Origin of the sequence: Algoriphagus machipongonensis, assembly GCF_000166275.1 — a bacterium.
GTDB lineage: Bacteria > Bacteroidota > Bacteroidia > Cytophagales > Cyclobacteriaceae > Algoriphagus > Algoriphagus machipongonensis.
On the sequence record NZ_CM001023.1, the window covers coordinates 1,313,187 to 1,370,857 of the forward strand.

The following is a 57,671-nucleotide window of genomic DNA, read 5'->3' on the forward strand; positions in this document are numbered from 1 at the left end:
CTGCACCGGTGGAAGAATGGGCAAAAGACCCTGCAGGAAACACAAAGATTATTGCTGATACCTTTCGGGAGGCTTGTGATATTGCCGCTGGATATGGGGAAAAATTAGCAGCTGAAGGTGAATTTGTTGGGGAGCTATGCACAGCTGGAAGTACATGAAAGAGCTTCTTGAAATGGTCGACAGACCTAATATTGGCTTGCAAGCTGATATGTCACATACTTTTTTATACACTTTAGGGTACAATGCACCTGAACATCGCATTATTCCTGAAAGTGCAGATTTAAAGGATAGAGAAGTGGTGAAGGCTGCTTTGAAAAAGATCACTGCTGAATTAAGACCTTGGACCATTGATTTTCATGTGGCTCAAAATGATGGATCTGTGTTTGGTTCGGGTTCTCACGATAAAACAGGGCGCCATTGCCAAGCTACAGATCCCAATGGACTTTTAGATATCGCAAATGATGCAGGTTATTGGCTCAGAGATGAAAATGGAGAGTTGACAAAAGCCTTCAAACACATCTGCTGGGATGGATGTATGTTCCCAAATTCAGTAATGGAGAACCAACAAACCTGGAATGATATTTTGGCAGCTATGATCAAAGTGCGTGATGCACATGGTTGGTCTTGAAACTTCCTAAATGAGTCCAGAAATAATTCAAAATATTAAAGAGATAAATCATGAGTGATAAAAAATATATAAGAATAGGATTAATAGGTACCGGATTAATGGGAAGGATTCATACCAATGGCTATAAGCGGTTGGCAGACTTCTTTTCTGAATATGGTCATAGACCTGTCCTTCAAGCTTGCTGTTCGAGAAGAGAAGAGAAAGCCAAAGCCTTTGCTGAACAATGGGGATATGATTCATATGAAACCGATTGGAAAAAAATCATTGAAAGAGATGATATTGATGCCGTTGATATTTGTACGCCCAATGATAAACATGCAGAAATAGCCATTGCTGCTGCCAAAGCTGGTAAAATGATCCTTTGTGAAAAGCCACTGGCAAGAACTTTGGAAGAAGCGAAAACTATGGTGGAGGCAGTAGAGGAAGCAGGAGTTAAAAACACCGTTTGGTATAACTACAGAAGAGTACCAGCAGTGACTTTGGCAAAGCAGATTGTAGCCTCAGGAAAACTGGGTAAGATATTTCACTATAGAGCTAACTTCTTACAGGATTGGACGATTAGCCCAGATTTGCCACAAGGAGGAGATGCTCTTTGGAGGTTGGATGCAGCTGCAGCGGGTTCCGGTGTAACAGGCGATTTATTAGCGCACTGTATTGATACCGCTATGTGGATCAATGGTGGTATCAAAGATGTATCTGCGATGACGGAGACATTTATCAAAGAAAGAGTACATCAGGGAAGTGGAGAAAAACAAAAAGTAACCATTGATGATGCTTGCCAATTCCATTGTCATTTTGATAATGGTTCTTTAGGATTGTTTGAAGCCACTCGATACGCTAGAGGACATAAAGCCTTATACACTTTTGAAATCAACGGAGAGCATGCTTCTATCCGCTGGGATTTACATGATTTGACTCGACTGGAGTATTTTGATCATGATGATGAAGGACAAGTTCGTGGATGGAGATCAATCCATGTAACGGATGGAGATCATCCGTATATGGATAGATGGTGGATTCCAGGGACTTCTATAGGCTATGAGCATTCCTTTATTCATCAAGTAGCAGACTTCTTTAAAAGTTTGGATACTGGAGAGTCTTGCCATCCAACATTCAAAGATGCTTACGAGACCCAAAAGGTTTGTGAAGCCGTCCTTGAATCTGCCAATGAAAGAGCTTGGAAGGATACCCATGTAGATTGGACAGAAAAGTAGAGTTTATTAAATATGTCATAAATTTAGAGGCTCAATCAAGTTTGTTCTTGGTTGAGCTTTTCTTATTAATTCAGTGTTTTCAATTAGCATTTTATGAACAATAAGCCCAATTATCGAATATTCAATCTTCTGGGATCCCTGCTTTTCTCAGTTTTCTTGATTTCTTGTCAAAGCGAAGTAAAACAAGAGGAACAGGCCAGTCCGGAAAAGCCTAATATCATTTTCATTTTAGCGGATGACCTGGGGTATGGAGATTTAGGATTCTTAGGGCAGGAATACATAGAAACCCCCAATATTGATAGATTGGCAAAGGAAGGGATGTTTTTCTCCGATTTTTATTCAGGTTCTACCGTTTGTGCACCTTCTCGTTCTTCGTTTTTAACAGGTATGCATACAGGCCATACTCCGATTAGAGGTAATTCTGAAGTGCAACCAGAGGGTCAATTTCCTATGCCTGATTCCGTCCTTACTGTAGCCAAAGTGATGAAGCAAGCGGGCTATGTGACAGGAGCATTTGGTAAGTGGGGACTTGGGTTCATTGGGTCCACAGGGGAGCCGGCTAGCCAGGGGTTTGAGGAGTTTTACGGTTACAATTGTCAAAGATATGCCCATAGGTATTACCCCGCCTACCTTTGGCATAATGATGAAAAAATTGACTTGCCAGGAAATGATTGGACAACAAAGGGCGATTATGCTCCTGATTTAATCCAAGAGAAAACGCTTGAGTTTATAGATGAGAATAAGGAGAACCCGTTCTTTTTATTTATGCCTATTGTCACACCTCATGCTGAATTAGCTGCTCCAGATGATGAAATCATGGAGAAATACCGAGCAATGTTCCCAGATGAAAAGCCTTATGTGGCCGGGAATGGAGCTGATTATGGGCCTGATATGCGTATTCCTGGTTACCAATCTCAACCCTATCCGCATGCTACATTTGCTGCTATGGTAGAAAGGATTGACCGCTATGTAGGGGAAGTTCTGCAAAAGCTGGAGAGCAATGGTCTATCGGAAAATACTGTTATCATTTTCACTTCAGATAATGGTGCTCATAGAGAAGGTGGTGCTGATCCTGAGTTTTTTGACAGTAATGGGAAATTCCGAGGATTTAAGAGAGACTTGTATGAAGGAGGAGTAAGAGCCCCAATGATCGCTTGGTGGCCAAATAAAATCAAAGCAGGAAGTACCACTGATCATGTTTCAGCATTTTGGGATTTGTTACCGACTTTTGCTGCTATCGGAGGAGAAAAAATCACGAAATCCATCGATGGAATCTCATTTCTTCCAACCTTGCTCGGAGAGGGAAATCAGCAAAAGCATGAGTTTTTATATTGGGAGTTTCACGAGCAAGGGGGTAAGCAGGCAGTTAGACAAGGAAACTGGAAAGGTGTCAAGCTTCAAGTTTTTGGGAGTGATGAGCCAACGCTGGAATTGTATGATTTAAGTAAGGATCCGGGAGAGACTCAGAACCTAGCTTCCGAAAACCCAGAAAAGATGGAAGAATTGAAAGCTTTGATGGAGCAATCTCATACACAAAATCCAATATTTTCTTTTTACAAGGAGGAAAAGGAATCAGCGACGAAATAGGGAATCTTTTCTTTTTTTGAATCGTTTCGATTCCAGAAAAGAAAGCATAACATAAAGGACTTGATCTTATTAGAAAAATCTTCAAAACATGATTATTCTCAGTTTTGGGGTAAAACAGAGGGGTTTTTTGACCGCTGGTATTATTCTAAAATTAAAAAATAAGATATTGCTTTACCTTTGAAAAGCTTGTTTAATCCTTCTAAACAGAACGTTCGAAATGTCTTATCCGAACTCAGTAAACCCAATAGCAACAATTCTTTTATCTGCACTTAGCTCTCAAGTCGAAGAGAGGTCTATTGTGTGGTTATCTCAAAAGAGAGAGAAAATAATCTTATCGGAAAAGGAGATGGATTTCTTTATAGGGTTTAGCCAAGTATCCCGGTATTTTAAAAGGAATCCCCTCCAGTTAAGCGAGGAAGAGAAGGCGGAAATAGCCTCTATTAATCAAGGTTTAGAGTTGGAGTTATGGGATCAGGTGCAAGCTGCCAGAACTTATTTATTACTTCAGTTTCCTGCTAAGGACGCTACTTCTTGGAAGTCCATGCTTCAAAAATTATTGAAACTGGCGACATGTATGAATTAGAGGCGCTCTATGCTGCTTTGCCTGTGATGCCCTTTTCAAAGGAGATGGTAGGCCGAGCTAGAGAAGGCTTGAGAACAAATATTACTTCTGTTTTTGATGCGGTGGCTTTAAATAACCCTTATCCATCCACCTATTTTGATGAAGATGCCTGGAACCAGATGGTAGTCAAGGCGATCTTTATGCAGAGACCACTTTATAAAATTCAAAATTCAGATCAACGTGCAAATCTTGCCCTGGCAGGGATCATTATTGATTTTGCACATGAGAGATGGGCAGCAGGTAGAGATGTGATGCCTGAACTTTGGAGGTTTGTCGGACCTTTTATTTCAGAGGAAAATATTCAGGATATCCGTAAGGTTGTAGAAGGAGGAGATGAGCTTGAGCAAAAAGCAGCATTGCTAGCCTGCAATATGAGCGATTATCCGGAGGCTAAAGCTCTGTTAAAGCAATATCCTAAAATTGAAGAAAAAATCAAGTCAGGGTTTATAACCTGGGAGGCAATAGGTCAGGAAGCTTTTGAGCGAAATTGATCTTGCCAGAAGACTAAAAAAATAACAAAAATCAGCAGATATGGAAATGTTCATAGATCCACATATTCACGTTACTTCCAGAACAACAGACGATTACGAAGCTATGAGAAAAGCCGGGATTGTCGCGATAATCGAGCCGGCATTTTGGCTTGGGCAACCTCGAACTGAAGCAGCAAGTTTCAAAGATTATTTTAGTAGTCTTGTAGGTTGGGAAAGGTTTCGTGCCAAGCAGTTTGGAATCGTTCATTATTGCACCATCGGTTTGAATTCTAAGGAAGCCAATAATGAGGCCTTGGCTGAAGAAGTGATGGAATTACTTCCGTTGTATGCAGGAAAAGAAGGAGTTGTTGCCATCGGAGAAATTGGTTACGATGATCAAACTGCTGCAGAGGATAAATATTATCGTTTGCAATTAGATCTTGCAAAAGAGATGGATTTACCGGTGATGATACATACTCCACACCGAGATAAGAAGAAGGGAACCACAAAAAGCATGGATGTAAGTGAGGAGCATGGTTTAGCTCCCAACATGGTGATTGTGGACCATAACAATGAAGAAACTGTAAAAGAAGTCTTGGATAGAGGGTATTGGGCAGCTTTTACTATTTATCCACACACCAAAATGGGGAGTGAGCGAATGGTGGAGATTGTCAAGCAATATGGTCCAGAAAGAATTATCGTGGACTCTGCGGCGGACTGGGGTATTTCAGATCCTTTAGCAGTACCAAAAACTGCTGCTTTGATGAGGAAAATGGGTATTCCTGAGGAGCATATCAAAATGACTTGCTATGAAAATGCATTGAAAGCATATGGTCAAAGTGGTCAAATGGAAGAAACAGATTGGTTAAATGCTGAGCCTATTGACCAAACCAAGAAAATGTCTGGAAATTCAGTTTTGAGAGGGGGACAAGTCCCAAGAGTGGAAGGTCCAAGTGACCGTGTGGAGAATTAATTGATGACAAATTCAAAGTTTTTTGCGCATTTACAATTAACAAGACCTGCTAATGTGGTGACTGCGGTCGCCGACATTTTAGCAGGTTTTGCTATTGCAGGTACCGGATATGTTCTCATTTCCTTTGATACCTCATCAGACTTTTTCCTCGATCTGGCATGGTTGGTTTTGTCAACGATAGGCCTTTATGGTGGAGGAGTTGCATTTAATGATGTGTTTGACGCAGATCTTGATGCGATAGAACGGCCAGAGCGCCCTATTCCCAGCGGTAGAGCTTCTAAGAAAAGCGCTGCAATCATGGCTTTTTTATTATTGGCGATAGGAGTATTTGCGGCAGCACAAGTAAGTCTGCTTTCGGGAGGTCTTGCTTTATCTGTGGCTATTTGCGCAGTAGTCTATGATTATTGGGGAAAGCACCAAAGCTTCTTTGGTCCGATCAATATGGGGCTTTGTAGGGCAGGTAATTTGCTCTTGGGTGTAAGTGTGATGCCTAACCTGGTAGAGAAATATGCGTTTTTAGGGTTAATACCTTTGATTTTCGTAGCAGCGATCACCATGATTAGTAGAGGAGAGGTACATGGGAAAAATAGGTCAGCCTTGTTTGCTGGTCTCTGCATGTATGTATTGATCATTGGAGTCATAGGATACTTGGCTTTTTCTATAGGAGATAAACCGCTAGAAGTATTACCTTTTATTGCACTCTTCAGTTATATGATCTTCCCTCCATTACTAAAGGCCATCCAACAGCAAGAACCTAAATTGATAGGAAAAGCAGTGAAAGCAGCTGTTATTTCTTTAATTATCCTAAATGCTTCACTTTCTGCTGCTTTTGCAGGATGGATATATGCTTTGATTGTATTAATCTTGCTGCCAATTTCTTTATGGTTGGCTAAGAAATTTGCTGTGACTTGAATCTTTCCTTCCAGTAAAACGATAAATTGCAGCCTGAAAGAACCTTTTGCCCCTGTTTTAGATTGATTAATTGATGAAAAGAATAATAGAACAATCGTTTTCCGTGCCTTTTACCTATCAGGTAATATTTTCTGAAAATGTCTTTGACAAAGAAGAAGGTACCTTGGCGAATTTACTTGACAACGGAAAAGGAGGTAAAGTTTACTTTGTGGTGGATAGTGGTGTATATGAAGCGCATCCCAACTTGCTTAATCAAATCAAAGAATATGCTGAAGCACATTCAGATAAGTTTAAGCTTTGTGCCGACCCACTCATTGTTCCCGGAGGAGAAGCATCGAAAAATGACCCTGCATATTACGAGCAAGTGGTTGAAGCAACTCATCAATATGGGATAGATAGACATTCATACATTGTGGCTATTGGGGGTGGAGCAGTTTTGGATATGGTAGGATTTGCAGCAGCAGTATCCCACCGTGGAATCCGATTAGTAAGAATTCCAACCACCGTTTTATCGCAAAATGATTCCGCCGTTGGTGTCAAAAATGGAATTAACTTTTTTGGTAAGAAAAATTACCTGGGAACATTTGTCCCACCTTATGCCGTATTAAACGATTTCAATTTTCTTCTAACTTTAGATGATAGAGATTGGAGATCTGGGATTTCTGAGGCGATCAAAGTAGCTCTTATTAAAGATTTAAGCTTTTTTGAATGGATTGAAGCTCATGCTGAAGACCTAGCCAATAGAAAGATGGAGCCTATGCAGGAATTGATCGTTCGTTGCGCTCAAATGCATTTAGACCATATCGCAGGGAAAGATCCATTTGAAATGGGTTCTTCCAGACCATTGGACTTTGGTCACTGGGCTGCTCATAAGATGGAGCACTTGAGCAGTTATCAAATCCGTCACGGAGAAGCAGTAGCTATGGGGATCGCATTGGATTCTACTTATTCTTATTTGAAGGGAATGCTGACTGAAGATGAGTTAAATCGAATTGTTACACTTATTGGGAAATTAGGTTTCTCTCTATACCATGAGGTCCTTTCGGGAGAAATGTTATTGAAAGGATTAGAAGAGTTTAGAGAGCATTTAGGAGGAGAACTCACCATTATGCTATTGGACCAACTAGGTAAAGGTGTTGAAGTACATGAAATGGATGAATCGCTGATCATCACTGCGGTAGAAAAATTAAAATCCTTTCAGGCAGACCAATTGATTGCCAATTGATTTAGCCTTGATTACGCTTAAAATTAACTTTAGATAATGAAACTGAAAGAAGGAACCCATCTAACATATTGCACTAATATTCATCCCGGAGAAAGCTGGGGGGAGACCTTCGAAAACCTTCAAAATCATATTCCCAATATTCAGTTAAAAGCAGCTAAAAATGCCCCATTTGGGATAGGTTTGAGGCTCTCCAATAAAGCTAGCTTGGAACTAAAAGTGGATGGGGAATTACAGAAATTCAAAACTTGGCTGGCAGCGAATAATTGTTACGTATTCACTATGAATGGCTTCCCTTATGGAGGCTTCCATGGAGAAGTAGTGAAAGATAAGGTTCATCAACCAGACTGGACAACAAAAGATCGTAGAAATTATACAATTAGACTTTTTGAACTATTAGCAGAACTGCTACCAGAAGGAATGGAAGGGGGGATATCTACATCACCTTTGTCCTATAGATATTGGCATAAAAATCAGCAAGAGCTGGAAAGAGCCATTACTAAATCGACGACCCACATGGTTCATGTGGTAGAAAAACTCATAGAAATAAAGCAGAAAACCGGCAAAGTTCTTCATTTAGATATTGAGCCTGAGCCTGATGGTATTTTGGAAAATACAGCCGAAATGCTGGCTTTTTATAAAGATTGGCTTTTGCCAATGGGGGCTAGAGATTTGATGGATAGCCTAGCTATGAGTAAGGAAGACGCCGAAAATGCTATCAAAGACCACATTCGACTTTGTTACGATGTTTGTCACTTTGCCTTGGTTTATGAAAAACCAAGGGCGGTGTTTCAGGCAATGAAGTCAGCAGGCATCAAAATTGGGAAAATTCAGATTTCTGCGGCTTTAAAAATTGATATTCCCGAGTCGATTGAAAGTAAAGATGCTATCAGGAAAACATTGGTTCCATTCGCTGAATCCACTTATCTACATCAGGTAATTGGTAGAAATGCGGATGGACAGCTTGAGTCTTTTAGAGATTTAGATCGAGCTTTAGCCGTTTTAGATCAAACCAAATTAAAAGAATGGAGAATACATTTCCATGTTCCTGTTTTTCTTGAAGACTACGGTGCTGTGGCTTCTACACAGTCTGATATTTTGGAAGTACTAGATTATTTGAAAGAAGAGAATGTTACAGAACACTTAGAAGTAGAAACTTATACATGGGATGTGCTTCCTGAGGGAATGAATATAGATATCCAAAGTTCTATTATTCGAGAACTGGAATGGGTATCTGAAAATTTAAAATAATCATGAAAAAGACGGTAGTTATAGATGTGGTCGCTCTTTCAAGTCGATTGATTGGAGAACACACGCCTTTTTTAAATAATTGGACTTCCAAAAGTCACCAGGCGAGTATTAAACCGGTATTGCCCGCAGTTACTACCTCCGCCCAAACCACTTACCTTACGGGAAAGTGGCCTACTGATCATGGGATTGTGGGGAATGGGTGGTATTTCAAGGATGAATGTGAAATTAAGTTCTGGAGGCAATCTAATAAGCTGATTCAGGCTGAAAATATATGGGACCTTGCCAAAAAGAAGAACCCAGAATTTACGGTGTCCAATATGTTTTGGTGGTACAATATGTACTCCACGGCGGATTATCAAGTTACTCCAAGACCACTTTACCCTTCAGATGGTAGGAAAATACCAGACTGCCATTCTCATCCCATGGATTTGAGAGATAAGCTTCAAGATGAGCTGGGGCAATTTCCTCTGTTTTCATTTTGGGGGCCAAATGCAAATATTGCTTCCACCAAATGGATAGCTGAGGCTTCAAAAAAGGTGGATGAATGGAAGAATCCTACATTAACTTTAATCTATCTTCCACATTTGGATTATGGGCTTCAGAAGTATGGTATTGATTTCTCAAAGATCTCTAAAGACTTGAATGAAATAGATGCTGTTTGTGAGGATTTGATTACCTATTACGAAAATCAAGGGGCAGAAGTGATTTTGCTTTCTGAGTATGGGATTACCTCCGTATCAAACCCAGTTCACCTTAATAGGGTGTTTAGAAAAGCAGGGCTCATTCAAGTCAAAAATGAATTGGGATTAGAAACTTTAGATGCTGGAACGAGCCGTGCGTTTGCTGTGGTAGATCATCAATTGGCGCATATTCATGTTAAGGACAAAGAAGATATGCCATTAGTGAAAAAGCTTTTGGAAGAGACGCCTGGTATAGATCTGATTCTTGATGAAGATGGTAAAAAAGAATACCATTTAGACCATGAGAGATCGGGAGATTTTGTAGTGGTGGCTGATAAGGATTCTTGGTTTACTTATTATTTCTGGTTGGATGATGCAAAAGCACCAGATTATGCAAGGTGCGTTGCGATCCATCAAAAGCCAGGATATGATCCAGTTGAGTTATTTGTCAATCCTGAATTCAAGTTTCCTATGGCCAAAGTAGGGATGAAGGTTTTGAAAAAGAAATTGGGATTCAGGTATCTAATGGATGTGATTCCCTTGGAGGCTAGCTTGGTAAAAGGAGCACATGGAAGGATTCCAGAGGATGCTTTAGATCATCCCGTCTTTTTTAGTAAAAATAAAAGTCTGACTGAAAGTAAAACCTTGTCACCGGTAGATATCCAAAACTTGATTTTGAATCAGGTATTTGCAGAGTAGACCCTCTACTAGAAATTAAAGAAATAAAAAAAGCCATCCACGATAATTTGTAGATGGCTTTTTACTTGACTTAAGGTTGGGTTATTTGGCGTTGAAGGTTAAACCTGACACTATGAAAGTGCCGTTACCTCCATCATTATTTGGTTTCGTCACGATAAACAATTGGTGTAGATTTCCATCAGTAGTACCTGTCACCGGAATGGTGAAGGATCCGAAATTAGGAGCTCCTTCTGGGCCATTAGATGGTTTCTGAGTAAATGTAGCAGAACCTACTAGCTCACCTGTAGGGCTATCTAAACGTAGTTCGAAAGTATAATCATCTCCAAGCTCTCCCATTGTTGCATTTGTGGCTGTTACTGAAGAAATATCCGTCAAGTCTACTTGATTAACTGCAAAAGAAGCTTCGTTTTTAGGAACCATCACTAAGTTCATTCCTTCGTAGCTCATACTGCTATAACCTCCAGCTAATTCACTGACATTGCCCATGTCTATGGTATTGCTTCTTAGGAGAAGGGTAGAAGAGCCTGTTAGTGGCTTCGTTGTCTCGCTACCCTTATCTGTATAAGAAGCATTCAGCATAAACATACCTGTTGGTGTTGCTTGCTTATCAAGCGTTGGGCTAACAGAACCAGAAGCAGGCAAGGAAGGAGTGTTCACTTGATCCAATGAAAGAATGTAAGCAACCAATGCACTAAGATCAGAATCTTTCATGTCTGGATTAGCAGGCATGGCTGTTTCTCCCCAGACACCACCGCCACCATTTTTGATTTTGTTCTTCAAATAATCAATATCTCCATCATCGTATTTCTTTGCTACATTGATGTAAGACGGTCCTACAGATGCCTCCGCTTCTTTATGGCAGGTTTTACAAGTCAATGTGGTGAAAAGAGATTTTCCTAACATGGCTTCAGTCATCACTTTGTGCCCCATGTCAGATTCGGCTTGATCCATTCCTTCGATATAATCCGCAGAAACATACAGCGTGCTTAAATCATTTGATGCGTTTGGATCTTCTTCATCTTCTACCGAAACGGTGTAATTCACTTTTTTGCCAGGGAAATAGAAAGCTTGATTTCCTTTCACAGCAATGGAAATTTTTGGAGCAGTGTTTCCTGAATATACGCTGGCTATGCCACTAGTTCCTTCCAATCCATCGGGATCCGCTGCGGTAACTTTTACTTCGTATTCACCAATTTGGTCAAAAGTATATTCCAAAGAAGGTGTTTCTGTGGTCTCAGTTTGACCGTTCCCTAAATCCCAAGTATAAGTGAGTGGATCATTTTCTGGGTCGCTTGAAGTAGCTGTAAATGTCACCGTTAGAGGATTGCTTCCAGAAGTTTTACTTGCTGAAATATCACTCACCACTGGTGCCCTATTTCCTCCATTATAATCAATTCTAAATAATCCTGCATCAGGGTTTTTCGAGAACCAGCCATTTCCATATTCAAGCATATAGATACGTCCATCAGAACCCATTTCCATATCCATTAATGCGTTGAATTTGGTGCTTGGCATGAATGGTTCCATCTTATCAAAATCACCATTTTCTTTGATGCTTACTGCTTTTACCCATCCTCGGATCCAGTCATAGATGAAAATCTTTCCATCATAGTAATCAGGCATCTTGGTATCTGCAGAATACATGTCAGAGTAATAGATTGGGCCTGCCATTGCATTCCTTCCTCCAGATCCTACTGATGGGAATTCTTTGGATTCACCATAAGGGTACCAAATAAATGCTGGAGCTAGTTCAGGCAATTCTTTGATACCGGTATTATTTACCGAGTTATTGATAGGGCCATTAGGGTCAAAAGCCTCGCCAGACTCACCTGTTACGTAATCGAATTCACGATATGGATAATTGTTACCTACAAAATAAGGCCATCCAAAATTACCTGCTTTTCTTGCCTGGTTTAATTCATCATAGCCTCGAGGTCCTCTTGTGCTCATGCTGTCAGCATTTGCATCTGGCCCTACTTCACCCCAGTACAAGAATCCATTCTTTTGATCAACAGAAATTCTGTATGGGTTTCTGTTTCCTTGTACATAGATCTCAGGTCTTGTTCCTTCTGTTCCTACTGGATACAAATTTCCTTCAGGAATGTCGTAAGAACCATCTTCGTTTACTTTGATTCGAAGAATTTTACCTCTTAGATCATTTGCATTACCTGAAGATCTACGAGCATCAAATTGCTCTCTTCCGGGTCTTTGGTCCAAAGGAGCAAATCCATTGTTTACGAATTTAGAGTCTTGTTGGTTGAAAGGAGTAGAGTTATCACCCAAAGAAAGGAACAAGTTTCCTTCTTTATCAAATGCAATTGATCCACCAGTGTGGCAGCAGATATCTCTATCTGAATGAACGTCCAAAATCACAACTTCGGAAGCCATGTCCCAAGTGTCATTTTTGAAGGTGAATCTAGAAAGTCTATTGATTTCTTCATCTCCAGAAGGAGCATAATAAACGAAGACATATCCATTTTCCGCATAGTTAGGGTCTTTTTGAATTCCCATTAACCCTTCTTCAGCGTTCACACCTCTAACTTCCGTTTTCCAATAAACATCGAGTTTAGCTATTTCTTTTAACTCTTCTGTCTCATTATCGAAAAACAAGATCTCTCCTCTTCTTTGTGCAACCAAAATATCCAAATTAGGAAGGATGGTCATCTCTGTTGGTTCAGTGAATTCACCTACTGATAAAGCAGTTTTCGTGAATCTATTCTCCTCAGGAACTCTCTTAGATTTTGCTTTACTGTAATCAAGCTCTAAGTTATCTCCGATTGCATATTGAATTCCCGCTAATAAATGCTTTAAATAAAGCTCTTCGGAGTAAGACTCATTAGTATGTCCACCACCAGTATAGAAGGCTCTACCTCCATCATAATCATGGAACCAGGCAATTGGGTGAACCCCCATATCAAAACCTCCTTTATAGGAGTCTTCATCAAGTTCCAATAATACATGAACATCAGGATTCATGTTTTTATAGCTATACCACTCATCTGTTCTTTCCCAAGGATTGGGAAGAAATGAAGTGGAAGGATTGCTCGCGTCTTTGACAGTGACTTGTCCTGCTTGAACATTTGGATTGGGGTCATTGATCCCCGGGTGATCCGTAAAATACCCTCCAACAAGGCGGCCATACCAGCCCCAGTTGTATTCCGTGTCAGCTGCAGCATGTATTCCTACATAACCACCACCTGCTTGGATATATCGTTCAAAATCAGCTTCCTGATAATTATTTAGCACATCACCGGTAGTGCTGAGGAAGATTACAGTGGAATATTGAGCGAGGTTTTCCTCATTGAACATGTCTGCTTGGGTAGTAGTGTCTACCGTAAAGCCATTTTCTGCTCCTAACTTTTGTATGGCTGCTATTCCTGTAGGAATAGATTCATGGTGATATCCTGCTGTCTTGCTAAATACAAGTACTTTTGGTTCCCCTGAGCGTTTGTTTTTACAGCTCCAAGTTGCCAAACTTACTAATAGCACAATCATAAGCAGGCTACGTAGGTTTTTTGGGTAATTCATATTGTTAAACTTTCGAAAATTTGGGTAAGATCAATAAAACGCACCTAAGTAACCTAAAATTGATCTAAAAATCAGCGTTTTGGATCAATTTTTCTTTTTGAAACAATAGTATTATAGATTTTGTGTTTTTTCTACTTAACCTAAAATTCTTGCTCCTTCAGAAGGGGTTACCTCTATAAACTCAGGGTCGATGTTGAATTGATTCTTATAATGAGTTGATAGATAGTCTTTTAATTCTTGTTTTTTACTAGTTTCTAAGAGGCTGATTGTACATCCTCCAAATCCGCCTCCCATCATTCTAGAACCCAAAACATAAGGTTTCTGTTTAGAAGACTTGACTAAAAAATCCAATTCTGGACAACTTACCTCATAATCTTTGCTAAGACTTTCATGAGATTCCCACATAAGCTTTCCAAATGCTATTAAATCACTGTTTTTTAAACAGTCGCCTGCTTCTTTTACCCGATGGTCTTCCATAATCACATGTTTGGCCTTAGGGAAAAGTTCTACTGGCAATAACTCCTTTACTTTTGCTAGATCATCTGGAGTAAGGTCTCTCAAAGTAGTAATGCCAGGGAAGCTGTTCTGCAGAATCTCAACACTCTTTTCGCAGGCTTCTCTTCTTTTGTTATAAGCAGAATCTGCCAATTTATGCTTGACATTTGTATTGGTCAGCAACAGAGAGTAACCTCCTAACTCTAGTGGGATTTCCTCGTGGGAATTGCTTCTACAGTCAAGTAAAAGCGCATGATTTTCTTTGCCAAAGGCAGAAGCATAGGGATCCATGATTCCGCAGTTGAGTCCTTCAAAAAGGTGCTCAGACTTTTGGGCATAAATGGCAATGGATTTTTTAGAGATTTTGAAATCAAATACCGCTGAGATAGCAGTTCCGATGGCAACAGATAAAGCGGCGGAGGACGATAGTCCAGATCCTACTGGAATGTCGCCACCAAAGACAATGTCAAAGCCTTTAACAGGATATCCAGCTTGCTTCAACAGGGAAACCATCCCCATGATGTAGTTTGCCCAATGTCCTTTTTTCGGAGAAAAATCATTGATGTCAAATGCAAAATCTTCCTCAAAATCTAAAGAATGGATTTTTGAAACAGTTGTTTCATTTTTACAAATACCTACCCAAATTCCTTGGGAAACTGCAGCAGGGAATACAAACCCTTCTTGGTAGTCGGTGTGTTCTCCTATTAAATTGATTCTTCCTGGGGCAAAAGAAATTAATGGCTCCTTCTTGAAAAGTTCAAGAAAGGATTTTGCGATTTTTTCGCGCATTTATAGGTTGGTTTGAGTGGATTTTCTAGGCACAAGAGTAGTCTCTAGTACGATGGAAATAGGGTCGTCGGAAGCAATTCCGTCTAACTGATCCAGTAAATGACTCACAGCTAATTTCCCCATCTCGTAGCCAGGTTGAGAAACAGTTGTAAGAGCTGGTTCCACAACAGCGGAAGTCGGGTTGTTGGTAAATCCCGCCAAGGCAATATCCTCTGGTATTTTCACACCTTTGCTTTTCCACAAAGTCATAACATCCATTGCTACCGGATCAAAAATACAAAACACTCCGTCAGGCTTGTTCTCCATTTCAAGTACTTCTTCGGCAATTTTAATATTCCCTTCAGTCGTCAGATCAGTTACTTTTATTAACTCTTTTTCTTCTTTAATTCCAAAGTCTTTAAGTGCTTTTAAATACCCTTCTTTCCTCTTCTTACTAATGTAGAGGTCTTCTGGTCCTGAAACATACATTACTCTTTTGCAGCCCATTTCCAGTAAATGTTTCGTGACTTGATAGGCGCCACCCACATCATTAAATGTGATTTTTGAAACAGGAATGTCCTCTTGAACACGGTCGAATAAAACAAATGGAATTTCTCGATTGTAAAGTTCAAAAAGGTGCTCGTAATGGTTGGTTTCACGACTCAGAGAAATTAATAAAGCATCTACCTGAGTAGCGACCAGGGTTTTGATATTTGCAATCTCAAGCTCCAAGTTCTCATTGGATTGACAAATCATGATGTTATATCCTCTGACGTTCGCTTGATCTTGGATTCCTGAAATACAGGAGGCAAAAAAGTGAGATGTTATCTCTGGTACAATCACCCCGAGTGTTTTAGTCCTGCTGATTCGAAGACTTTGAGCCAAGAGATTGGGTTGGTAGTTCATCTCATTAGCCATCTCCACGATCTTTCTTTTTGTTTCAGGATGAAGTTCCGGAGAGTCCTTTAAGGCTCTGGAAACAGTGGAAACAGAAACGCCTAATTTTTTGGCGATTTCCTTCATGGTAACCTGATGCCCTTTTTTCATGGTGTTTTTTTTATAAGTTTCAGGATTTTCTTTTGGAATAGCCCGAATTAACTAATTATTACTCTTGATATACTGTAAATAAAACAGTTTCTCCCACAGCTTGCAAAGTTCTCTTGTCAATCAAGTCCATATTGTCACTATGGGTATGATGATAATGTCCAAATCCAGAATCTGGGGAGAACTGAATGATATCTATCATAGGTATACCCGCGTACTCGTTGACAAAAGCATGATCATCTAGGATCTCTGGAGTATTTCGCATGACAAAAAAGTCACTATGACCCACTTTAGCAGCATTCTCCCACACTTTTTTGAGAATTCCTGAGGCATATTGACGAGAATAGCCCTCATAATAGAATTTAGCTCCTTTGGCACCTACCATGTCTAGTAAGATGCCATAATAGGCGGTGTAATTTGGAATGTGTTTGTTTTTGGACCAATGCTGAGAACCTAAACACCACCAAAAATCCTGGGAAGTATTTCGGACTCTTGTTTGCTCTGGCTCACCATCATCTTCTCCGTCAAACAGGATGAAGTCTATACCAACATCTGGCTTTAATTCTTGGGAATGAATGGCTCTGGCTACTTCCAGTAATACCCCAACGCCACTTGCACCGTCATTCGCACCATCAATAGGTTTATCCATATCCTGGGAATCTTTATCTGCAATTCTTCTTGAATCCCAGTGCGCAGAAAGCATAATTCTTTTCTTCGCCTCTGGTTGATAAGAGGCAATAATATTGCTTAAATCCCAAGTAAGACCATCATAGGTAGTGGCTTCAAAATCCTGGGTACTTACTGTTAGTCCGAAGGACTCGAACTTAGCAATGATCCATTCTTTTGTAGCTTGATGACCAGGACTTTCCGGAACTCTTGGTCCAAAATCTACTTGTTTTTGAATATAAGTATAGGCAGAGTCTGGAGAAAAAGCAGGAAAAGGCTTAGGTGGCGTTTCTTCTACTTTTTCATTCTTATTTTCTGAAGAGCTACATGCCCAGGCAAAAAGCAATACCCCGATAAGCCAAAATCTATTCTTCATATGCCCAGTCAATTTTGTCTTTCATATCTTTTACTACAAATCCCAAGTCTTTCAAACCTGCTCTGATTTCATCAACTTTTGCGTAATCCCGAGCTGTTTTCGCCTCTGAATAAAGTGTCAAAAGCAGATTAATCATTTTGTTTTGAGTATCTGATTTCTCTTCAGTTAAACCTAGGATATCTTCCACGAAAGTAATGAAAGTGGAAATCAATTTTGAAAATACTTCTTCTCCAAAAACGGCGGGCTTTAGCTGCCCTGTGTAAATGGAATTGATCTTTTTCAATAAATTAAATAAATGGCCAATTGCCTGAGCGGTGTTGAAATCATCATCCATTGCCCGGTAAGCATTGGTAATACTGTTTTCAATTTGCTCAATCTGTTTCTCATCTACTGGCACATCCGATGTTTGATATTCCAGCATTTTGGCGATTCTCAAACCATTAATCAGTTTCTTATATCCTTTTTGAGCTGCTTTTAAGGCATCATTGGAGAAATCTAGAGTAGATCGATAATGGGCAGTCAAAATAAAATAACGAATGGTCATCGGGCTATAAGCCTGCTCAAGCAGTTTATGTTCTCCTTTGAATAATTCCTGAAGGGTAATAAAATTACCTAAGGACTTACCCATTTTCTGCCCGTTGATGGTAATCATGTTATTGTGCATCCAGTAGTTTACCGGATCCTGATGGTTACATGCATTACCCTGTGCTATTTCACACTCATGATGCGGGAACATCAAATCCATTCCACCACCGTGTATATCGAAGTGATTGCCCAAGTACTTTGAACTCATGGCTGTACATTCTAGGTGCCATCCAGGAAAACCGATTCCCCAGGGAGACTCCCATTTCATCAAATGCTCAGGAGCTGCATTTTTCCATAAGGCAAAGTCTACAGGGTTTCTCTTTTCGCTTTGACCATCTAGATCTCTGCTGCCACTCATTAGCTCCTCTATTACTCTCCCTGAAAGTCTTCCATAAGGAGTCTTTTCATTGTACTTCAAAGTATCGAAATATACGGAGCCATTGACCTCATAGGCTAATCCTTCCTTTAATATGGCTTCAACAAGAGCGATTTGTTCAGGAATATGACCTGTTGCTCTTGGTTCAATATTCGGTTTCCAAGTATTTAACAAGGCCATATCTCTATGGTAGGAGTCAGTGTATTGCTGAGCGATCTCCATGGGTTCCAACTTCTCAAGTTTCGCTTTCTTGGCAATTTTATCTTCTCCCTCATCAGCATCACCTTGCAAATGGCCTACGTCAGTAATGTTTCTGACATAGCGAACTCTATAATCCAAGTGTGTCAAGTATCGGTTGACTGTATCAAAAGTGATTGCCGGACGGGCATGACCTAAGTGTGCATCACCGTAAACTGTCGGGCCACAAACATATAAACCTACGAAAGGAGGATTGATGGCTTGGAAATTCTCTTTCTTGCGGGAAAGAGTGTTGTATAGCTTTAAATTATGCGATTTCATAGGATGAATGAGGTACGAGGTATAAAATACCGTGTACGGTTTAAATCCGATTTTGATTCAGTCTGCAAAATAGCAGATTCAAACGGGGAAATGAAAGGTAAATAGAATTAGGTTAATGTAAGTTCAATCGCGATTGTCTTACTGGTATATTGTTTTAAATAAATGGAAAAGCCATTTTCCTGATAGAGTTCTTTTCCTTCAGTTTATCGGTCTTGAGTATCATAAAAAAGACCTTCGAAGTTTTGAATTCCGAAGGTCTTGATTCTAGGTTCTAAAATCTAGTATCCAGAATTAATGCTTAAAGTGTCTTACTCCGGTCATCACCATCGATATTCCATTTTCATCACAGTAGTCAATACTCAACTGATCTTTGATAGAACCGCCTGGCTGAACAACTGATGTGATACCAGCTTTATGAGCGATCTCTACACAGTCTGGAAATGGGAAGAATGCATCAGATGCCATTACTGCTCCATTTAGATCAAAGCCAAAGGACTTTGCCTTTTCAATGGCTTGTTGCAATGCATCAACTCTTGAAGTTTGCCCCACACCAGAAGAAAACATCTGGTTTCCGTTACTAAGGATAATGGTGTTTGATTTGGTGTGTTTACAGATTTTCGCAGCGAATACCAAAGCGTCTTTTTCTTCTTCAGTTGGCACTTTTTTAGTAGCAACTGTGAAGTCTGCCTTAGTTTCAGTAGCCAGATCTTTGTCTTGTTCAATCACTCCATTCAATAGCGTCTTCATCATCTTGGTACCAGGAAGTTCCATTTTTTGCTTAAGCAAAATTCTGTTTTTCTTTCCTTTTAATACCGCCAAAGCATCTTCTGTAAAGTCAGGAGCAATCAATACCTCAAAGAAAAGAGAATGCATTTCTTCTGCAGCATCCTTATCTACCGTTTGATTAGTGATCAAAACTCCGCCAAAAGCGGAAGTCGTATCTGCAGCGAAAGCTTTCTGATAGGCTTCTTTAACTGTAGGAGCCAAAGCAACGCCACAGGCATTGGTATGTTTTAAAATTGCAAAAGCAGTTTCTCCCTTGAATTCAGCAATCAAGTTTACAGCTGCATCTACGTCTACCAAGTTGTTGTAAGAAAGCTCTTTTCCGTTTAACTGATCGAATAGATCCTCCAGGTTGCCATAGAAATGAGCAGATTGATGAGGATTCTCTCCGTAGCGAAGTGCTTTTGATTTGGTTTCTGAAACTTTCAATGCAGGAATGTTTTCACTGCTATTGAAGTAATTGAAAATGTGAGTATCGTAGTTTGAAGAAACCTGGAATGCTTGAGCAGCAAAATAACGACGATCTTCTATCGTAGTAGCTCCGTCTTGTTCTGCTAATTTTTCCTCTAACTCAGTATATTGATCTTTTGATGCGATGATTGTCACATCTTTGAAATTCTTAGCTGCGGCACGAATCAAAGAAATACCGCCAATATCGATTTTTTCGATAATGTCAGCTTCAGAAGCTCCTGAAGCAACTGTTTCCTCAAAAGGATACAAATCCACAATCACCAAATCAATGGCAGGAATATCAAATTCAGCAGCCTGAGAAACATCCCCTTCGTTATCTCTTCTATAAAGAATCCCACCAAAAACTTTCGGGTGAAGAGTTTTTACTCTACCTCCAAATATGGACGGATAACTTGTCAATTCTTCTACTGGGATTACTTCAGCTCCTTGTTCCTCGATAAATTTCTGAGTACCACCGGTGGAATAGATTTTTACACCGTGTTTTTTCAGAAGGGCGATGATTGGTTCGAGATTGTCTTTATAAAAGACAGAAATAAGGGCAGATTCAATTTTTTTTGTAGCCATTTGGAAATGGATTTGTTTGATTTCTTAAGGATAGGCACGTCCGCCATAGCGGAATGCAAAGGTAGGAAAAAAGGTGGAAAAGGAGGAATGGGAATCGATTGATTAATAGCTAATTCTAAAGCGGAGCTTCTGTAATATTTTTGAAGTATTCATGTGTGAATTCAAGAACACCTTTTTTTAAATAGTGCTTACCAATCGGTGGTAATTCCAAGCGGCGAGTCCTCCTATAAATGAAAATAAAGCCAGCATCCAAAATACATGTTGGTGTCCAACAGCCCCAAGTGAATTTTCTAATAGGTATCCTATACCAGGTCCTGCAAATATATCTGGTGTAAAGCCTATCAGGGATACAATGCCAACCGCAGTTCCTGTAAGTTTCAATGGGATTTGTCCTTTCTCCATCACGGCAAAGTATAACGAGCGTGTGGCATAAACTCCAGTTGCCACAATCAAAATCGAGACAAAGAATAAAACTGAGGCTGAGGATGTGATGATTCCTGTTGTAAATAATAAGGATCCGAAGAATGAAATAACAAAGCCCATTAGCAGCCAAAAAGTAGTTTTTGATTTATCCGCCAATACTCCAATTAGCACACCTATTAAGGGGCGAATAAATAATAACAATGTGCCGATTTGAGCTGCTTGCACTTGGCTATATAGCATGACGTCTTTTGCGTAGAGTGAAAATACATCAGTGATTTTATAGCCCACATAGGCACAGAGAATAACAATCATTAGTAACCACACGGAAGGTAATTTCAATACTTCTTTGACTTGGGTAGCAGTTAATCTTTCCAGGATAATTTTTTCATGAGTTTGCTTTTCCAATTTCAAAAAGAACCAGACCAATATTCCAACCAGGGCAACTATTCCGGTAGATGCCCAAATGACTTGTTGGAATGCTGCTTTACTATCAACAATTGAAGTTTCGGAGATTTCAGATGAAATAAATAAAGAAAATACCGTGACACCAATCAAACCAAATAGCGCACCTACCAGTCCTCTTCCCCCATCTAAAAAGCCAAAAGCCTTGCCCTGTGAATTGGAACCACCCCAAATCCTAGTAGCCTTGATCATTGGAGCCCAGAATAAAAATATGGTGGTAAAACCCCAGTATCCATATAGGATTCTTAATACGGAATAACTGGGAAATGTAGCGTAAAGCAACCCTCCTAAAGCAGTCATCCAAAGAGCTATGGCAATTAATTTTCTGGGAGCAAACTTGTCGGCTAATGGACCTCCAAAGAGATAAGAAAGTAAGGCAACGACACCATATACCGAAAAACAGAGCCCCAACTGAAAATTGTCCAGACCAAACACTTCCAAAACTGTAGGTCTGAAGACTCTTGAAAGAACAAAGGGAAGGATAAAAACAGACTCTCCGGCCAAAATAAGTAATAACAGGAAGTACCAAGGAGCTTTATTCATGGAGTATTTTGTTTCCTGTTAATTTAATCTATTCAAATGACTCATTTATTCTTGTCATGAATAAGTCCTTTGAAAAGTAATTTCATTCCCCATTCCATTAATTCGATTGATTCCTTGTTATTCAAGCCACAAACGTCTTTTGTGACGATAAGAGGCTCTATCCCCATGAAAATTGTTAGAAGATTTGATAGTTTTTCTTTCTCTTCATCTGTGAAATTGGTGTCTTTTAAAACCAATTGTAAGGTGTGTTTTCTTCTGGCGCCTCTTTTCGGTGTAGAATTGTTTGAGTCTAAAACGATGCTTAAATATTTTCGAAATAACTTTTCATGATCTAATGCGAGGTGATTATAATAATCTTGAATTTCTAACACATTGTTTTCTAAATCGTCTCCATTTAGATTTTCAATAATTTCGTCAGGACTTTTTGTGCTTATATCTAATCCTGCTTCGGATGCCAGTATGTCGATATTGGAAAAATACCTATAGACAGTGGCTCTTGAAATGCCAGCTTTTTTTGCAATGTCCTCTAGATTGAAATCCAGGCCATTATTCAAAAAATATTTAGCAGTCTCCAGAATTTCCTTTCTGGTCTCTAATTTTTGATTCGTCCTGCCAGTTTTTAAATAACTCTTACTCATGAGACAAATATCTTATAAAATTTGTCCAAATGAAAATTTAGCTATATTTTCGTGAGACATAAATCTCATAAAATGGAATCAAACAATACAAAATGGGTCCTTGGCCATAAAATCACCTCTTATGATACTTCTGGCGACTATGATTTGATGATGGCAGAAACTCCTGCACAGGTACCAGGTCCTCCCCCACATTTACATAATAGGTTAAAAGAGTCCTTCTTAATAGTAGAAGGGGAAATGGAATTTTTTATAAATGGAGAGGTTAAAAACGTTAAGGCAGGGGAGTCTGTAGATATTCCACCTAATACTTTACACACATTTTCAAACAAAAGCGATAAGCCTTGCAAATGGATAAATATTCATAGCCCAAAAGGTTTCAGATCATTTTTTGATCAGATGGGGATTCCTGAAAATGAAGAGAACGCGATTGAGAAATCAGTTGCCCCAGAAATTATTGGCAAAGTAATGTCAACAGCCGCTCAGTATGATATGATCATCAAGGTTTAAAAAGACACCTAGCCCTTTTTATTCGAAATTTTAAGAAATAAGTGCTATTTCACTTTTCCACAAAAGATTTAATCTCTTTTCGGATCAAAAAAACTGGTCAATTTTAACTGCTAGTTTAAAAAAACTTTAAATCCTAAGTACTTGATTGAGTTAATAATTCTTCAATCACTAAGGGGAAATGCCTATGTTCCAGCATATGAACCTTGGCTGCAATGCTTTCAGGAGTGTCTAAGTCATCTAATGCTACAGAGGCCTGAAAAACGATTCTTCCTTCGTCGTAATTTTCGTTCACCAGATGGATAGTTATCCCAGTTTCTTTTTCTCCTGCCGCTTTTACCGCCTCATGAACATGTGATCCATACATTCCTTTTCCCCCATATTTTGGTAAGAGCGCAGGATGGATATTAACCATTCTGTCTGGGAAAGCACGTGTCAGTTCTACTGGGATTTTAAGTAGAAAACCTGCTAAAATCACCCAGTCAATCTTTTCTTCTTTTAATTTCTCAAGCAAGATTCCAGCATCCATTTCTTTACGCGAAAAAGTAAAAGTGGGAACATTAAATTTCTTTGCCCGCTCTAAAACAAAAGCCTCAGCTTTATTGGAAGCGACTAATGCAACCTCAGCTTTACTTGAGGTTTGGAAATGTTCCATGATTTTTTCTGCATTAGAACCACTTCCGGATGCAAGAATGGCTAGACGTATCAAAGGATTGCTTGTTTATGTTGTGATAATGTAAAATTAAAGGAATTCTCAAGCAAAGGGGGTATGGAATAGTTTGTTTTTATTCAAACCTGGAATTTATATTTCAGTTTTCAGCTTGAGTTTTAAAACCTCACTTGCCCATTTCCTTTGATTATCCACTTGTAGCTGCATAGTTCTTTTAATGCCATGGGACCTCTGGCGTGAAGCTTCTGTGTGCTAATTCCTATTTCGGCACCCAGTCCAAATTGGGCTCCATCTGTAAAGGCCGTAGAAGCGTTTTCATATACAGCTGCAGCATCCACTTCCAGTAAAAATCGTTGAATGTTTTCCTGGTTTTCAGATACAATAGCCTCTGAGTGTTTTGAAGAGTATTTAGCAATATGATCCAAGGCTTCATCCAAAGACGTCACAGTTTTGATAGACATCTTTAAACTTAGAAACTCTGTTCCAAAATGGCTTTCATTTGCCTTACTGATTAATGCATTCGGTTCTAAAGAATTAAAAGCTTGCTCATCCGCAAAAACTTGAACTTCACTTTCCAGTAGAGGCTGTAGCAGTTCGTTTAAGTCAGCAAGTCTAGATTCATGAATCACCAAACAATCCAAGGAATTACAAACGCTAGGACGGCGGGTTTTACTGTTTAGAATAATTGCTTTGGCCTTTTCTAAGTCCGCACTCTCATCCACATAGGTGTGTACGATTCCTGCTCCAGTTTCGATTACTGGAACTTTGGCATTTTCACGGACAAAATTGATTAACCCCTGGGAACCTCTAGGGATAATAACATCCACAAAGCCCACTGCTTCTAAAAGCCCTTTAGTGGCAGATCGGTCAGGTGGCATCAATTGAAAAGCCTGTGTAGGAAATCCGTGGTTTTCCAAAACTTGATGGATCAAAGTCATAATGGCTCTATTGGAGTGATCCGCATCTGATCCTCCCTTTAAAACCAATCCATTTCCTGATTTTAATGCCAAAGCAAAAACGTCAAAAGTAACATTGGGTCTCGCTTCATAGATTACCCCTAGAATGCCTAAAGGCACTGTGACTTTTTCTATGGAAAGACCATTCTCCAAAATCTTGTTTTCTAAAACATGATGCAAAGGAGAGGGGAGCGCACTCACTTGAACAAGATCTCCTGCTATGGATGAAATTCTTTCTTCTGTCAAAAGTAAGCGATCATACATTGGATTCTCTGGATCCATTCTCTGCAAATCCTTCTCATTTTCTTGCAATAGAAAGGAGGCATTCTCCACTGCCAGTGCAGCTAAATTGTGAAGCACGAAGTTGATTTGATCGTTATTGATCCTAGTCAGTTTCCGACTGTTCTGTTTTACTTCTTCAAAAATATTTTGGTACTCAATCATGGTCGAAAATATAGAGGTAATCGTAGTGAATTAATGCTTTCTGGTTTTTTTGCCCGATTCTTTCCTTGGCTAATTTGCTTGAATACTCAGCCCTTCCCAGGCCAACTTTATGTCCCTTTTCATCTTTAATCAATAAAATGTCTCCTTTGACAAACTCTCCATTCAAACTAAGTATGCCAATGGGTAGGAGGCTGCGTATTACCTCCGAATGAAGAGAATTTTTGGCACCTTCATTTACTATAATCTCTCCTTTGTAATATTCAGTTCCGTGAGCAAGCCATTTTTTAACTCCCTGCTTTGCTTTTTTCGGTTCAAACCATGTGCACTCAAGTGTTTTATTTGCAAAGTGATCTAAAACATTCTCTTTATTTCCATTTGCAATAACGACCTGAATTCCTAAGTCCGCAGATTTCTTTGCCATTGCATATTTAGTCAGCATGCCCCCTCTCCCAAAGGAAGATTTGGAAGCTGAAATGTAATTGCTGACCTCAGGCATTTTGGAGGCTACCTTTTCGATAAGTTTTGATGCTGGATCAGCGGGATTTCCGGTATAGATTCCATCGACGTTTGTTAATAAAAGCAGGGTGTCTGCATTAATCATTGCTGCGGTAAGACCGGCTAATTCATCATTGTCTGTAAACATCAGTTCGGTAATTGTAACCGTGTCATTTTCATTGATGATGGGTAAGATGCCTTGAGATAGGAGGGCCTGAACGCAGTTTTTCATATTTAGAAAATGCTTTCTATCTCTAAAGTCTTCTTTGGTCACTAAAACCTGAGCTATCTCCAGTTGTTGTTTTTCGAATAGCTTCTGGTAATGATTGATAATTCGGATTTGTCCTGTGGAGGCCCAAATTTGTTTTTTAAGAACAGGGTTGAGTTTGTCTGGAAGAGGGATGGCTTTTCTGCCAAAAGCAACTGCTCCCGAGCTGACTAATACTACTTTTTTTCCAGCAGCAATAAGCCTACTAATTTGTGAAACCAGTTTTTCCATTCTCAGCAAATCTGGAAAACCATTTTCCTGAGTTAACACATTTGAGCCTATTTTGATGACAAGTAATTTGCTGTCCAGCATATTCCAAAAATTTGCCTGAAATTAGGGAAGGAATTATGAATTATGGCTTTTGAAGTAGAAAATATGGTCATACCACTCAATTATTGGAGTATTGTGTTGTGAAAATGCAATCGAAAGTGAATTTCTACAATGAATGCTTTTAATTCTTCTCTTATAATAAAAGACTTATTAAAGCTTACAGGAAGCCCATGCTTAACGTGCCTACTAGCATCAAGATTTTTGCAAAAGAGCTCAGTTTGGTGAATTGGTCTTTTCGGTCAGCTTGATAAATTTTAAACATGAAAAAGGTGAAGAATATTCCTAGTGTCCCAAAATAGTAAAAGATCAAAGGGCGGTTTAATTTAAAAGTGACAATCAGAATAGCACAAACAAATATTCCAGCAATCAGAAAAATGACGCTTTTAGTCCTTCGAAAACCAATGACTATGGGGAGAGTTCTACAGCCATGTTTTCTGTCCCCTTGTCGGTCCTCAATGTCTTTTATGATTTCCCGAATTAGGTTGAGAAAAAAAGCAAAGATGGCATAGGTAAGGATGAGTAATTCTGACTTCTGGTAATAAAATGCGATCATATAGATGCTAATTCCTGTCAGGATTGCCACCGTTAGATTTCCAATAAGGGGTTCTCTTTTGAGCTGATTGCTATATAGCCAGAGTAAAAAAGCAGCTGTGAAATTTACCAGAGCTACTTTTGGAGAGACAAAGAGGCCCATGGCGATGCCGGTGAAATTTAGAATGGAGTGGAGGAATAACACCACTCTTCTTTTGATTCCTTTCCCCACGATGACTTCATGAGGTTTGTTTACATAATCAATTTTCACATCATAATAATCATTGATCATGTAACCTGCAGCAGCGATGATCACCGTGGAAAATACCATCAAATAAAGGTGATAATCCAATAAAACAGGAGTGCCATCTGAAGTAGTACGCACCAAAAAATAGGCAGTCATTATCTGTGCGAACGCCACCATCAGCAGATTAATAGGCCTGCTGATCCGAAATAACCCCTTGATAGAGACAGTTCTTTCTTTTTTGGTGGTTAACATGCTGTAAAATTAGTCTAAATCAAGGCATTATGTTGCTTTTCCAAATACAATAATTTAGAAAATCGATTTCGTAACTTTTATTACGCGGGTTTTTACTTTTGATTATATTAAGTGGTTAAAAGCAATAACCCAAAAAATATGAAATCAGAATCAAGAAATTCCAGAAGAGATTTTCTAGCAAAAAGTGGAAGTCTACTTGCGGGATCACTTTTTATTCACCCGATTAGTGAAGCCTTAAACCTAAGAACAAATCAAGATGAGAAGTTGAGAATAGCCATGGTTGGAACTGGTATTAGAGGCACCACCATGTATGGGAGAGATGTGATGCGAGTTTACAAAGATCAGGTAGAGTTTGTGGGGCTTTGCGATATTAACGAAGGAAGGGTGCGTTATGCTAAGGATTTTATAGGAGTTGAATGTCCAGTATATACCGATTGTGATGAAATGATTAGTGTTGCAAAACCGGATGTGTTGATTGTCACAACAATGGATAGTACACATAGTGATTTTATCGTAAAAGGTCTCAATTCAGGCTTAAATGTGATCACGGAAAAACCAATGACTACTGATGAATTTAAATGTCAAAGCATTTTAGATGCTGAGCGAAAATCAGGAAAGAAAGTCATTGTTACATTCAATTATCGATATTCTCCCCATAGACAGAAAATCTATGAAATGCTTCGTGCTGGAGAAATAGGAGATATTACATCGGTAGATTTTCATTGGTATCTCAATACTTCCCATGGGGCTGATTACTTCAGAAGATGGCATGGCTATCGAGATAAAAGTGGAACCTTGTTGGTCCATAAATCAACTCACCATTTTGACTTGTTGAATTGGTGGCTGAATTCTGATCCTGAAGAAGTGTATGCTTATGGAGAATTAGAGTTTTATGGTAAAAATGGTCCATACAGGGGAGAAACCTGTAGAAGCTGTGTTCATAAAGATAAATGCGATTTTTATTGGGATGTCACCAAAAGTCAGCATCTAACCAAACTCTATGTAGATAATGAAGAGTATGATGGATACCATCGAGATGGCTGTGTATTCAGAGAAGATATTGACATTTATGATAAAATGGCGGTACAAATCCGCTATAAAAATAAAGTTCAGGTCAGCTATTCCTTGACTACATATTCTCCTTATGAGGGGTATAGAATTGCCTTTAATGGAACTAAAGGAAGGTTAGAGGCTTGGATTAAAGAAAGCCAGCCTTGGGAGGTAGAGCCTCAGGATGAAATCCGATTAACAAAGAATTTTGGAGAGACTGAAATGATTGTGGTGCCTCACGGTGGTGGTGGCCATGGTGGAGGCGATACACGTCTTAAAGATAAGCTTTTCAAAGACCCTATGATGGCAGATCCCTACCGACAGTCTGCGGGCTCTAGAGATGGTGCTATGTCGATCTTAGTAGGAATTGCGGCAAGGAATAGTATTGAATCTGGAAAGCCTGTGAAAGTACAGGATTTGACAGATATACCCTTAAAAGAGTCCGGAAGAGGAGCTTGATTAATAAGTATTTTTAAAAGAACAGAAAGACCTTTGAGAAGTAGACTCAAAGGTCTTTTTATTAATAGTAAAATCTGATCAATAAAAAATCATTGTTGATCGAATTTTACAGAGGACTGCCTTTCCCGATTAACTTTCAATTGCAATACATCAGGCCTAGAGTAATGGCCAACGGGGTCAAAATTTTGTCGTTCTTCTAGAACCCTGTTGATATCCAATGTTTCGATCAAAAGTCCTTCCTTGTATTGCACCGGTTCCAAAATCCATTTCCCATCGGGCCCGGCGATGCATGATCCCCCGTCTGCCAAATTATCAGGAGCATTCTCTATGATTTTATTGAGCTGAGGAGTGGAGGCAGGGAAATCTGATTTGCTCATTAAACTTGAAACAGAAATAACAAAAGACCGACTTTCTTGTGCAATCATCCGAGTGATGTTTTCGGTATTCCTTACGGAGCCTGGCCAAACTGCGATATGTAGGTTTTCACCTAATCCATACAATGCGGTTCGGGCTAAAGGCATCCAGTTTTCCCAGCAATTCAACCCTCCCACGCTAAACTCCTTCAATTGGTGAACCCTTAATCCGTGCCCATCTCCAGGCGACCAGGTTAGGCGTTCATCATAGGTAGGCTGGAGTTTCCGATGAATGGATTTTATTTCGCCTTTTTGATCGATATAAACTAAAGAGCAATAAATGCTGTGCCCACCTCTGTCCAAGGGTCTTTCGATAATTCCTAAATAGATAGAAATCTGATGGGTTTTCGCTAGACTTTGAACTTCATGTAAATCACCTTTTTCAATTTGAACAGCATTTCGTAGATAATGTGCATGGATTTCCTTTTGTACGGGATCATCCCATGCGGCTCCATTCGTAATAGCAAGCCAGAATGGATATCCAGGCAAAAGTCCTTCACCAAAAATGATCAACTCACAGTTTTCCCGTGCGGCATCCATGATTTTGGATTTCACCTTTTCTAAAGTAGCCTGTTTGTCGAGCCATACAGGAGAGATTTGTGCCAGAGCTACTTTCAGTTGATTTGATGAGATCATTTTTCTTTCAATTTGGATGAATTCTAAAAAAGTAAAAGCCTTGATGCAAAGAGACTTTAAATTGGGGAATTTGAAAGAAGTAATCAAAAAAAAAGCGACCCAATATTGAGTCGCATTTTTAACTATCTAAACCAACTTATTAACTAACTATTTACAGTTTCTGGTTCCACTTCCACAAGGGCTACAGCACCATGAATTCCCGTTTCATCCAATTCAGATAATAAAATCTGAAGCTTGTCCAGCACGGTAGGATAGGGGAAAGTGGTTAAATTTTTATACAAAGCATCTTTAAAGAATGGGTATGATTTTCGGATAGATCCTCCTAAAACAATCGCTTCAGGCGCTAAGGCAAAAAGGATGGTTTTGATCAATTCACCTAAATGATATCCATATTCTTCAAATGCTTTTAAGGCGATTGGATCACCTGCAGCCGCTTTTTTAGCGAGGGTTTTTGGTCTCTGGTGGTATAGATTATGGAAGAATTTTCCGCTGCAGTAATACTCGTAATTTTCATCTAAATAAGGAGCGCTGCACCACTCTCCAGCTGCAGAGGTGACCCCACTGTACAAGTGGCCATTGATTACTATTCCTCCTCCAACACCGGTACCAAGGGTGATTCCGACTAGGTTTTTGAATTGTTTTCCAACTCCAAATTTATACACTCCTAAAGCGAAGCAATTTGCGTCATTATTGATAAAAACAGGTTTGGAGAATCTTTCGGTGATAAACTTTCTAAGCTCAACATGCTGGAAAGCGGGGATATTTGCCAAGCCCAATACGATGCCTTCATTTACATCAACTAAACCGGGGATTCCTATTCCTATTCCAGAAATATCATAATCCAGGTAAGATTCAATAAACAATGCAATTGTTTCTAATATATGCTCCTTGTCTTGATCAGCAGGGGTAGGTATTGATCTGATATCTTCTAAATGACCTTTGATCAATACACCTCCTTTGATGCCGGTGCCTCCGATGTCCAATCCCAAAATGGCTCTTTCCATTCGATTTGGTTTACTGTTAGGTTTAAGGTTGATGGTATGTGAAATAGGATTCGGTTAATGTAGCCGAAACCTATTTCACTGGTTTTTTTTAATTTTTATCCAAGCATTCCTTCAATGGACTTTTCTAACTCACGAGCAGTAGCCAAGAATTCCTCCACATTCATATCTCTGAAGAAGATCAATCCATGACTGGATCTTACTTTTGCTCTGTCATGTTGGTAAAAATAATTTTTACCTAGTAATAGTTGAATTGCGTCCAGTTGATCCACCCAAATTCTCTTCGCAACAGTACTGAATTTACCGTTGTGTGAGTAGCTTGGGAAAGAAGCATTTACCTGACTCAGGTAACAATTTGCAAAGGAATCTTCCATTACCGACATGTCACCAAGGGAAACAGGAACGATTACATTTGCTTCATGCGGTTCGAATTTAAACCAAACATTTCTATAGCCAATGATTCTAAGGTCACTTATGTCTTTTTCTTCACCCCATTGACGTACCGCCTCAGCAGTCGCTTGAAGTACTTTGTAGTGCGTGTCAGGTCCGGATCCTTCGGGATCAAGGGTTAAGCTAATCTTAGTTGGGTTAACTTTTCTAAACATTTCCACGATCGGTTCCACGTCACGTTTCTTGTCTGGCTGTTCTGTGAAAATATCTCCTGTATAGAAACCTAGTCTCAGGTGATGTACATTTTTTACCTGTACACCAAAGTGAGCCCACACAAGTTCCTCTTCAAACTCACGGATCATTCCTTTCAACTTCTGTACTTTTGAGGAGTTTTTCTCTCCATCGTAACTTTTTCTCAAGATGCTGATTACATCATTGATTGTCTCCCGAAGCTCAGTTTTGTTTTTGATTTCAAATACGATAATCAAAGCTCTCACCACTCGGTGACAAAGACCTCTTTTTCTCTCATCAGCATTCTCAGAAGCTACATTGGTCAAATAATGATAGACATCCTTATCTGTTTTTAAACTATAACCTACCTCAAAGAAATCCTCGAAGTTGACCATCTGGATTTTATCATCATCCAATAGTTTTTTGGTGTGCTGAAGTGTATCAATGACAAAAGTATTGGTCACCGCAGTAAAACCTGAAGTCAGTACAGAGAAGTGAGCTTCGTTCGTTGGGTCATGAAGTTGATTGGTGATATGTGGTAAAATACCCAGGGAAATATCGTCATGGTGAGGTCCAGTATGAAGTAATACCTCATTTTGCTCTTGTTCTAACCCTTTGGAAAGTTTCGCTTCGATACTTTTCATCACCTCATTGACTGTTCCTTCCGAAAGGTCAGGAATCAACTTGGTGTATTTATCTGCTTTTAAATCCGAAAGCTTAAGTCTATGTCCGTATTTGCCTAATTTTTTACAAAGGTCAATGACAGATCTTTCTGTTTTTTCCCAAGTCCACTCACCTTTTTCATAATAGGCATCTACAGAATCAGTTAATTTGACTGCCGCACCTTTGGTCAAGTAGAAACGGCCATTTTTAAGTTTCTGTAATACGGTAGCTGGGAAAACATTGTCTAATGGAGTCTGAAGAGAATCTTTAACAATTCCGGCTTTTGCTTCACCCGCAGCAATAATGATTGCTACTGCTTCTGGGTTATATACAATTGTATCTAATCCGATAGTAATTACAAGTCTGTTTGCAGAAACCTCAATTCCTCCCAAATCACCCGCTGCTACGGCCTGAGTTTCGAAATTGGTTTCGGTTAGTCTGGTTACAGAAAAAATATGTGATCCTCTTGTATTGAAGGCAATATGTCCATCAGGGCCGATTCCTCCTAGGAAGAAACCGATTCCACCTTTATCTCTAATTCTTTGCTCGTAATCCCCACACCATTTGTCTATTAAGTAGATAGACTCTTGCTGAAGTTTCTCCAAATCATTTTCTGGATCTCGGAATCTTAATGAAAGGTCCACCTTAAGATCAGGGAATACCTCTTTGAAATTCATTCCGTTAGCCAAAGGGATTTCGTCGGAATTGATCAAAATCGCATTCTCTTTGGAAAGGCCAAATCCTTCAATGTAGAATTTGTTGACGTAATCGTAGAAGCTATTGTGCTGCTTAGAAGAGATCGGATAGAACTCATCGATTTGTACGAATGTCAAGTCTTTTAAAACCGGCTTTTTGGTATTGCCTAAGCCATATTTTTCACGAACATCTTTCCCTTTCTTATTGTCCCAATTGTCCAATAGGAATTGTGTCCATTTGATGAAAAATTCTGGGGATTTTCCAGTTGGTAAACTGATGACACCGTTTGGGTTTTCGGCTGCCCACTCCAAAAATCGGCATGCGGTAAGCAGGCCTAATTTTGGGAAATTGTCTACTGTAAGATAAGGGATAAGGGTGCTGATCTTATCAACCCCAGATTCCTTGAGAAAACTCTTTTCTACTTCTGAAAGCGGATACTTACTTAGCATACTGTTGAAACAGGTTAGTTTTTATGAAGAATTCGTTCTAAAATCCTTATTTCCAAAGGGGTAAATAGTGCTATCTAATTCATCGCCAGTGGAAATATTAATAATTTCTCTAAAATAAAGAATAAAATTTTGTTTTTAATAAATTCGTTTATTCTTGATTTCACTAATCAAATTTAAAAAAAGTTTTTGAATAATACGCACTTTTATAAAAATTTTAAAAAAGTACCTCTAACTATTCCTATAATGTTCGAGTAAAGGCAAGTTTTATTCGTGCTTGAAACTCTTCTATTACTTTAAAAATTTCCAGAAGTGTAACTGATTGGACTTTTGTCAATTGTGCCGTAGTTAGATAATTTTTGGGTTTTTCCGCTTTTTCCAAAATAAGATGTGCTTGGTTTTCTAGTCGAAAAGCCATCAGGTAATCAAAGGCATGGGATAATTCTTGAGCTTCTCGAGGGGAAAAAACTTTCTTTTGAGTTAATTGCTCAATTCTACGTATGGTGTTCGTTTCGAAAACCAGATATTTTAAGGCATAAACCCTGACAAGATCCACAATGGGTCTCATGGTTTGTTTTAGATTGATTTGCTTTTCACCATCAATTTTTTCGGTTCTGATTTGCCTGAAAAACGTAATTGGAGGTTCAAATTGAAGCGCGTTATGACCCAAGTTGATATAAAATCGTTCGGGAGCTTGAGTTAGCAAAATTCCCATATGCTCTTTTAATTTTTCCAAAAGAGTAACTTCTCCATAAATGGCTCGGCAATCAAAAAACGTGGCGTAATTCATCGCAGTTTCCTGAGAGGCATCTTGAATCCAGGTTTCATAGTTTCTTTTCCAATGGGAAAGCGAATGAGTCCATTTGGGGTTCATCGCCATTAACTCTCCCGAGCAGAAATCTATTCCTATTTCATTGAGGGAGGTGGAAACTCTTGTTGCAAAGTCTAAAAAGTATTTCCTGACTTCTTCTCTATGATCATTGGCTTTGTCCTCATAAATGATCCCATTATCCTGATCTGTTTTTAATGTGAGTTCGCCTCTGCCTTCACTACCCAAAACAAAAAAGACAAACTTAGCAGGAGCTGGACCGATGTCTTTAAAGACTCGTTCGATAACCCGTTGAGTTATGGTATCAGCTACTGTGGTGATAATTTGATTGACTATTCCAGCTTTCATCCCTCTGGAAAGCAACAGATGAATAATCTCTGGCATTCGTTGCCATTTATCCCTAAGCTCAGGTATCTGTCTAGATTCTTTAACAGATTGGATAAACATAAAAGGGCCTTGAGATTGCTCTGTTAATATTTTGGTTCTGCTGATCCAGCCAATGTATTCTCCTTCTTTTTCTACCAGAAGATATCTTGACTTGGTCTGAAACATCAAAACTAAAGCTTCAAATAAATGTGCTTCATGATGGATTGCGACCATGTCTGATTCCATGATTTCAGAAACAGGGATACTTGGTGAGAGTTGCCTCGCAAGCAAACGATCACGCAAGGTAATATCAGTTAAATAACCTTCAATACTGTTTGACGATTCTCCTATAAAAAGGCAACTGACCTTTTCTTGGGCCATTTTGATAGCGCAATCTGTAACAGAATTGTCAGAGGTAGCCATTCGTAAATGTCTGAAATGTAAATCACTGACTCTTTTTGAGTAAAACTGATCTGCAATAAAAGTTGAGTCTGGCTCCATTCTGTAAGTTGAAAAATACCTAATGAAATTATCTCATTAAAACCAAAAACAAAAATTTGCATCACTACAAATCAGATAGGTGACCTAAAAGTATAATCTCTAATCTATAATTTCACTAGGCATGGGCACTGGTTTATCAGTTGCTTTTATGATTGGCATTTGAGCATTTGTTTCTTTTAACAATTTCGACATAATTATAGCCATCTCTTTTGTCTTCTCTGGATTAGATAAACTCAAATTTTCCTTTTCTGACAGATCAGTTTTTAAATTGAAAAGTTCTAGGCTTTGATCCACATGATGGTAGATTAATTTCCAATCTCCTTTTCGGATCACAGAGTAGGGCGGGTTGTAATAGGTGTTAGGGTAATGCCACAGAAAGGTTCTGTCGCTTTCTATTTCAGACTTACCCTGAAGCAAAGGAACGAAGCTTATCCCATCAATTTTTCTAGAAACTGATCTTGGAAGGTTGCCTGACATATCTAGGAAAGTTGGATAGATATCTTCGATTATCACCTGTTTTTCTACTACAGATCCAGGTTTCGTAACCCCTGGCCATTTTACAATTAGAGGTACACGAATTCCTCCCTCATACGGGCTTAATTTCCATCCTCTCAAAGGTGAATTTTGCGGAACTTGCTTATGAGCACCGTTATCAGACATAAAAACTATGATTGTGTTTTCTACAAGTTTTGAGTCTTCTAGAAAGTCCATGATATCCCCTAACGATTTGTCCATCCCTTCTATCATGGCTGCATAGGTTGCCTCATGCTCTGAAAGTCCTTTATCTAAATACTTTTGAATGTACCTGTTATCTTTTTCCCAAGGAGCATGAATGGCATATTGAGACATATAGAGATAAAAGGGCTTGCTTTCTTCTATAGATTTCGAAGCGGCTTTTATTGCTTCTCGAGTAAGTGCCTCAGTGAGGTAGATGTCTTTCCCGTGGTACTGGTATAGACCGGGGATGTCCCACACTTTATCTCCATTTCTCCATACTGCACTAAAATCATTAACTCCTAGGTAACTTCCTGGGCCCCCTGCAGCATGACCACCTATGTTTACATCAAAACCCAGATTTAATGGGTTTTCTCCAGGAGTGCCAACAGCCCCAAAATGTGCTTTCCCAACATGAATAGTCTTATACCCAACCTCTTTTAATTTCTCCGGCAAGATATCTTTGTAGTAAAACGTTTGTTGGATGCCTTTTTCTGGGCTTAGTCCATTTAAGTTCCACTGGGGGGATTTAACTACTGGGTTTTCTTCATCAGGAGATTGGTCTTTATGCAATGTCCAATTGGTGACTCTATGTCTAGCAGCGGTTATTCCAGTCATCAAACTGACCCTAGAGGGAGAGCAGACGGCACTTGCATAGGCTTGTGTGAATTTCATGCCTTCTTCTGCCAAACGTTCCATATTCGGCGTGAAATACCTTCTGTTTAATTCTGTTTCTGAGGTGTGAAAGGGAACTGAAGTGTCCTGCCAGCCCATATCATCCACAAAGAAAAAGACAATATTAGGTGGAGTTCTTTCTGAGTTGGCAGATTGTGCAAAAGTATGGGACTCCAGGCAAAGTAAAAAGAAAATGAAGAGAGTTAAATGACAGGACCGATACATAATTTGGGAATTATTAAGGGATATAGATAGATGAATTATTGGCTTAAGGGAATTGTGTAAATGAATGAATCATCTCCTATTTTTCCAGCCAAGCCTAAAACCTTGACTTCTCCGTTTTCAATGAAAACAAAAGGTCTTTCCAGTCGATCTGGTTTGATAAGCCTGCCGTCTTTCATTTTTATCATTTTTTCCATGATTTGAAACTCAGTAGCTTTTTCCCAATGAAGCCCATCTTCAGAACTCATCATTCCTATCATTTGATGTGCGTGAAAAACAGCGTAAAAATAATTTCTATCCTTATCAAACCACAAGGACATGTCTTCAGTGTCCATGAAATCAATGACGGGTTGGGATTGGATTACAAAAGGACCATCAGGTCTGTCTCCAATCGCCATAGCTTGGTTTCTGATAAATTTGGTTTCATTGGGCTTATCTCCTTTTACTATTAAATAATATTTACCATCTTTTCCTTGATCAATTGCTGGGTTGACGGTCAAGGTGGTGATAGGGCCAGAAGGTTCTATTAATGGTTCGTCTTTTCTTGTCCATGGGCCATTAAGTGATTCTGCCACAGCAACACCGGTTCTTTGATTCGGGCGTAAAATTTTCCAGTTGGGATGTGAGTAACCAGTAGTAGCCGTTTCTAATAAGTTGGCATCATTGTAATCGAGGTTATCCCCAAGGTTGGTGGAAATGTAGTAGAGGTAATACTTCCCTTCAAAATATTTGATTTTAGGGTTGTGTGCTGTGATAGCATCCCAATATCCTTTGCCTCTAGCGGATAGTGCTGTTTCTTTATATTTCCATGGGCCGGATGGAGTGTCAGATACGGCATGGGCTATTTCGGAATAGAGAAGCCATCCTGTGAAGTTGGTAGACTTTGGCCATCTTGAATAAAATAAATGGTATTTATTATCTTCCCCCTTAATAATAGATCCGCCCCAATTGAAAAAATCAGGAGAATTAAAAATTGAAGATTCGGAAATAGGCTGAATTTTGTCAGAAATTTTCAAGTTGTCCTGAGCGAATATTGAAGCAGAGGAAAAAAATATAATCAAGAATGTAAGTTTTGCTTTCATGATTCTTCTATATGCGAAATGATTAAAAGGGAAATTTAAAGGTGATTTATTTATTTCAATACTAATATTTTTTTTAGTGCAAATGTTCTAAAAAATTTAATTATAGTTGAAAATATTCAATATACGCTTATTTACAATTAATAATTATCAATGTTAATTATAGTTACAGGAGTTTCAGGTACAGGGAAAACAACCATAGGAGAAGGGCTTTCCAATCATTTTAAACTGCCTTTCTTTGATGCAGATCATTTTCATCCTGAGAAAAATATTGAGAAAATGAGTCAAGGTTTTCCTTTGGATGATCAAGACCGCATGCCTTGGCTTCAGGCTTTGGCTAATAAACTTCTCGAATCACAACAGTCAGGAGGAGCAGTTTTGGCCTGCTCTGCTTTAAAAGAGGCATATAGAGAAATTCTTCAGGTGAATCAACAGGTTCATTGGGTTCATCTAAAAGGTGATCGTGATTTGATTTGGGATAGGATGCTTGCCAGGAAAAATCATTATATGAAAGCTAGTATGTTAGATTCTCAAATTGCTACTTGGGAAGACCCTAGTTATGGTCTTCATTTGTCAATTGATGAAACACCTGAAAAAATGGTTTCAGAAGCTATTTCTTACATCCTGAAAAAGGAGGCAGCAGTTTAACTGTATTTTTTTATGGAAATGGGGCTCCCTTTAAAAAGGGTTGTTTTCAATGAATGAATATCCGAACTTAAAGCAATAAACTATCCCTTAATCTCATGAATAAAATAGTGCTGTTTGTTTTCGCGATTTGCGTTTCACCTATTTTTCATTCCTTTTCGCAAGTCAATGTGATCACGAATGTTCATGTTCTTACCATGGAAGATGAGAATATTTTGGAAGATCATGCGATCGTGGTAAAAGATGGGGGAATTGAAAACATTCTTCCCATGAATCAGGCATCTAGTATTGAAGGTGCTGTAATGATAGATGGAGGCGGAGCATATGTTTATCCTGGTCTTGCCGAATTTCACTCTCATATCCCCGTTGCTCAAAATGGAAATACTCAATTGCAAGAAGAAGCCATGTGGCTTTATTTGGCAAATGGCGTTTTGAGAGTCAGAGGAATGATCGGGCATGCTTCCCACTTACCTTTAAAAGAGAGGATTGAAAACGGAGAAATAGATGGCCCAAGACTTTTCTTGTCTGGTCCTTCTTTTAGTGGTTCTTCAGTTTCTTCTCCTGAGCAAGCAGCACAAATGGTAAGAGATGAAAAAGCAGCAGGTTATGATCATCTCAAATTGCATCCGGGCTTGGAAATGGATGAGTTTTTGGCGATTTCAAAAAAAGCTCAAGAATTGAATATTCCTTTTGGTGGCCATGTTTCATTGGATGTAGGCTTAGAAGCTAGTTTGAAAGGTGGCTATAAATCCATAGAGCATATGGATGGATATGTGGAAGCATTGATTCCTGACTATTCAAAAGTTTTGGACCCTAAACAGGCTGGCCCTTTTACCATGTTGCTAGTTAAGGAAGCGGATTTAAGCAAGCTTCCAGAATTAGTAAAAATGACTTTGGATACCGAAGCGTGGATTGCACCAACTTTAACATTATTCGATCGGTATTTTGGGTACAAGCCTGCAGAGGAATATAGAAATATTCCAGAGATGAAATACATGTCTGCTGAGCAGGTTCAAAACTGGATTAATGCCAAAAAACCTTATGAAGAAGCTGGTGTATTGACCAAAGAAAATGTCCAGCCTTATCTGAATTTTAGGAATATGCTTTTTATGACTTTACATGAAGCAGGCGTTCCCATTTTGATGACTTCTGATTCACCACAGGTGTTTAATGTTCCTGGGTTTTCCATTCATCATGAAATTGAATTGATGTCAGAAGCCGGAATGTCTAATTATGAGATTTTGAAAACTGGGTCTGTAAATCCTGCGAAATATTTTAATCAGGAGGATGAATGGGGAGTGCTCAAGAAAGGTGCATCTGCTGATTTTGTCTTAGTAAAAGGGAATCCACTCGAAGACCTTGAAACGCTGAAAGAGCCAATCATGGTGGTCATGAAAGGTGAAATGTACGATAAGGAGGCACTGGAAAAACAATTGGAAAAGATTGAACTAAACCATAAACGATAGTTTTTTTCTAAAATTATTTTTAAACATTAACTCAATAAACCCTATGAAACTATTCCCCAGAGCCTGCATCGCTTTTTTTGCTGTTACACTAATGATAGGTTGTCAAAGTAAAACAGAGAAAACAAATGAGGTGGAAGAAACTGTTGAAAATAATATGGAAATACAGGCGGTGAAAGTAGGCCAATGGGAAGGGAAAGATGTTTTTAAGTACAGCTTGGATAATGGGTTTATGGAAGTGGAGATGACGAATTTTGGAGGGATTATTTCCAAAATCCTAGTCCCTGACAAAAATGGAAATCTTGAAAATGTCGTCCTTTCTTTAGATAGTATTCCCCAGTACTTTACCGGAAATGGGCCTTATTTAGGTGCTGCAGTCGGTAGGTATGCAAATAGGATTTCCAAAGGATCTTTTATGCTGGATGGAGAAAAGGTGGAGGTGACTAAGAATATTGGAGAGAATCACTTGCATGGAGGAAGAAAAGGCTTTGGTGTGAAAGTTTGGGATCAAGCTGAGCCTTATGATTCTGAGAATGGGGTCGGAGTTAAAATGCATTATTTGAGTGTCGATGGAGAGGAAGGTTTTCCTGGGAATTTGGATACTTGGTTGTATATGGAGTTGACTTCTGATAATGAGATCAAAGTCCGCTTTGAATCGACTACCGACAAGAAAACAGTTGTCAACTTAACCAATCACAGTTATTTTAACTTAGGCGGAATCAAGCGTGATGTGAAAGACCATGAAGTTCAGATAATGGCAGATGCTTATACTGAGGTAGATAATCAGTCTATCCCCACCGGAGAGTTAATCAATGTGGAAGGAACTCCATTTGATTTTAGAACTCCAAAGAATTTGGGAGAGCAGATGGAAGCAAAAGGTGGAGGCTTTGATCATAACTATGCCACCAAAAGAGAAAATTCATCTGAGCTATTAGAAATCGCCAAAGTAAAACATCCAGAGAGTGGAAGAATTATGGAAGTATTCAGTACCGCTCCGGGAGTACAGTTTTATACATCCAATGGCATGAGAGATTTTAAAGGTGCGGAAGGAAAAGTATATCAACCATTTTGGGCTTTTTGTTTAGAGCCACAAGCTTGGCCGGATAGTCCAAATCATTCAAATTTTCCTTCAGCTGCTTTGGAACCTGGAGAAAAATATGTGCATGAAATCGTATTTAAATTTGAAGTGGAAAAATAACGAAAGGATAAGTTTCAGAATTTCAAATAATTAGTTAGTTTGTTTTTAAAACAATAACCCATGAAAAACAAACTCACTTTTTTAGCACTCGCGCTGAGTGCTATTTTTTTGTCCTTTTCTGGATTTGGCCAAAAAATCCAATTAAAAAAGGTTGCTGATTTAAATATAGAGAGCTTAGCTACTGTTGGTATTCGGGATTATGATCCTGCAAAAGACGAATATCTCGGTTTTGTCGATAAAGGCTCGGAAGGCATAGAGTTGGCGATTTTTGACTCTAATGGTAAAATACTGATCAGTGAAGTCAGGAGAGGAGATGGTCCAAACTATTATTCTTCTTCCGCCTTGACAATGGGATTTGCTCCTGATGGCGGGATCTATGTACAAACTTCCGCAGAGTTATTGAAATATGATCGGGAATTTAATGTAATCAAAAGAATACGCTTTGAGCCAAAATTCACCACCGTAGTTTATTCAGGTCCAAGAGAAAAGTTTATTCCCTTATCTAAAGCGGATCCTATTTCATTTTTGATTGGTGTTTCAAATATTTCCGGAATGGCCTTGGGGCTTGAAGTACCCTCCAAAGTGAATTTGATAGATTATTATGATCCGAATAATAAATCTGTCCGGTCTATAGCTCCTTTATCTGAGAGAGAGGTTTTTAAGGGATATGGAGATGAAAAATTCCCAGTATCAATTAATTCAATATATGCTTTAAATCCTCAAGAGAATCTTTTGTACTTAACTACTACGATTGATAATGAGATTACCGTCTATAATCCGATCAATTGGTTTGTTGTCAAAAGAATTAAAGTGAAGCATGAGGAGTTTAAACCTTTGGATGATCTGCCTATTCAAGAATCAAATTTTAGGACTTCAGGTAGAATGGCTTTGTATGCAAAGAATCAAAAACTATTAAAGTTTGATTCCGATTTGCTAGGGTTGATTTATGTGCAAGGAGAATCTGAAGCTTCCTATGAATCAAGAAAAAACACCGATAAAAAAAGTCGGTTCCGTGATCCGGATTTTTATCGATTAATCCTTTTTAAAGATGGTATTCAGTTGCCCGGAGAGCATACGATTTCCTCTGGAATGATCGAAATGCCACTTCCTAACAATAGGATTTTAGTAAAAGTGAGTGAGGGAGAAGTAGAACTAGACTACATTCCTTATGAAATATGGGAAGTATCCGAAAATTGATAAAGTCGAGAAATTCTTGCAACACTCTGTTGAATAGCTACCCAAGGAAATTAGTTAGAAAGGGCTTTTGTTTTTATAGTTTTACGCTCATTTTTCCGATCGCTTTCCATTCTCCCATTAAATGCTTGATAGCAGTTCTTTGGGTAGCTTCAAAATTTTGATAGGCAACAATGATATTGGAAAACCTTTTTAAATCTCCTAAGAGTCGCAAAGAAAGTGGATTGCCAAAAAGGTAGAGTATGCAGGATTTATCTAGTGCCAACTGTTTTATTTCTTCTAAAACTTCATTCTCCAAGCCGAAATGGTTGACTGGCTTTGCAGAAGGTACAAATAAAGTGATGATCATGCGATCAGCTTTCTTGTCTGAAATTTCGTAAAGATTTCTTCCAAAATATTCTTGAAGAAGTTCACTGAAAACCGTTTCTGTTTGAGTTGGGAAAGACCTAAGTCCCAGGTTCCCTGATTCTCCCAAATCCCTGATCTTGATTGGATTGATTTCTCCTTTCCATTCACAAAGAAATTCTCTGGAGAGTTTTTCTAGAAATTTTTCATGACTTTCCCAGTTGAACTTTGGAACTTCTGCAGGTCTTCTTTCAAAAACTCCCAACTTTTCTTTTAAATCCTGCAACTTCTCAAAGGAGGCGTTTATTTCTGCCTCGGTTGCCTTTTCTAAAATAAAATCAATGCCCTCTTTCACATTTTCAGAGAAGCAAAGGATATCATTTCCAGCGTGGAATGCTTCCCATTCCAATTGGCCGGGAGTATCAAATAACCGTGAAACTGCTTTCATATTGAGAGCATCAGAAATCACAATTCCTTGAAACCCCATTTCTTTTTTAAGCAAATCAGTAATGATTTCTCTACTGATACTTGCTGAAATTTCAGCCCCATTGCTCAAAGCTGGAACTGCTAAATGGCCAACCATAATCATTTCTACATCATGGTCAATCCCATATTGAAAAGGGTATAGTTCTTCTTCTACTAACTCCTTTTTTGATTTATTGACAACAGGTAGATTTAGATGTGAGTCAACTTGTGTGTCGCCATGGCCAGGAAAATGTTTGAGGCATGCTCCTATTCCGGCTCTATTTAGTCCTTTATAGGCAGCTAGGGCTAATCTTGCTACATGATTAGTGTCAGACCCATAAGACCTATATCCAATGACAGGGTTTAAAGGATTCGTGTTCACATCTGCGCAAGGAGCAAGATTCAGATGTATTCCCACGGTTTTCATTTCCAATCCCATCTTATAAGCTACTTCTTCAACTTGTTTTTCACCTTCCAGACTGATGCCGCCAAGGGAAATGGCATAGGGGTAGATAGGCGTGTTTTCAATTCTCATGGCAAGGCCAAACTCCCCGTCAATAGAGATAATTAACGGAGTTTTGGAAGCTTGTTGAAATCGATTGATTAGCTCTACTAATTTTTCCAAAGTCCCTTCCACGTCCAAAACTTCCTGGCGCTTTTCGAAATTTGCTGCAGCGGAAATTCTACTGTGGAAAAAAGTGAGGCCACCTACTTCTTCAAGGCGAATTAATTCTTCCAGGCTTTGATGATTTTCTTCTGAATCATGTACAAATGCTGCAGGGAAGAATATTTGAGCGACTTTTTGCCGCTTGCTAAGGATGGGTTTCATCTGTTAATTTCAGGTTATTAAGCTTGTACTAGAGTCTACTCCCCTAGTTTTTTGAAGATGGGTTCTTAAAATAATTATTAAAGTTTGGGATTTAATCTGACTTCTTGCCAAACTCCCTAGGATATTTTACGGTTTTTGCGATGATTAAGGCTGGAATCATGGCAAGTCCTACCCAAATAAAAAATCCAGTATAGCCTAGCCATTCCTGAGCATATCCAGAAATCATCCCCGGAAACATCATGCCCATGGCCATAAAACCAGTCGCTAAGGCATAGTGAGAAGTTTTAAATAATCCTTCGGCCAGATAGATCAAAAAGATCATATAAGCTGCAAAACCAAAACCATAGCCGAACTGTTCGATGATTACCACAGTTCCTGCAAATAGAATATTTTCGGGTTGAAAATGTGCCAAAGCTATGTACAATAAATTGGGGAGGTTTAGGGATAATGCCATAGGAATCATCCATTTCCCCAATCCATGTCTTGAGATGGCAATACCACCTAATATACCGCCCAGCAAAAGAGCAATTACTCCGATCGTTCCATAAAGGAATCCCACTTCTGAGGTGCTAAGTCCTAAACCTCCAGTTTGCTTGTCGTCCAATAAAAATGGAGATGCCATTTTTACCAATTGAGATTCACCGAGTCGATACAGTAATACAAAGGCAAGTGAAATTCCAATGTTCTTTTTGGTGAAGAAAGTGTAAAAAACTTTCCCAAAGCTTGCTTCTCTTTTGCGAGTTTCAGATGAGTTTTCTTCCACCTTTGGAGTGGTGAAAAAGTTTATGGCCGTAAGCAAGAACATTAATCCACCGACTAAAATCATGGTGTAGGACCAAGCTTTGGTGTTATCTCCCAAACTTGTTTCAAAATAGCCGGCAAGCATGACAATCAGCCCTTGCCCAGTAATCATTCCAATTCGGTAAAATGTCCCTCTCAATCCAACGAAAAAGGATTGCTGTGCAGGTTTTAAAGCGATTAAATACATCCCGTCAGAGGCAATATCATTAGTCGCAGAGGCAAAAGCCCCCATCCAGAAAAATGCCAAGGTCATAAAGAAAAAGCTATTGCCTGAAGTGCTAAACCCAACACAGATAAAAACAATGGCTAGTACCAGTTGCATGCTTAAAAACCATTTTCTTTTGGTTCCAAAGAGGTCTACAATCGGGCTCCATATCGGCTTGACTACCCATGGGAGATAAAGTAAACTGGTGTAAAGGCCTATGTCGCTATTGGCGATTCCCAACTGCTTGTACATAATCACCGAGACAGTGATGATGATGATATAAGGAATCCCCTCTGTCATGTATAGAGATGGAACCCAAAGCCAAGGGCTTTTCGTCGTTTTTTGGGTCATTTTTTTCTAATCAAGTTTTGATAGATGCTGACTTCAGATCCTTCAATAATTTTTGCGTCCACTGCTTTTTGATAAAATTCTGAGGGTCCTACACCACCTATAATGGCATAGACATAACCCATTTCTTTCATGGATTGAAGCGCTTTGATTAAAAGGATTTTGCCAATTCCTTTACCTCTTTCGTTTTCCTGGGTTCCTGTAGGACCAAAAAAATTCTTTGCAGTGCTTTCATAGCAGGCGAAACCTAAAATGTCATTTCCTCTTTGAGCAATCCAGCATGCCACCGGCTGCCTGGCAAAGGCTACCTCCACTTCAGATTGCCAATAATCTCCAAAATGGGCTTTTACCCATTCACTTACCAAATGTTTTTCAGGTGCAATTGCTCTACGAAAGACGATGTTTTCTTTTTTGGATAAATTCCTTTCCACTACAGAAGTGTCGGGAAGTCCAATCAATCTTACAAGCATGTCTTTCATAGTATTGATTTTATGGGATTTGATAGACTTGAGTTTGGACGATCCTACCGTAATGATCAATCCATCTTATCGCAAGATACTTGGTGTTTAAACTGGTAGTTTCCAAGGTTCTTGCTCTCATTCCACCCACCCAAACAGGATGGATTTCAGCATCTGCGAGTGAATTTAACTCATTTGCTCCTTGAATCAAGGCATATCTTATCGCTGGGTCCAAAGGATTTGCCATTCGGATCGAGGTAACCTCGGAATTAGCTTCTACGCTAAATACTTTGGGGATATCAATAATTGCAGGAGTTTTAGGCTGGAAGGAAGGTGGGAGAGTAGGCTCATTATAAAGCTCACCTTTTAGTAATTGTGCCACATCCCGATTTTTGATTTTCATGGATTTAGCCGAGAAAAAAGCATTTCCTTGAATAGTGGGTAGTGTTCGGGTATAGGATATTTGGTTATTAATCTCTTTTGGGTTTTCCCAAGCCTTATCCGAGTCCTCCCTGATTTTATAGGGACCATTTCCAATGTAAATATTGGTGTAGTTATGATTCGTAGCCCACCAATCATTTAAAATTCTATGAGAGGCCAAAGGATGTTCCATGCTCCAATATAGTTGAGGGATCATATAATCTACCCAGCCATTTTTCATCCATAGAAGCACATCTGCATAGAGGTCATCATAATTGGTTTGACCCGCTTGAGTAGGGGAGCCCTTTGGGTCTTTGTCCTGATTTCTCCAAACACCAAAAGGAGATATTCCAAACTGTACCCAAGGTTTACTTTGTTTGATGGTATTGTTTAAAGCAAAGATCAATTGATTGACATTGTCTCTTCTCCAGTCATCTTGAGTTTGTCCGCTCTTTTTATACTTGTTGTAGGTATTTCTGTCAGGAAATTCCTCTCTTGCAATTTTATAAGGGTAGAAATAGTCATCAAAATGTATGGCATCGACATCATAATTGTCCACAATTTCTTTAATGACCTTAAGTAGGTGAGTCTGAACTTCTGGCAAGCCTGGGTTGTAATAATATTTTGTTCCGTATTTAACCATCCAATTCCGATGTGCATTATAGTCATGGTCTGGGCTAAGCTCATCGGTTTTAAGGTCCATTGTAGCCCTGTAAGGGTTTAGCCAGGCATGGAATTCCATGCCTCGGGCATGAGATTCATGGATCATCCAAGTCAAGGGATTTTCATTGGTGTTGGGTGCTTTACCCTGCTTTCCTGTCAAGTATTTTGACCAGGGAGCCAAATTACTTGGAAAGAAGGCATCTCCGGCAGTTCGAACCTGCACAATGACCGCGTTGAAATTTAGGCTTTTATAATAGTCCAAGATTTCGAGGAAGTCCCTTTTTTGTTTCTCATAGGGATCATCTGGGGAGATAGGCCAATCAATATTTGCTACAGTCGCTATCCATACACCCCGAAATTCCCTTGGCATTTCCGGCATTTGATAAGACAAAGGTGCTAGAGCAATAGGTGTTTTTGGAAGCGTTTTTACCGGTAAGTTCGTTCCGGAATCAGTATTGGGACTCGTTTGTATAGGAGCCGTTGGTTGTTGGCCCGGGGTTACATTTTTGGAGGATTTACATGCTGATAATAGCAGGCCAAATGCAAGAATGATAAATAAATGCCTGGATAGGAACTTCATAAAAGAGGGTAATCAGAGCGTTGGTATAGGTTTCAAATTCAAATCAGCAAGATTTTTTCTGAGCTTTTCCATAAATGCATCGCCCGGATCAGTTTTCACTGTTCGATAGTTTGGGTCGGCTTCTTTCCAAAAGTCAGTTTCTTGAAAATTCTGATATTCATGATGACCAATCACATAGTCAATAGGGTACTTTTTTCTAAGATGACGTATAAGCATTTCGTTTGCTTTCAATTGTTCTTTGGTCAAAGGATCATCAGGACTTCCTACATTTTCTATTCCAATTGCTGTATAATTTAAACCTATTGTATGCCTGGCAAATGTGGTTTCAGGTAAAAGTCTAAAAATAGTACCATCTCGATCTATTAAAAACTGACTCGAAACATTTAAACCACTCGCATTCCTCAGGTCTTCCCTTCCTCCTAATGTCGGCGAATCGAAGACATCAAATGTTGCTTCGACTGAATTGATCGCAGTCCAGTGCACCACCACTATTTTAGGATCTATGGTAGCTTCAGTTTGATCCAACCCATGTCTTTCCTTCAAATATTCTAATGAAAGCTCCTTTCTTTCTTCGTTCCAGGTAATCGGTTTTTCGATTATTCTAAATGTGGATTTAGAACTACAGGAAAATGCTAAAAAGGAGAAAATCAGGATACTGTGAATGAAAATCTGGTTACGTCTCATATGATTGCTAGAGAATTGGTACCGGCTATTTTATTTTTAGTGAGTCAAATCAAGTATTCAATCCAAATTGGAGTAAATCACAGCTAAACTAGCAGATAATTGGGAGTATTTAGGAATAAGCTTAGCGATTTTTTGCTGTAATTTTCAAATCCCTTTATTTTTTTGCATGGTTTTGCGGTTTTTGATAGATTAGATTCGAATTAACTAGATATGCTAAAAGAAGAAAGGCAAAAATTTATTTTGGATCAGGTGCATTTGCATCATCGTGTATTGCTAAATGATCTTTCGGATAGTCTAAATGTATCGATAGATACAGTAAGGCGAGATGTAAAGGAACTGGCAAAGCAGAAGAAACTGAAGAAGGTTCATGGTGGAGCCACTTCCTTTGGTTTTATGAATTTTAGGAAGGAGGAAGGAAATGTCTACTTACAATCAAAGAAAATAGCGATTGCAGAAAAAACTGTTTCATTGCTTTCAGAAGGGCAAGTGATTTTAATGAGTGGAGGGACCACCAATATGGAAGTTGCTAAGATGATTCCAAAAAAGTTGGCCTTGACTGTATTCACCCCAAGTTTGCACGTAGCGATGGAGCTTTTGGAGCTTCCCGAAGTGGAAGTGATTTTTTTGGGAGGAAAATTGTTACATGACGCAAAATTCGCTGTAGGTGGAACCGTAGTAAATTCGCTTTCACACCTGAGAGTAGATTTATGTATCCTTGGAACAGGCTACTTGGATGCGGAGTTTGGGTTGACAGAATTTGATTGGGAAGTGATCCAGGTCAAACAAGCTATGATTAGAGCTGCTAAAAAAGTTGCCATTTTAACTGTTTCTGACAAATTACATTCGGTTCAAAAATACAAAACCTGTGACCTTTCAGCCGTGGATGTTTTGGTTACAGAACTGAATCCGCAGGATGAGCTGCTAGATTCCTTCCGCCCTTTTAACCTTCAATTGATTTAAAAAAAACTCACCTCCTTAAGTAGAAGCGGAGATGAGTTTTAATAGGTCTAACAGGAAATATTTTTTATTCCGCGCTTTCAGCCGGTGTGAATTTCACCACTGAATTGGATATCGGTTCGATGGTTTTTAGGTAGGCATAAATTGCTTTCAGATCATCTTCTTTCATTCCTCCATACATAATCCAAGGCATGATGGAGTTAAACTCACCAGCTGGAATTTTTGGAGCTACATAGCCTGAATCTACATATTGCTTGAATTGATTAACAAATCTCTCTTCAGTCCAATCCTTAATCCCTGTTGCATCTTGTGTAATGTTTGAAGAACGCAAAATAGATCCATCTGGGTTTCCGAATACTCTGCCTCCAGAAAACATTAATTCAGGAATAATTTGTCCTTGCTCAGTAACTGGAGTATGACATTCTGCGCAACCCGAAGCATTAACAAGATACTTACCATAGGCCACTTGATCTGAAGTGGAGGGAATCGTTGTTGGTTCACCAGGAGTGGGAATCGTTCTTAAAATTAAATTCACAGGAAAATCAGGTGATGATTCAGGGACCTCATAATCGATAGGATCTAAAGATCGTATGTAGGCAATAATGGAGTAAATGTCTTCTGGATCCATTTTACCATAATACAAATAGGGCATGACAGGAAACATGGGACGATTATCCTTAGTAACCCCGGTAGTGATTACTCGATAAAGCTCTCCATCTGTGTAATCAGAAATACCTGCTGGTGTAATGTTTTTAGAGTAAAAGACGCCAGGGAATCCCATTCCATGATCAAATTTATCTCCTCCCTTGCCTAATGTCCCAGGAACTGGAGGGCCAGAGAAAAGCGAGAAATCTCTTGTTGAGTGACAGTCCATACACACGGTCACATGATTTGCCAGATACTCTCCTCTTTCTATTCTTTCCTGACTATAATCCAATGTAAGTTCGCTTGCTTCTGGGACTTGAGGGAATGCAAGCTGTAAATAAGCAACGCTTCCGATTACAAGAATTAAAACAAGACCTAGAAGGTAGCCTACGATTTTTAAAAATCTTTTCATAAAAAGTAATTGTTTGGTTTGGGATAATTTAGAGAAAATTAAAAGTAGAAAAAGACCTCTTTTGAAGAAATTTTAAAACTTATGAGAAACATCAAAAAAAATCTTTGATATATACTAATTTGTAGTTTGTGTGTTTATGAATTGGAATATTTTAATTTTTATTGAATTCAATTATTAATCTGTTCTTCAATGCTTAATTTCAGAGCAAAATCAACCACTACCTTAAAAATGAGAAAGTTATTTACTGTTTGCTTATCCATGCTAATCGGCTTTGGATATGCCCAAGAGACAGAAGTCCTTCAAAAACTAGATGAAAAGGCCGCCTATTATGGTGATATTTCGAAAGAGATATGGGATTTGGCAGAATTGGGTTACTTGGAAAAAGAAAGCTCAGGATTGCTGCAAAAAACTCTAGCGGATGCAGGGTTTACAATCAAAGCAGGAGTTGCAGATATCCCAACTGCCTTTGTAGCAGAATTTGGGTCAGGCCAGCCTATCGTAGGAATCATGGCTGAGTTTGATGCCTTACCGGGAGTTTCCCAAAAGGCTGTTCCTTTTAGAGAACCAGTTGTGGAAGGAGGAGCTGGACATGCTTGTGGACACCATTTGTTTGGTACAGCTTCGGTAGCGGCAGGTATTGCTGCTAAAGAGTGGATGGAAGAAAATAATATTAAGGGAACGATAAGAGTTTATGGCACACCTGCGGAAGAAGGGGGTGGCGGTAAAGTTTATATGGCAAAGTCTGGTATCATGGATGATGTAGATGCAATGTTACACTGGCACCCATCTTCTGCAAACAATGCTGGAGCAAATTCTTCCTTAGCCAACATTTCAACCAAATTCAGGTTTTATGGAGAAGCATCTCATGCTGCTGCAGCCCCAGATAGAGGAAGGTCTGCTTTAGACGGCGTTGAGGCGATGAATTATATGGTTAACTTAATGAGAGAACATGTGCCTCAAGAAACTAGGATGCATTATGTGATTACCAGAGGCGGGGAAGCACCGAATGTAGTACCTGCTTTTGCTGAGTCTTATCACTATGTAAGGCATCCAAATGCATTGAAAGTGAAGGAATTGTTTGAGAAGTTGGTGGATGCAGCAGAAGGTGCTGCACAGGGAACACAAACCACGATGGAGTATGAAATAATTAACGGTGTATACAACCTCATGCCAAATGAGACCTTAGCTAGCATCATGCATAAAAATCTGGAAAGAATAGGTGGTGTTTCTTATTCTGCAGAGGAGCTGAAGTTTGCTGAGGATATTATCGAAACCTATCCCCAAGGCGTCATGGTTTCTCCAGAAGATGCTGAGAAAATCGCCCCTTTTGAAGTGAATGAAAAAGGAGCTGGTGGTTCTACGGATGTTGGCGATGTGAGCTGGTTGGTACCGACTGCAGGATTGGGAACGGCCACCTGGGTACCTGGTACTTCGGCCCATACTTGGCAGGCAGTTGCTGCCGGTGGAACAAGCATTGGTAGAAAAGGAATGATGGTGGCAGCCAAGACCCTTGCTTTGACGGCTATTGATGTTTTTAAGGATCCAAGTATAGCTGAAAAAGCAAAAGCTGAACTAAATGAAAGACGAGGAGCTGATTTTAAATATGAAGCTTTAACAGGAGATAGAAAACCTCCTCTTGATTATAGAAAATAAAAAGTTCTAAAATGATTACCCAATTCGCATGGCCTCAAAACTTACCGTAAAGTTTCTTTTAGTCTTCCTTGTTTCTTTTCTGCTTTTTGATGGAAAAGCTTTAGGACAAGAACAATCACAAAACTCCGAAACCAAGCCAAAAATTGGCTTGGTTTTGAGTGGTGGAGGTGCGAAAGGGATGGCTCATGTTGGGGTTATTCGTTATTTGGAAGAAGCTGGAATCAAGCCTGATTATGTGGTTGGTACAAGCATGGGGTCTGTCATCGGAGGCTTATATGCTTTAGGTTATAATTCCGATGAGCTAGAGGAAATTATTCTAAGTATCGATTGGGATTTATTAATCTCCAATCGTGTAGAGTTCAACTCCATCGCTTTTGAAGAAAAGGAATACTATAACAGGTACCTTGTGGAGTTGCCTGTCAAAAACGGTAAGATAGCGCTTCCCTCAGGTCTTATAGAAGGACAAAAGCTTTCCGAGGTGTTACAATATTATACTTGGCCAGCTAAACAGTATAAGAATTTTGATGAATTTCCTATTCCATTTAGATGTATTGCGACAGACATTTCTACTGGAGAGGAAATAATTTTTGACAAAGGCTATCTCCATGATGCATTGCGGTCTAGTATAGCCATTCCAACTGCTTTTACTGCCTTTGATTTGGATTCTACTTCTGTGGTAGATGGAGGTGTTGTGAATAATTTTCCTGTTGATGTGGTCAAACAAATGGGGGCGGATATTGTCATAGGTGTCAATGTTTCGGATGAGGATTTTTTGGAAGTAGATGAATTAGGAGGCTTTGGGGGAATTTTGATGCAAGTAGCCATGGCTAGATCCCTTAAAAAGACCAAGGATAATATCGAAGATTGTGACATCTACATCAAACCAGACTTAGGGGTTTATTCCACAGGAAGTTTTGGGAACTATCGTGAAATATTAGCCCTAGGTGATTCCACAGGTAAAAAATATTTTGATGATTTCAAGCGGTTAGCCGATAGCTTGGGAAGAAAAGATGTGATTTCGGGGTTGGGTTTTGATGAGTCACCAATACAAGTGAGTGGAGTTGAGTTTGTAGGGAATAAGCTTTTTACTAATAGCCTGTTACAATCGAAATTTAATATTTCGGTAGGCTCTATGATCACCAGAGATGAAATTCAGAAAGGGATCGATCGAATTTATGGCATCAATGGATTTTATAAAGTGGATTTCTCTTTAATTCCATTCGGTGAAGACAGGTTTAATATCAAAGTAAGGTTGAAAGAAAAACCAGCTTCACTTTTAAACCTAGCAGTACACTATGATAACCAGTTTTCGGCAGGGATTTTACTGAACTATACAGTAAGGGATTTATTAAGCAAATCCAGTAGAACTGTGTTCCTCTTAGATGTGTCAGAAAATCCTAAAGCTCGAATTGATTATTATAACTACTTCGCAAAGAATAAAAATCTAGCATTCAATGCTAGGTTAAACCTGTTGCGACAGCAACTTCCAGAATATTCAGAAGGGAAAGAAACAGAAGTTGCAATAGATAGAAATACGAATTTTGCTGCTCAGATCATGACTACTGGCTCCTTGAAGCAGTCTTTTGCATTTGGAGCTGTTTACGAACTCAGTAAAACACGATATCGCTTTAATAGAATATTTTCCGATGCACTTAAAAATGGTACGGAAAGGACCTTAGGATTACGGTTTAGATATTATAGAAATTCTCAGGACAATAGAAATTATCCTACTCGAGGAGCAGAGGGATTATTGGAATCAGTTTTTCATTTTGATAATAAACTCAAAATAAATTTGAGGGCAGGATTTGATACGGTAGATGTCAATTTGGATGGAGTAATCGTTTCTTTACCTAAAGATGTTCTGGATGGTTTGGCGGAGGATTTGACACCAGATCCCTATATTACTTTGTTGGGGAGGTATTCAAAATTTTTGAGAATCACACCTGGATTTCAATTAAAACCTGAGTTTGCAGGTGCATTAATCGTCACAAATAACTCCGCAGAAAAAAGTTTTCAGGAATTTTTTGTGGGGGGATATCAAAATATTCGGTTTAATGATACCAATTTCTGGGGACTCAATTATGGAGAGGTCCAAACATCCAATTTTGTGAAAGCAGGTCTAACGACTCAATTTATCCCAATCAAAAAAGTCTATTTGAGAGCAGGAATCAATTATTTGGGATTTAGTCAAGCGTATAGGTTCCAAGAAGAAGGTTTCATCAATAGTATTTTTAAAGATGAAACCTATGCTGGATATGGTTTGGATATGACCTACCAATCCATTCTTGGACCAATAACAATTGGCATCAGTAGCAATAACAAAGACAATAAATTACGATCTTACTTTTCCTTAGGATATTCCTTTAATTATTCGGATCGATAGTTTGGATAGACCCATCAGGCAGATGGGTTAATTTTGTCATTTTGATGTTTCTCAAATGCGTTTCTCCGGAAAGCTGGGTGTCATGATAATATAAATACCAATCTCCGTCTACTTCTACGATAGAATGGTGATTGGTCCAACCTTCTACAGGATTTAATACAACTCCTTGGTAGGTAAATGGTCCGTAAGGATTATCAGCAGTGGCATATGCGATGAAATGAGTATCACCTGTTGAATAAGATAAATAATACTTGCCTTCATACTTGTGCACCCAAGCTGCTTCAAAAAACCTTCTTTCATTATCGCCATTCAAAATAGGAGAGCCGTTTTGATCTAAAATCTTAATTTCTTTAGGAGTCTCTGCAAATTCTAGCATGTTGTCACTCATCTTGGCAATGATAGGCCCGAGAGCTGGTTCATCATCTGCTGGTAAACCATCTGTTGGAGCAGGACCTTTATCCTCGAATTTATTGTCTCTGTACTTTTGTAATTGTCCGCCCCAGATCCCTCCAAAATACATGTAATATGATCCGTCGGTGTCTTCATAAACTGATGGGTCAATGCTATAGCTTCCTTGAATAGGTTCAGGCTGCGCTGTAAATGGACCCGTGGGTGAGCTTCCACTTGCAACTCCAATTTTGAAAATGTCATTTTCATCTTTTGCAGGGAAATAGAGGTAGTATGTTCCATCTTTCTCTGCTGCATCAGGTGCCCATAGCTGCCTTTTTGCCCAAGGTATGTCATCTACTCCCAGAACTTTTCCAGCATCAACAATAGGAGATGTGGGTGATTCCATGGAGTATACATGGTAATCCATCATATTAAAATGTGAACCCAAATCATCCTGAGGAACATCAGACTCTACATCGTGAGAAGGGTAGATGTAAATTTTTCCATCAAAATAGTGTGCAGATGGGTCAGCTGTATAATGATCTGAAACTAGGGGTTGGGAAAGGTATTTGGAAGTGCTTTCCTGAACTTCATCTAGTTCGATAGATTCAGTAGTTTCTGAGGGCTTATTGCAGGATAATAATAAAACTGAAAGAGTTATCGCTGGCAATGATTTAAATAGGTTTTTCATAGATAGGTTTGATTGTTTTTCAATGCTGAAGTTAAATTAAAATTGGATTTTTCAGTTATGATTATTGGAATAAATAAGATTTTCTCGGAGATGTTTCTTTTTTGCCACTGATCCAATAGTCTCACCTTTAGAGGATTTGCGGTTTTGGATTTAGCTAGTTTAAGTATATTGGTAAAATTATAACCCAATCTAACCTATAATGAACCGAAGAAAGTCTCTCAAGATTCTGGGAGGAACTGCAGTTGGTATTGCCGGGCTTGTCTTGGCGGACTGGAAATGGCAGCTCCTAGACGGAATCAATCACCAAGGATTTTTTACTTTGAAGGAGGAAAAACTCATTTCCGCCATTTCAGATACTATTATTCCGGAAGGGCTACCTCCCAAAACTTCATCGCCAGATGCAAAACCAATTGGGGCGTTAAGCACCGGGACAGATGTCTACATGATGAAACTTTTTGAACATTGCTTCGAAAAGGAGGATCAGGATCAAATCAAATTACAACTGGCCAATTTGGATAAAAAAGGCTTCCTGAAAGCTTCTAAAGAAGAGAGGGAAGCGATGCTGTTAAGCTTGAAAGATTCTGAAATCGAAGCTGATCGGGAGTTTTTTGACCTGATGAAATCAGAAACGATTACAGGATTTACCACTGTGAAAGAAGTAATGGTGAATTATAGAGATTATAAAGTTGCTCCTGGTTTTTATACCGGATGTGCAGATGTTCCAACCCAAGCTTAAGTCCCCAATGATGCTACAAGATTCAAAAGAAAAAAGAACATACGATGCCATTGTTATTGGTTCTGGAGCCAGTGGTGGATGGGCAGCAAAAGAATTGACAGAGAAAGGATTGAAAACGCTCGTTCTCGAAAGAGGTCGAATGGTCAAACATATTGAAGATTATCCAACTGCTTCTAAAGCTCCTTGGGAATTTGAATTCCGAGGTGCGGTGCCTTTAGAAAAAAGGTCAGGAGTCGGTGGAGGTAGATGGTTGAGAGAAGAAACTGCCCATTGGGCATTGGCAGATGACGAACAGCCAATTATTCAAGAAAAGCCTTTTCGATGGTTTAGAGGCTATCATGTAGGAGGGAAATCTCTCCTTTGGGCTAGAGCTACGCAACGCTGGTCAGATTATGATTTTGAAGGACCTGCCAGAGATGGATTTGCTGTTGATTGGCCGATTCGTACCAAAGATCTGAACCCCTGGTATGAATATGTGGAACGCTTTGCAGGAATTGCTGGGAGTAAAGATGGATTACCTGAGCTTCCAGATTCTGAGGTGATGCCAGGTTTTGAATTGAGTTGTATAGAGAACTATTATAAAGAGCAATTGAAGGCAAATTATGGAGATAGACATTTGATTCAAGGCAGATGTGCGCATTTGACTGATCCTCAGGAAATCCATAAACAGCAAGGCAGAAATAAATGCCAACATCAGGCCATGTGTAATCGGGGTTGTGTGTATGGAGGATATTTCTCCGCCAATGCTTCGACACTTCCATGGGCAGAGAAAACAGGTAATTTAACCGTCAGACCTGATTCTGTTGTCGAATCCATTATTTATGACGATGCCAAAGGGAAAGCAACTGGAGTAAGAATCATCGACCGGCATAGCAATGAGGCAATCGAGTTTTATGCGAAAATCATCTTTGTCAATGCCTCTACCATTGCGTCCAATGCGATCTTATTGAATTCAAAATCTTCTACATTTTCTGCTGGAATAGGCAATGAAAATGGTCTTTTAGGGAAGTATTTGGCTTGCCATAATTATAGGGGGAAAGGTTATGCGACCTTCGAAGGCTTTTTGGACAAGGCTAATCTGGGAAGAAACCCTGGGCACGCTTACGTTCCAAGGTTCAGAAATGTGTTTAAGCAGGATACCGATTTCCTTAGGGGATATTCCATTGGTATGTCAGGTGGAAGAGGGATGAGTTCTGATACGAGTATGATCGGAGACGATTTGCGCGATAATTTGCTTAACCAAAAATACAATGATGTCTGGGGCTTGGCCTCCTGGATGCAAGGAGAAACTGTTCCTGTTGAGGACAATCATATGCGTTTAAGTACTGATAAAGTCGATAAATATGGAATTCCTCAAATTATCCTTTCGGTAGAATGGAAGGAAAACGACGATAAAATGGCTGCAGATTTCGTGGCTCAGCAATCAGAAATGTATGAGCGGGCAGGTTTTAAAAATATTAAAGTGGAAGATTCACATTCTGCTCCTGGCTCTGATATTCACGAAATGGGTGGTGTAAGAATGGGGAAAGACCCAAAAGATTCCTTGCTCAATGAATGGAATCAATTACATCATTGTAAGAACGTTTTTGTGACCGATGGTGCCTGCATGACCAGTACCAGTACTCAAAACCCAACTTTGACTTTTATGGCTTTGACGGCTCGTGCGGCAAACCATGCAGTAGAAGAGCTAAATAAACAGAATCTGTAAGTGATTTTCCAATCAGAATAACATGAAAAAACTAAGCATAATTATACTTGCCGTGTTGCTATCTGGCTTAATTCCCACTTTAACTTTTTCGCAACAAAAAGGTGATCCACTTCTACAGGTTCCACTCGGTGTTCAATCTTATTCCTTTAGGAACCATTGGGAAAATGGGGTGGAGTCTACTTTGGATATGATTGAGAAGATGGGATTTAAGGAGCTGGAAGGCGGAGCGCC

46 protein-coding genes and 1 pseudogene (2 of these 47 cut by a window edge) are annotated in these 57,671 nt (G+C 39.2%); 22 read left to right on the top strand and 25 right to left on the bottom strand.

Going from position 1 to position 57,671, the window contains the following annotated elements:
- The 10 genes and pseudogenes from ALPR1_RS05725 to ALPR1_RS05765 all read left to right on the top strand — a co-directional run.
- Positions 1-628: pseudogene (locus ALPR1_RS05725) on the top strand (sugar phosphate isomerase/epimerase family protein); it begins 391 nt to the left of the window's first position.
- A 50-nt stretch (positions 629-678) separates the two neighbouring features.
- Positions 679-1,842 carry a Gfo/Idh/MocA family protein gene (locus tag ALPR1_RS05730; RefSeq protein ID WP_008199109.1) on the top strand — a complete coding sequence of 388 codons (1,164 nt, stop codon included), beginning with the start codon at positions 679-681 and terminating at the stop codon, positions 1,840-1,842.
- Positions 1,843-1,935: 93 nt separating this feature from the next.
- Positions 1,936-3,429, top strand: a complete 1,494-nt coding sequence (locus tag ALPR1_RS05735; protein ID WP_040302589.1) for an arylsulfatase — start codon at positions 1,936-1,938, stop codon at positions 3,427-3,429.
- A gap of 217 nt (positions 3,430-3,646) precedes the next feature.
- On the top strand, positions 3,647-4,012 hold the full coding sequence (locus ALPR1_RS20970) for a hypothetical protein (RefSeq protein WP_237701620.1): 366 nt from the start codon (positions 3,647-3,649) through the stop codon (positions 4,010-4,012).
- Positions 4,000-4,542, top strand: a complete 543-nt coding sequence (locus ALPR1_RS20975) for an EboA domain-containing protein (protein ID WP_237701621.1) — start codon at positions 4,000-4,002, stop codon at positions 4,540-4,542. Before ALPR1_RS20970 ends, ALPR1_RS20975 begins: the two co-directional genes overlap by 13 nt.
- A gap of 40 nt (positions 4,543-4,582) precedes the next feature.
- Positions 4,583-5,494, top strand: a complete 912-nt coding sequence (locus ALPR1_RS05745) for a TatD family hydrolase (RefSeq protein ID WP_008199111.1) — start codon at positions 4,583-4,585, stop codon at positions 5,492-5,494.
- 3 nt (positions 5,495-5,497) lie between these two features.
- A complete protein-coding gene (gene eboC, locus ALPR1_RS05750; protein WP_008199112.1) occupies positions 5,498-6,406 on the top strand; it encodes a UbiA-like protein EboC in 909 nt (302 codons plus the stop codon).
- 73 nt (positions 6,407-6,479) lie between these two features.
- Complete coding sequence (locus ALPR1_RS05755; protein ID WP_008199113.1) at positions 6,480-7,631, top strand: 3-dehydroquinate synthase; 1,152 nt, start codon at positions 6,480-6,482, stop codon at positions 7,629-7,631.
- 36 nt (positions 7,632-7,667) lie between these two features.
- Positions 7,668-8,879: a metabolite traffic protein EboE gene (eboE, locus tag ALPR1_RS05760; RefSeq protein WP_008199114.1), complete on the top strand. Its 1,212-nt coding sequence runs from the start codon at positions 7,668-7,670 to the stop codon at positions 8,877-8,879.
- 2 nt (positions 8,880-8,881) lie between these two features.
- Entirely contained in the window at positions 8,882-10,258 is a 1,377-nt protein-coding gene (locus ALPR1_RS05765; RefSeq protein ID WP_008199115.1) for an alkaline phosphatase family protein, read from the top strand.
- An 81-nt stretch (positions 10,259-10,339) separates the two neighbouring features.
- Here ALPR1_RS05765 and ALPR1_RS05770 read toward each other — a convergent pair whose 3' ends face one another.
- The 8 genes from ALPR1_RS05770 to ALPR1_RS05805 form a co-directional block, all read right to left on the bottom strand.
- Entirely contained in the window at positions 10,340-13,753 is a 3,414-nt protein-coding gene (locus ALPR1_RS05770) for a ThuA domain-containing protein (RefSeq protein ID WP_237701622.1), read from the bottom strand.
- A 168-nt stretch (positions 13,754-13,921) separates the two neighbouring features.
- Positions 13,922-15,070, bottom strand: a complete 1,149-nt coding sequence (gene galK / locus ALPR1_RS05775; RefSeq protein ID WP_008199120.1) for a galactokinase — start codon at positions 15,068-15,070, stop codon at positions 13,922-13,924.
- Positions 15,071-16,096, bottom strand: coding sequence for a LacI family DNA-binding transcriptional regulator (locus ALPR1_RS05780; RefSeq protein ID WP_008199122.1), 1,026 nt, complete (start codon positions 16,094-16,096; stop codon positions 15,071-15,073).
- Between the two features lie 58 nt (positions 16,097-16,154).
- Entirely contained in the window at positions 16,155-17,135 is a 981-nt protein-coding gene (locus ALPR1_RS05785; protein WP_008199124.1) for a M28 family peptidase, read from the bottom strand.
- Positions 17,125-18,615: a cysteine--tRNA ligase gene (cysS, locus tag ALPR1_RS05790; RefSeq protein WP_008199125.1), complete on the bottom strand. Its 1,491-nt coding sequence runs from the start codon at positions 18,613-18,615 to the stop codon at positions 17,125-17,127. Before cysS ends, ALPR1_RS05785 begins: the two co-directional genes overlap by 11 nt.
- Positions 18,616-18,906: 291 nt before the next feature.
- Entirely contained in the window at positions 18,907-20,433 is a 1,527-nt protein-coding gene (purH, locus tag ALPR1_RS05795) for a bifunctional phosphoribosylaminoimidazolecarboxamide formyltransferase/IMP cyclohydrolase (protein WP_008199127.1), read from the bottom strand.
- A gap of 177 nt (positions 20,434-20,610) precedes the next feature.
- On the bottom strand, positions 20,611-21,861 hold the full coding sequence (locus tag ALPR1_RS05800; protein WP_008199129.1) for an MFS transporter: 1,251 nt from the start codon (positions 21,859-21,861) through the stop codon (positions 20,611-20,613).
- A 41-nt stretch (positions 21,862-21,902) separates the two neighbouring features.
- Positions 21,903-22,499, bottom strand: coding sequence for a TetR/AcrR family transcriptional regulator (locus ALPR1_RS05805; protein ID WP_008199131.1), 597 nt, complete (start codon positions 22,497-22,499; stop codon positions 21,903-21,905).
- Positions 22,500-22,571: 72 nt separating this feature from the next.
- Here ALPR1_RS05805 and ALPR1_RS05810 point away from each other — a divergent pair, with 72 nt between their 5' ends.
- Complete coding sequence (locus ALPR1_RS05810; protein WP_008199133.1) at positions 22,572-23,006, top strand: cupin domain-containing protein; 435 nt, start codon at positions 22,572-22,574, stop codon at positions 23,004-23,006.
- 133 nt (positions 23,007-23,139) lie between these two features.
- Here the strand turns inward: ALPR1_RS05810 and purN are convergent, their stop codons facing one another.
- From purN to ALPR1_RS05830, 4 genes are all read right to left on the bottom strand, one after another.
- Entirely contained in the window at positions 23,140-23,712 is a 573-nt protein-coding gene (gene purN / locus ALPR1_RS05815) for a phosphoribosylglycinamide formyltransferase (protein WP_008199135.1), read from the bottom strand.
- A 119-nt stretch (positions 23,713-23,831) separates the two neighbouring features.
- The gene (locus ALPR1_RS05820) at positions 23,832-25,073 is read right to left on the bottom strand and encodes a glutamate-5-semialdehyde dehydrogenase (RefSeq protein WP_008199136.1); all 1,242 of its coding nucleotides are present in this window, start codon (positions 25,071-25,073) and stop codon (positions 23,832-23,834) included.
- Entirely contained in the window at positions 25,066-26,148 is a 1,083-nt protein-coding gene (gene proB, locus ALPR1_RS05825; RefSeq protein ID WP_008199139.1) for a glutamate 5-kinase, read from the bottom strand. The genes ALPR1_RS05820 and proB overlap by 8 nt, the downstream gene beginning before the upstream one ends.
- Before the next feature lie 175 nt (positions 26,149-26,323).
- Positions 26,324-27,196 carry a geranylgeranylglycerol-phosphate geranylgeranyltransferase gene (locus ALPR1_RS05830; protein WP_040302591.1) on the bottom strand — a complete coding sequence of 291 codons (873 nt, stop codon included), beginning with the start codon at positions 27,194-27,196 and terminating at the stop codon, positions 26,324-26,326.
- A gap of 138 nt (positions 27,197-27,334) precedes the next feature.
- Between ALPR1_RS05830 and ALPR1_RS05835 the strand changes: the two genes are divergently transcribed.
- Entirely contained in the window at positions 27,335-28,705 is a 1,371-nt protein-coding gene (locus ALPR1_RS05835) for a Gfo/Idh/MocA family protein (RefSeq protein WP_008199144.1), read from the top strand.
- Positions 28,706-28,794: 89 nt separating this feature from the next.
- Here ALPR1_RS05835 and ALPR1_RS05840 read toward each other — a convergent pair whose 3' ends face one another.
- The 6 genes from ALPR1_RS05840 to ALPR1_RS05865 form a co-directional block, all read right to left on the bottom strand.
- On the bottom strand, positions 28,795-29,754 hold the full coding sequence (locus ALPR1_RS05840; RefSeq protein ID WP_008199146.1) for a carbon-nitrogen hydrolase family protein: 960 nt from the start codon (positions 29,752-29,754) through the stop codon (positions 28,795-28,797).
- A gap of 143 nt (positions 29,755-29,897) precedes the next feature.
- The gene (locus ALPR1_RS05845; protein ID WP_008199148.1) at positions 29,898-30,758 is read right to left on the bottom strand and encodes an ROK family protein; all 861 of its coding nucleotides are present in this window, start codon (positions 30,756-30,758) and stop codon (positions 29,898-29,900) included.
- A gap of 95 nt (positions 30,759-30,853) precedes the next feature.
- The gene (locus ALPR1_RS05850) at positions 30,854-33,184 is read right to left on the bottom strand and encodes a PIG-L family deacetylase (protein ID WP_008199149.1); all 2,331 of its coding nucleotides are present in this window, start codon (positions 33,182-33,184) and stop codon (positions 30,854-30,856) included.
- A gap of 238 nt (positions 33,185-33,422) precedes the next feature.
- Positions 33,423-34,877: a DUF294 nucleotidyltransferase-like domain-containing protein gene (locus tag ALPR1_RS05855; protein ID WP_008199151.1), complete on the bottom strand. Its 1,455-nt coding sequence runs from the start codon at positions 34,875-34,877 to the stop codon at positions 33,423-33,425.
- A gap of 99 nt (positions 34,878-34,976) precedes the next feature.
- Positions 34,977-36,491 carry a sulfatase gene (locus ALPR1_RS05860; RefSeq protein WP_008199153.1) on the bottom strand — a complete coding sequence of 505 codons (1,515 nt, stop codon included), beginning with the start codon at positions 36,489-36,491 and terminating at the stop codon, positions 34,977-34,979.
- A 35-nt stretch (positions 36,492-36,526) separates the two neighbouring features.
- Entirely contained in the window at positions 36,527-37,570 is a 1,044-nt protein-coding gene (locus ALPR1_RS05865) for a glycoside hydrolase family protein (RefSeq protein WP_008199155.1), read from the bottom strand.
- A gap of 150 nt (positions 37,571-37,720) precedes the next feature.
- On the opposite strand from ALPR1_RS05865, the gene ALPR1_RS05870 reads away from it, so the two are divergent.
- The 4 genes from ALPR1_RS05870 to ALPR1_RS05885 all read left to right on the top strand — a co-directional run bounded on the left by ALPR1_RS05870 (position 37,721) and on the right by ALPR1_RS05885 (position 42,070).
- Positions 37,721-38,215, top strand: coding sequence for a gluconokinase (locus ALPR1_RS05870; protein WP_008199157.1), 495 nt, complete (start codon positions 37,721-37,723; stop codon positions 38,213-38,215).
- Positions 38,216-38,310: 95 nt separating this feature from the next.
- Positions 38,311-39,678 carry an amidohydrolase family protein gene (locus tag ALPR1_RS05875; RefSeq protein ID WP_008199159.1) on the top strand — a complete coding sequence of 456 codons (1,368 nt, stop codon included), beginning with the start codon at positions 38,311-38,313 and terminating at the stop codon, positions 39,676-39,678.
- A gap of 43 nt (positions 39,679-39,721) precedes the next feature.
- Complete coding sequence (locus ALPR1_RS05880) at positions 39,722-40,873, top strand: aldose epimerase family protein (protein ID WP_040302592.1); 1,152 nt, start codon at positions 39,722-39,724, stop codon at positions 40,871-40,873.
- Between the two features lie 60 nt (positions 40,874-40,933).
- On the top strand, positions 40,934-42,070 hold the full coding sequence (locus ALPR1_RS05885) for a hypothetical protein (protein WP_008199163.1): 1,137 nt from the start codon (positions 40,934-40,936) through the stop codon (positions 42,068-42,070).
- A 73-nt stretch (positions 42,071-42,143) separates the two neighbouring features.
- Here ALPR1_RS05885 and ALPR1_RS05890 read toward each other — a convergent pair whose 3' ends face one another.
- The 5 genes from ALPR1_RS05890 to ALPR1_RS05910 all read right to left on the bottom strand — a co-directional run bounded on the left by ALPR1_RS05890 (position 42,144) and on the right by ALPR1_RS05910 (position 47,865).
- Positions 42,144-43,706, bottom strand: coding sequence for a glycoside hydrolase family 3 protein (locus ALPR1_RS05890; RefSeq protein ID WP_008199164.1), 1,563 nt, complete (start codon positions 43,704-43,706; stop codon positions 42,144-42,146).
- 91 nt (positions 43,707-43,797) lie between these two features.
- Positions 43,798-45,063: an MFS transporter gene (locus ALPR1_RS05895; protein ID WP_008199165.1), complete on the bottom strand. Its 1,266-nt coding sequence runs from the start codon at positions 45,061-45,063 to the stop codon at positions 43,798-43,800.
- Positions 45,060-45,539 (bottom strand): GNAT family N-acetyltransferase, encoded by a 480-nt coding sequence (locus tag ALPR1_RS05900; protein WP_008199167.1) that lies wholly within the window; start codon positions 45,537-45,539, stop codon positions 45,060-45,062. Before ALPR1_RS05900 ends, ALPR1_RS05895 begins: the two co-directional genes overlap by 4 nt.
- A gap of 10 nt (positions 45,540-45,549) precedes the next feature.
- The gene (locus ALPR1_RS05905; protein WP_040302595.1) at positions 45,550-47,181 is read right to left on the bottom strand and encodes a glycoside hydrolase family 10 protein; all 1,632 of its coding nucleotides are present in this window, start codon (positions 47,179-47,181) and stop codon (positions 45,550-45,552) included.
- 12 nt (positions 47,182-47,193) lie between these two features.
- Entirely contained in the window at positions 47,194-47,865 is a 672-nt protein-coding gene (locus ALPR1_RS05910) for an N-acetylmuramoyl-L-alanine amidase (protein ID WP_008199172.1), read from the bottom strand.
- Between the two features lie 210 nt (positions 47,866-48,075).
- On the opposite strand from ALPR1_RS05910, the gene ALPR1_RS05915 reads away from it, so the two are divergent.
- A complete protein-coding gene (locus tag ALPR1_RS05915) occupies positions 48,076-48,825 on the top strand; it encodes a DeoR/GlpR family DNA-binding transcription regulator (RefSeq protein ID WP_008199174.1) in 750 nt (249 codons plus the stop codon).
- Between the two features lie 64 nt (positions 48,826-48,889).
- On the opposite strand, the gene ALPR1_RS05920 is transcribed toward ALPR1_RS05915, so the two are convergent.
- A complete protein-coding gene (locus tag ALPR1_RS05920) occupies positions 48,890-49,879 on the bottom strand; it encodes a c-type cytochrome (protein ID WP_008199175.1) in 990 nt (329 codons plus the stop codon).
- Between the two features lie 228 nt (positions 49,880-50,107).
- Between ALPR1_RS05920 and ALPR1_RS05925 the strand changes: the two genes are divergently transcribed.
- Both ALPR1_RS05925 and ALPR1_RS05930 read left to right on the top strand, forming a co-directional pair.
- The gene (locus ALPR1_RS05925; RefSeq protein WP_040303279.1) at positions 50,108-51,532 is read left to right on the top strand and encodes an amidohydrolase; all 1,425 of its coding nucleotides are present in this window, start codon (positions 50,108-50,110) and stop codon (positions 51,530-51,532) included.
- A gap of 28 nt (positions 51,533-51,560) precedes the next feature.
- Positions 51,561-53,915, top strand: a complete 2,355-nt coding sequence (locus ALPR1_RS05930) for a patatin-like phospholipase family protein (RefSeq protein ID WP_008199178.1) — start codon at positions 51,561-51,563, stop codon at positions 53,913-53,915.
- On the opposite strand, the gene ALPR1_RS05935 is transcribed toward ALPR1_RS05930, so the two are convergent.
- On the bottom strand, positions 53,896-54,996 hold the full coding sequence (locus ALPR1_RS05935; protein WP_008199179.1) for a glycoside hydrolase family 43 protein: 1,101 nt from the start codon (positions 54,994-54,996) through the stop codon (positions 53,896-53,898). The genes ALPR1_RS05930 and ALPR1_RS05935 overlap by 20 nt on opposite strands.
- 199 nt (positions 54,997-55,195) lie before the next feature.
- On the opposite strand from ALPR1_RS05935, the gene ALPR1_RS05945 reads away from it, so the two are divergent.
- The 3 genes in view from ALPR1_RS05945 to ALPR1_RS05955 are tightly spaced (at most 22 nt apart) and all read left to right on the top strand, a layout consistent with a single transcriptional unit that may run on beyond the window.
- Positions 55,196-55,732 (top strand): gluconate 2-dehydrogenase subunit 3 family protein, encoded by a 537-nt coding sequence (locus tag ALPR1_RS05945; RefSeq protein ID WP_008199180.1) that lies wholly within the window; start codon positions 55,196-55,198, stop codon positions 55,730-55,732.
- A 10-nt stretch (positions 55,733-55,742) separates the two neighbouring features.
- A complete protein-coding gene (locus ALPR1_RS05950) occupies positions 55,743-57,440 on the top strand; it encodes a GMC oxidoreductase (protein WP_040303282.1) in 1,698 nt (565 codons plus the stop codon).
- 22 nt (positions 57,441-57,462) lie between these two features.
- Positions 57,463-57,671: the 5' end (the start) of a sugar phosphate isomerase/epimerase family protein gene (locus tag ALPR1_RS05955; RefSeq protein WP_008199184.1), read on the top strand. It continues 655 nt past the right edge of the window; 209 of the gene's 864 nt are visible here — the first part of the coding sequence; its start codon is at positions 57,463-57,465; its stop codon lies beyond the right edge, outside the window.

Bases quoted from the DNA above. Each gene is read 5' to 3' on its own strand.
- ALPR1_RS05730 (WP_008199109.1), top strand. From the start codon at position 679: ATGAGTGATAAAAAATATATAAGAATAGGATTAATAGGTACCGGATTA.
- ALPR1_RS05735 (WP_040302589.1), top strand. From the start codon at position 1,936: ATGAACAATAAGCCCAATTATCGAATATTCAATCTTCTGGGATCCCTG.
- ALPR1_RS20970 (WP_237701620.1), top strand. From the start codon at position 3,647: ATGTCTTATCCGAACTCAGTAAACCCAATAGCAACAATTCTTTTATCT.
- ALPR1_RS20975 (WP_237701621.1), top strand. From the start codon at position 4,000: ATGTATGAATTAGAGGCGCTCTATGCTGCTTTGCCTGTGATGCCCTTT.
- ALPR1_RS05745 (WP_008199111.1), top strand. From the start codon at position 4,583: ATGGAAATGTTCATAGATCCACATATTCACGTTACTTCCAGAACAACA.
- eboC (WP_008199112.1), top strand. From the start codon at position 5,498: ATGACAAATTCAAAGTTTTTTGCGCATTTACAATTAACAAGACCTGCT.
- ALPR1_RS05755 (WP_008199113.1), top strand. From the start codon at position 6,480: ATGAAAAGAATAATAGAACAATCGTTTTCCGTGCCTTTTACCTATCAG.
- eboE (WP_008199114.1), top strand. From the start codon at position 7,668: ATGAAACTGAAAGAAGGAACCCATCTAACATATTGCACTAATATTCAT.
- ALPR1_RS05765 (WP_008199115.1), top strand. From the start codon at position 8,882: ATGAAAAAGACGGTAGTTATAGATGTGGTCGCTCTTTCAAGTCGATTG.
- ALPR1_RS05770 (WP_237701622.1), bottom strand. From the start codon at position 13,753: ATGATTGTGCTATTAGTAAGTTTGGCAACTTGGAGCTGTAAAAACAAA.
- galK (WP_008199120.1), bottom strand. From the start codon at position 15,070: ATGCGCGAAAAAATCGCAAAATCCTTTCTTGAACTTTTCAAGAAGGAG.
- ALPR1_RS05780 (WP_008199122.1), bottom strand. From the start codon at position 16,096: ATGAAAAAAGGGCATCAGGTTACCATGAAGGAAATCGCCAAAAAATTA.
- ALPR1_RS05785 (WP_008199124.1), bottom strand. From the start codon at position 17,135: ATGAAGAATAGATTTTGGCTTATCGGGGTATTGCTTTTTGCCTGGGCA.
- cysS (WP_008199125.1), bottom strand. From the start codon at position 18,615: ATGAAATCGCATAATTTAAAGCTATACAACACTCTTTCCCGCAAGAAA.
- purH (WP_008199127.1), bottom strand. From the start codon at position 20,433: ATGGCTACAAAAAAAATTGAATCTGCCCTTATTTCTGTCTTTTATAAA.
- ALPR1_RS05800 (WP_008199129.1), bottom strand. From the start codon at position 21,861: ATGAATAAAGCTCCTTGGTACTTCCTGTTATTACTTATTTTGGCCGGA.
- ALPR1_RS05805 (WP_008199131.1), bottom strand. From the start codon at position 22,499: ATGAGTAAGAGTTATTTAAAAACTGGCAGGACGAATCAAAAATTAGAG.
- ALPR1_RS05810 (WP_008199133.1), top strand. From the start codon at position 22,572: ATGGAATCAAACAATACAAAATGGGTCCTTGGCCATAAAATCACCTCT.
- ALPR1_RS05820 (WP_008199136.1), bottom strand. From the start codon at position 25,073: ATGATTGAGTACCAAAATATTTTTGAAGAAGTAAAACAGAACAGTCGG.
- proB (WP_008199139.1), bottom strand. From the start codon at position 26,148: ATGCTGGACAGCAAATTACTTGTCATCAAAATAGGCTCAAATGTGTTA.
- ALPR1_RS05830 (WP_040302591.1), bottom strand. From the start codon at position 27,196: ATGTTAACCACCAAAAAAGAAAGAACTGTCTCTATCAAGGGGTTATTT.
- ALPR1_RS05835 (WP_008199144.1), top strand. From the start codon at position 27,335: ATGAAATCAGAATCAAGAAATTCCAGAAGAGATTTTCTAGCAAAAAGT.
- ALPR1_RS05840 (WP_008199146.1), bottom strand. From the start codon at position 29,754: ATGATCTCATCAAATCAACTGAAAGTAGCTCTGGCACAAATCTCTCCT.
- ALPR1_RS05845 (WP_008199148.1), bottom strand. From the start codon at position 30,758: ATGGAAAGAGCCATTTTGGGATTGGACATCGGAGGCACCGGCATCAAA.
- ALPR1_RS05850 (WP_008199149.1), bottom strand. From the start codon at position 33,184: ATGCTAAGTAAGTATCCGCTTTCAGAAGTAGAAAAGAGTTTTCTCAAG.
- ALPR1_RS05855 (WP_008199151.1), bottom strand. From the start codon at position 34,877: ATGGAGCCAGACTCAACTTTTATTGCAGATCAGTTTTACTCAAAAAGA.
- ALPR1_RS05860 (WP_008199153.1), bottom strand. From the start codon at position 36,491: ATGTATCGGTCCTGTCATTTAACTCTCTTCATTTTCTTTTTACTTTGC.
- ALPR1_RS05865 (WP_008199155.1), bottom strand. From the start codon at position 37,570: ATGAAAGCAAAACTTACATTCTTGATTATATTTTTTTCCTCTGCTTCA.
- ALPR1_RS05870 (WP_008199157.1), top strand. From the start codon at position 37,721: ATGTTAATTATAGTTACAGGAGTTTCAGGTACAGGGAAAACAACCATA.
- ALPR1_RS05875 (WP_008199159.1), top strand. From the start codon at position 38,311: ATGAATAAAATAGTGCTGTTTGTTTTCGCGATTTGCGTTTCACCTATT.
- ALPR1_RS05880 (WP_040302592.1), top strand. From the start codon at position 39,722: ATGAAACTATTCCCCAGAGCCTGCATCGCTTTTTTTGCTGTTACACTA.
- ALPR1_RS05885 (WP_008199163.1), top strand. From the start codon at position 40,934: ATGAAAAACAAACTCACTTTTTTAGCACTCGCGCTGAGTGCTATTTTT.
- ALPR1_RS05890 (WP_008199164.1), bottom strand. From the start codon at position 43,706: ATGAAACCCATCCTTAGCAAGCGGCAAAAAGTCGCTCAAATATTCTTC.
- ALPR1_RS05895 (WP_008199165.1), bottom strand. From the start codon at position 45,063: ATGACCCAAAAAACGACGAAAAGCCCTTGGCTTTGGGTTCCATCTCTA.
- ALPR1_RS05900 (WP_008199167.1), bottom strand. From the start codon at position 45,539: ATGAAAGACATGCTTGTAAGATTGATTGGACTTCCCGACACTTCTGTA.
- ALPR1_RS05905 (WP_040302595.1), bottom strand. From the start codon at position 47,181: ATGAAGTTCCTATCCAGGCATTTATTTATCATTCTTGCATTTGGCCTG.
- ALPR1_RS05910 (WP_008199172.1), bottom strand. From the start codon at position 47,865: ATGAGACGTAACCAGATTTTCATTCACAGTATCCTGATTTTCTCCTTT.
- ALPR1_RS05915 (WP_008199174.1), top strand. From the start codon at position 48,076: ATGCTAAAAGAAGAAAGGCAAAAATTTATTTTGGATCAGGTGCATTTG.
- ALPR1_RS05920 (WP_008199175.1), bottom strand. From the start codon at position 49,879: ATGAAAAGATTTTTAAAAATCGTAGGCTACCTTCTAGGTCTTGTTTTA.
- ALPR1_RS05925 (WP_040303279.1), top strand. From the start codon at position 50,108: ATGAGAAAGTTATTTACTGTTTGCTTATCCATGCTAATCGGCTTTGGA.
- ALPR1_RS05930 (WP_008199178.1), top strand. From the start codon at position 51,561: ATGGCCTCAAAACTTACCGTAAAGTTTCTTTTAGTCTTCCTTGTTTCT.
- ALPR1_RS05935 (WP_008199179.1), bottom strand. From the start codon at position 54,996: ATGAAAAACCTATTTAAATCATTGCCAGCGATAACTCTTTCAGTTTTA.
- ALPR1_RS05945 (WP_008199180.1), top strand. From the start codon at position 55,196: ATGAACCGAAGAAAGTCTCTCAAGATTCTGGGAGGAACTGCAGTTGGT.
- ALPR1_RS05950 (WP_040303282.1), top strand. From the start codon at position 55,743: ATGCTACAAGATTCAAAAGAAAAAAGAACATACGATGCCATTGTTATT.